This window comes from Microbulbifer maximicatervae (SeqCode) (assembly GCF_052467065.1).
On the sequence record NZ_CP174299.1, the window covers coordinates 112,827 to 170,497 of the forward strand.

Below are 57,671 nucleotides of genomic sequence, written 5' to 3' on the forward strand. Positions count from 1 at the left end.
ATCAAGAAGCGGGTGGAATTATCCGGGCGATCTTCTATTTTCTCCGACAGTACCTTCAGTCCGTAGAGTTCCGCTGCCATATCGCCAGCTATCGCCGCAGCATTCCACTCACCCTTAACGCGCCTGGCCGCATCCGCATTGCTGGCAACTGCAACACGCTCCACATTGGGATAATGGGCATCAAGCCACTTGCGGCACTGCGCCAGGCTCTGCGCATGGGAATAAATACGAGTGATTGACTCTGGGCGCGTTACATCTGAGATCATCAAGTGATGATGGATACGCAGCTCCACCTCACCGCAGATACTCAGGTTGGAGTGCATAAAGTTGTCCAGGGTGTGGTTGATCACCCCTTCGGTAGAGTTTTCTACCGGCACAACACCGTAACTGACGGCACCTGCTTCTACTTCACGGAAAACTTCATCAATTGCCGCCAGCGGCCGGCTCTGGGCAGAGTTGCCGAAGTGCTTTAATGCCGCCTGCTGGGTAAAGGTACCCTCAGGGCCCAGGTAGGCCACTTTGACAGGCTCTTCCAAGGCCAGGCAGGCCGACATAATTTCGCGAAACAGTCGCGCCATTTCTTCATCAGTCAGCGGACCATTATTGCGCTCCATAGCCTTGCGCAGCACTTGTGCTTCACGCTCCGGCCGATAATAGAGAGCATCCTCGCCAGTAGCTTTCTTAACCTCTGCAACCTCCAGGGCGCAGCGAGCCCGCTCACTAATTAAGCGAGCAATCTCTCCATCAATACTATCGATCTGATTGCGCAGCTCCAGCAGTCGCTGGTCACCACTCACAGTTTCCTCTGCCATTCGTTTATCTACTTTCTCAAGAAATCATCAAGATTGAATTAACCACCTAAGCCTTGCGCGCTTCAAAATCCGCCATAAATGCCACAAGCGCTTCCACTGCCTCCATGGGAACGGCGTTATATAGCGACGCGCGCATACCACCCACAGAGCGGTGCCCCTTTAAGCTCAACAAACCCGCTCCTTCTGACTCAATCAAAAACTGCTTATCCAGGCGGTCGTCAGCCAACACAAAGGGCACATTCATGCGGGAGCGACTTCCCTCCTCAACCGGACTGGAGAAAAAGTCACTGCTGTCGAGGAAGTCGTACAGCATTTTGGATTTAGCATCGGCCTGCTTAGCCATCGCATCAACACCCCCCTGATCTTTCAACCACTGGAAGACAAGACCAGATAAGTACCAAGCGAAAGTAGGTGGCGTGTTATCCATAGAGCCCGCTTCTGCCGCCACCTTCCAGCTCAAACTGCGAGGAATATTTTCCAGTGAGCGATCGAGTAAATCATCTCGAATCAAGGCTACAGCGATACCTGAGGGGCCAATATTTTTCTGCGCACCAGCATAGATAACGCCGAACTTTTCCACCTCAATCGGTTGAGACAAAATAGTTGAGGACATATCCGACACTAGCGGGCATTCCACTTCCGGCACATAGCCAAACTCAACACCGCCAATCGTCTCGTTAGGGGTATAGTGGAAATAAGCCGCATCCCCACTCGACTGCCAGCTGTCTGCTGCAGGTGCATAGCTGAAGTTTCGATCCTCACTGGATGCGACCACATTTACCTCACCGTAACGACGAGCTTCTTTGATTGCCTTGGCCGCCCAACTACCGGAATGAATGAATTCAGCTTTGGTAGAGCCAGCACCGAGAAGATTCCAGGGCACAGCACTGAACTGCCCAGTTGCCCCACCCTGAAGAAACAATACTTTGTAGTTGCTCGGCACACTGAGCAAATCGCGGAGATCCTGTTCGGCCCGCTCAGCTACCTCAACAAACTCTGGAGAGCGGTGGCTGACTTCCATTACAGAGCAACCGAGCCCTTGCCAATTGAGCAACTCCCTTTGCGCCTGCTCCAATACGGGCTGCGGTAAAGCGGCAGGACCTGCACAGAAATTAAACTTCCTCATGAGCTGATTTCCACAATACAAAAAAGGTTTCAAATACAACTAGATGTGTCTACGCACAAATTGCCATTCAGGGGGATAGATATCGCGCCTTTAGCGTTTTTCGTGGGAGCCAAAGGCAAGAAAGGCCGCGATAAACGCAGCCTTTCTTAGTGGTCTGGAGCGGTGGGTCACTCTTCCCCACCGTTTTCTTCACCGTCATCTTCGGTCTCTTCAATGCGACCGAGACCAACCAGCTTCTCGCCAGTCTTCAGGCGAATCACTCGCACCCCCTGCGTGTTGCGCCCAAGTACAGACACTTCATCAACACGGGTACGCACCAGAGTGCCCTGGTCGGAGATCAACATCATCTCCTCACCTGGGTGCACCTGACAGGCCCCAATCAAGGCACCGTTACGTTCACTTTCCGCGATCGCAATTACACCCTGGGTACCGCGTCCCTTGGTGGGGAATTCGCTGATAGCTGTGCGCTTACCGTAACCATTCTCAGTAGCCATCATCACAGAGCCACCCTCTTCAGGGATAACCATAGCGATAACCTGCTGACCTTCCTGCATACGAATACCACGAACACCACGGGAAACACGGCCCATAGAGCGCACATTGGACTCGGAGAAGCGCGCTGCCTTACCGGCGCTGGTAAACAGCGCTACATCGCGCTCACCATCGGTAATCGCAGTGGCTACCAGGCGATCGCCCTCCTCCAGTTCAATTGCACGCAAACCAACACTGCGGGGGCGGGCAAAAGCGGTGAGGGGGGTTTTCTTCACGGTGCCATTGGCAGTGGTGAAGAAGATAAAGTGATTTTCGTCGTACTCGGACACCGGCATCATGCTACTGATACGCTCACCCTCTTCCAGGGGCAGCATGTTAACCATTGGGCGACCACGGGAGGCTCGGCCAGCGGTGGGCACTTCGTAGACTTTCAGCCAGTACACCTTGCCCTTATTGGAGAAGCACAGAAGGGTGTCATGGGAGTTGGCGATCAATAGATGCTCGACGAAGTCCTCGTCTTTTACCTGGGTCGCGGATTTACCCATACCGCCACGGCGCTGGGCCTGGTAATCGGTCAGAGGCTGGCTCTTGGCATAACCACCGTGGGAGATAGTTACTACCTTATCTTCCGGGGTAATCAGGTCTTCAACGGTCAGATCCTGGCGAGACGCAACGATATCGGTACGACGCTCATCGTTAAAGTCCTTTGACAACTGCTCTAACTCTTCGCGGATCACTTCCATCAGACGCTCGAAGCTACCGAGGATATGCAAATATTCAGCAATCTGCTCCAGTCGATCCTGGTATTCTGCCAACAGCTTGTCGTGCTCCATGCCCGTCAGGCGGTGCAGGCGCAATTCGAGAATTGCCTGGGCCTGGGCCGGGGACAAGTAGTAAGCGTCGTCGCGCAGACCAAATTCTTGCGGCAGGTCATCTGGACGGCAGGCATCAGCACCAGCCCGCTCCAGGAACTGCTGTACATTGCCCACAGGCCAGCCTTTAGCCAGCAACGCCTCGCGAGCATCTGCCGGCGTGGCGGAAGATTTGATCAGCTCGATTACCGGATCGATATTGGCAATGGCAATCGCCAGACCTTCCAGAATATGACCGCGCTCGCGGGCTTTGCGCAACAGGTAGACCGTACGGCGGGTAACGACTTCCTGGCGGTGGCGAATAAAGTGCTCGAGCAGCTCTTTGAGATTCAATACCTTGGGCTGGCCATCGACCAGGGCTACCATATTGATACCGAAGACGCTTTCCAGCTGGGTCTGGGAATAGAGGTTATTCAGAACCACATCACCCAGCTCTCCCCGCTTAAGCTCAATCACTACGCGCAAGCCGTCTTTGTCGGACTCGTCGCGCAGCTCAGAGATACCCTCGATCTTTTTCTCTTTCACCAGCTCAGCAATACGCTCGATCAAGCGCGCTTTATTCAGCTGGAAGGGGATCTCAGTAATGATGATGGTTTCGCGATTGGTCTTGTCATCGCGGATCACATCTGCTTTGGCACGGACATAAATGCGCCCACGGCCAGTGCGGTAAGCAAGGAGAATACCGGCGCGGCCATTAATGATGGCGCCCGTGGGGAAGTCCGGCCCGGGGATGTACTCCATCAGGTCGTCGACGGTCAACTCGGAATTATTGATCAGAGCCAGACAAGCCTTGATCACCTCACCCAGGTTATGGGGAGGGATATTGGTGGCCATGCCCACCGCAATACCGGAGGAACCATTGACCAAGAGGTTCGGCACACGCGAAGGCAACACCTCCGGCATTTGCTCAGAACCATCGTAATTATCGACAAAATTAACAGTTTCTTTATCGAGGTCGGACAGCAGCTCATGGGCCAACTTGTCCATACGAATCTCGGTGTATCGCATGGCAGCTGGACTGTCACCATCGATAGAGCCGAAGTTACCCTGGCCATCTACCAAGGTGTAACGCATAGAAAACGGCTGCGCCATACGCACAATAGTGTCGTAGACCGCAGTGTCTCCGTGCGGGTGATACTTACCGATTACATCACCAACGACACGCGCTGATTTCTTGTACGGTTTATTCCAGTCGTTTTTAAGCTCGCTCATCGCGTAGAGCACGCGGCGGTGTACCGGCTTGAGGCCATCGCGTACATCCGGCAGTGCGCGCCCGACAATCACGCTCATGGCATAGTCGAGATAAGACTGCTTGAGTTCTTCTTCGATATTAATCGGAGAGATTTCTTTGGCTAATTCGCCCATGGCTTACGGCGTTCCTTTTATAGCGCGGGCGTACGTACTGTGCCCGGGATAAGCGGGCGATTCTACCATAGTTTGAGATGTTTGGAGCTGCAGGACTCGGAGATATACAACTGCGGCACAAACCACAGTTGTCGCCCCCATTGACTGCGGCTACAGTAAAACACCTCCACAGCAGCCACCAGATAACTCCTCATGCAACAAGCTGTCGATACCCTGATCCACGCACGCTGGATCATACCCGTCGTACCCGAGAAAAAAGTGTACGAAAATTGTTCACTCGCAATAGAAAGGGGCAAAATCTCTGCCCTGGTACCCACAGCTGAGGCCTCAATTCGTTTTAAGGCAACAGATGAAGTCGACCTGGGGCAACACGCACTAATTCCAGGGTTAATTAATACTCACAACCATGCGCCCATGACGCTATTGCGCGGCTACGCTGATGACCGCCCCCTTAAAGAGTGGCTTGAGCAGCACATCTGGCCGACAGAGCAACGCTGGGTTGGTCCGCAATTTGTAGCTGACGGCAGCCGGCAAGCGATTGCCGAGATGCTGCGCTCTGGTACTACTACTTTTTCTGATCAGTACTTCTTCCCGGAAGCCGTCGCCATTGCTGCGCGGGAAAGCGGAATCAGGGCCCATATCGCCTTCCCCGTGCTGGATGCCCCAACCCCCTGGAGCCGCAATAGCGACGAGGCCCTACACAAAGGATTGGCGTTACGCGATGATTACCGTGCGCACGATCGAATTGAGGTGGTATTTGCACCCCACGCCCCCTACACCGTGGGGGATAAAACACTGGAGAAAATTGCAGTCTGCTCTGCCGAAGCGCAGATCCCCATGCAGATGCACCTCCACGAGACCCACGCTGAAGTTGAAAGCGCCCTGAACGCTAATGGAGAGCGGCCCACCGAACGGCTATTCCGCCTTGGGCTGCTGGGGCCGCAGACACTTTGTGTACATATGGTGGCCACTAATCAACGAGACATTGAGCTAGTGAGTTCAAGTGGCGCCCATGTTTCTCACTGCCCATCATCTAATCTCAAGCTCGCCTCAGGCTTTTGCCCAGCCTATGACATGCTGGAAGCCGGCATCAACGTATCCCTTGGCACCGATGGCGCCGCGAGCAATAACACCCAAGACCTGTTCTCCGAAGCCAACACAGCCGCACTACTGGCAAAAGCTGTTAGCGGGAACGCAACAGCCCTACCCGCGCATCAGACACTGAGCATGGCGACCATCAACGGAGCCAAAGCGCTGGGAATTGAAGATATAACCGGAAGCCTGGAGGTAGGTAAAAGCGCAGACATTGCAGCTATCAATCTCGGCGGTCTAGAACAGCAGCCTTTGCATGACCCGGTGTCCCAATTGATTTATGCCAATGGAGGACACAATGTCAGCGATGTCTGGGTTGCCGGGCGACAACTTTTAAAGGAGCGCCAGCTACAAACCTTAAACGAGACTGAGGTTATCCAGCGGGCGCAAATATGGCGTGATAGAATCAGCGGAAATTTACGCTAGATAACTGATTCCGGCCCAATCACTGAAAAATGCCGGTTACGAGCGACGGAGTTTGCAGAGAAGTTCATGAGCAATGTAGATCCCTCAGAAATCGCCAAATTTGAGCAACTTGCCAGCCGCTGGTGGGACAAGGAAGGCGAGTTCAAACCACTACACGAAATCAATCCACTGCGTGCAAATTACATTGACGGGTATGCCCCGGTTGCCGGTAAGAAGCTCCTCGATGTGGGCTGCGGTGGCGGTATCCTGGCTGAAGCCATGGCACAGAGGGGAGCCGATGTTACTGGTATCGATCTAGGGGAAGCCCCACTCAATGTCGCCAAACTCCACGCCCTCGAAAGTGGCGTCAGCGTCAACTATCGCAAAGTGGCAGTAGAGGAACTGGCAGAAGAAGCGCCCGAGAGCTTTGATATTGTTACCTGCCTGGAGATGCTTGAGCATGTACCAGACCCGTCCTCTGTCATTCGCGCCTGCGCGAAACTTGTAAAACCTGGCGGCAAGCTATTTTTCTCTACGATCAACCGCACCCCCAAAGGGTGGCTGTTTGCCGTAGTCGGAGCAGAATATGTCCTACGCTTACTGCCCAAGGGCACTCATGAATACAGTAAGTTTATCCGCCCCTCAGAAATGGGCGCCTGGCTGCGCGATGAGTCCCTGGAAGCGCACGATATAACCGGTATGACTTATAACCCGGTTACCCGAAGCTACAAATTGAACCCCCGGGATGTCGACGTCAATTATTTGATGTATGCCAGCAAACCAGAATAAGTGAACTGCAAAATGAAAGCCGTTTTATTTGACCTGGATGGTACCCTGCTTGATACAGCGCCAGATTTTATTGTTGTATTAAATCAACTGCGCCAACAGGAACAGTTACCTCCACTGCCTGACGAGACGATCCGGGGAACTGTATCCAATGGTTCCAGGGCGCTGGTGACATTGGGGTTTAACAAAGAAGAAGGTGACCCCGCCTTCCCAGGGTTACTGCAAAGGTTGCTGGACCTCTACCTGGCACATCTTGCAGAGAAGACGACCACTTTCCCCGGTATCGACAACCTGCTCGACAACCTGGTTGAAAAAAACCTTCCCTGGGGGATTGTCACCAATAAACCGGAGGCCTACACCACTCCGCTGATGGAAGCCTTTACCCATCTACCGCCAGCCTCTGCAATTGTTTGCCCTGACCACGTCAGCAAATCCAAGCCAGACCCCGAGCCCCTATTTTTAGCCTGCAGCCAGATTGGCTGCGCGCCCGCTGAAGCAATTTATATCGGCGACCACAAGCGCGATATCATCGCCGGACAAAAGGCTGGTATGCCAACTATCGCTTGCGGGTATGGTTATATTGATTCTACAGATAACCCCGCCAATTGGGGGGCAGACCACCTGGTAAATTCCGCCAATGAAATTTGGCCCCTTCTAGAACAACACTATTTTTGAAACTTGAAGTAATACCGGGCACCCAAGCCCGGTGACAGTATCGGGATATTTCATGTCAGACTTTGTTGGCGACTATCAAGCGCCCTCCGACCTATTAAAGAGCAAAATTATTCTTATCACCGGTGCCGGAGATGGCATAGGTAAAACTGCAGCAAAGACTTTTGCTGCTCACGGGGCGACAGTAATTTTGCTAGGCCGTACAACCCCCAAGCTAGAAGCGGTCTATGACGAAATCGAGACTGCCGGCGGACCACAGCCGGCTATTTTCCCCATGGACCTGGGTGCGGCAAAAATAGAGGATTTCGAGAGCCTCGCAGAAGCTATTCGCAACGAGTTTGGCCGCCTGGATGGACTCCTGCACAATGCCGGCCTACTCGGGCAACGCACCCCTATAGGCAATTACAATTTCAACACTTGGCAACAAGTAATGCAGGTGAATGTTAATGCAGCGTTTGGGCTAACAAAAGCAATGCTGCCTCTGCTAGAGGAATCAGAAGCAGGCTCTGTTGTCTTTACAAGCTCCAGCGTTGGGGTTAAAGGGAGAGCCTATTGGGGGGCCTATTCAGTATCGAAGTTTGCCACTGAAGGATTGATGCAGGTACTCGCCGATGAACTGGAAGGGGTTTCCAATACCCGGGTCAACTCCCTAAACCCAGGGGCAACCCGTACAACAATGCGAGCAACTGCCTACCCAGCAGAAAACCCACAATCGGTAACCTCTGCAGAGGATATTATGCCCACCTACCTCTATTTAATGGGTAGAGACAGTAACGGCGTAAGCGGGAAGCATTTTAGCGCCCAGAAGAAATAGAGACCCCGTCTCCTGGACAAGAATCCGGGCTTCGGTCTCGGGTCTTGTCCATGTAAACCCTGTTGGCATTGCACTTGATAGCTACTCACCGAAGCCCTTGTCATCACTGTCTTTTGAGTCCGCCCCCTCTCCAATTGGAGGCATATGCTCGGGAGCATCGGCAAATACATCGCCTTCAAACTCCATCATGTTGGAGCCATCAAACAGCTCTATATCTTGAGCATCTCCCGAGTACTGGTTGTAGTCAACGGACTGATCATCCCGCTCACTAAGCGCGACCCCGACAGCATAAGCTGCAGATCGATCAGATACCGCAAGGCTTATCCCCTCGCAAGACACGTACCCAACCACAACAGCAAACAGTGCTGCAGGTGTTAGCAACCCCTTCATAGTTCCGCCCCTGGATAGTTTAGTTTTATAAAAAATCGCTCAATCGATAGAATTTTCTGCAACCTATTAAGTAGTCATACCCTCCAAACAACAACTACTAAAAACGACAATATTTCACAAACCGAACTCGAGCCCCATATTTAGTGGGCAATCAGCATGTGTGGCTCTTCAAATTCTTTCATGCTGACAGCCAAAAAAGTGTGAACTCATCTGCATTTCTATTTGTTTGAGAAGATCTTGTGGGATAGAAGCTGACATGAAACGACTAACTTACTCTGGCAAGTTAACCCACCCGGGGAATAGCGGGCAAAAAATGACTTTGGAAAGAAAAAAAGAGTCCAACAACTAAAATGCCTAATTTCATCGGAATTAGAATTGTTTCAATCACCAAAAGCACTTATCAGAAGCCCCTAGTCAAACTGGATAATAGCCGGTTCTGGCGCCAAAATGACAATGAAAGGATCTACTGGAAGGCTGGAATCTCGGTCGCCGCAGAAAAAGCAATGCTTGGCTAATTCTTTATGCCGCCAAAAGATAGTGGCCGAAAAGTAAGAGCAAGCGCGCCCAGTAAAAGCTAGTTTCTAGAGGCGCACATAAAACTCTCCCCTTTTTCAGACCGGCAAAACCTTCGAGTCTCATTTTTCCCTTCTTAAGCTTACTGATACATCTATAGTAAGTAGAAATAGGCGTCAATCGACACCTTAATAGACTGATCAACAAGTTTCGTTCACACAGCCAACAAAGGTTTAAGCACTTGTCCCGAGAACATTTTTACTCAAGGGATGAAGAATGGCTGAAGGATACAGGCGAACCACTCTCTGACTCCTGCCAGGGTGCCAGCGAGCCCGACCCTCAAGTCGAGCGAGACCCTGACTCGGAAGAGATTCATGCAGCGGGTGATACCCTCTCCGAGAGCGGCACCACCCCAATGCAGAGCTATCTCAAGCATCTCTACAGGCTTGAGCTATTAACTCCGGAGGAAGAGCACAGTACCACCTGTCTATTGCGCGACCTGGAAGAAAAGCTCATTTCCAATCTTCAGGAAAGCGGCACCGAGTTGGTTCAGCTTCGCAGCGAAGGAGTGGAGCAGCGCGGAAGCACAGGCGCCTACGACCATGGACTTATAATTGCCCACACTGAAATCCTACTTGCCAGCAAGTTCCTGGATAGGCGCGGCCGCAGCAGGCTAACCGGACTCCTACAGCGCTTTCAACAACAGCGGAAAAAACTGATCCAATGTAATCTGCGCCTGGTTATTGCCATCGCAAAACGCTTTCGCAACCCATCAGTTCCCTTTATCGATTTAATTCAAGAAGGCAATGTTGGATTAATGAAAGCCATTGAGCGATTCAAACCACAAATGGGATACCGCTTTTCGACCTATGCCTACTGGTGGATCCAGCAAGAAATTCAATTAGCTTTAAGGCGCAACGAAGACCTTGTCCGACAACCAGCCAATGTCCAGGATGATTTAAGAGCGATTTACCGAGCCATTGGTGAAGTCCGCGCTCAGGGGCAACCCGCATCCGATGACAATCTGGCCCGCCACACAGGACTAGATATTGAGAGAATCCAGAGCTTATTAAAACTCCCAGGACCAACAGGGTCCCTTGATGACCCAGTCGCAGACGACCAGAGCAGTACCCGACTGGACTACGCACCTGCTGATGAACTTTACAATACGGATGAGCTTGTAACCAACCAGGAGCTAGCACAACGCCTCCGTGAAGCTGTTGCCCGCCTCCCCGCACGACAAAGGACAGTCCTCAACTTGCGGTATGGATTAATTTCTGACAAAGACTGCTCTTTTCGAGTTATTGGCGAGCAATTGGGGCTTAGCCAGGAGCGCGCGCGACAACTTCATTCTGACGCACTTCGACAACTGAAGCGGCAGTGGCGCTAGAAAAGGAGGAAGTCGATGGCAAGCCTCTCCTTAGAGCTTGCCATCGAACCCTTTCCCACTAGTCTTTAAAACAGTTCTATCAGTTAGTACTGCGAAGTTATGCGTAAGTTAGCGGTCTTCAACGAAAAATACTGTGCCTTTAAATGCTGTACCTATTTTTTTGTCGGCGGACTACTTCTAGCCCCACCGACCCAAGCAGAATCCGAGCTCATTGCAAGCGCAGGTAAAGGGTTAGGAAATGAGTTAATGCAGTATCGCTCTATCTCGGCTTCAGAAATGGCTGGATTCAGCTACTCCTATCTACTGTCTTCATTTAGCCTTGGCGACAATTCACTTCAATGGTGGGGACAAGGCAGCTACTCCCATATGCGAATTGAACACCACAACGAGAAACAGCAACAAAATATTCTCGAAATTAAACCTATTTTGCGCTGGTACCCCCGAGGTGAATTACGGGGTGGCTTTGCTGAAGCAGGCGCAGGAGCATCCTACTTAAGCCAAAAGAACTTTGGTGATATTGGATTGAGCACCAAACTAAATTTTGCCCTGCACTTTGCTTTCGGGTACCGTTTTTCCAGAGGCCACGTCCTTTCTTTAAGATACAGTCATTTTTCAAACGCCAGAACCAATACACCCAATCCCGGTTTTGATTTCGCCTCCTTGAACGGGCACCTTAACTTTTAGAAATTCAACCTTTTAATACTCTCCAGATTGTTAACGACTAAAATTGCTTTTAATTTAATTAAGCAAGCTCTGAAAAAAGTCTATGGTTTTTCCAGCCGAAGCTGCATAGCTAAACTCTTGAGGATTTAGATTATTTGGCTTGCTTACCAAATTCAAACTCGCTTCCATTAAAGATTTCAGATCACCTTTCTCCACCAGCCCTTCAGGAAAATGTTTCTGCAAAACCTCCCCCGTACAACCTTCGGAATAAGCGACTACCGGGCGCCCCATCGCCAGTGCCTCCTTGGAATGTTTTGCGTTCCCGTCTTTCTCGCTGGCGAGTTGAAAAACCAACTGAGAAGTTGCATACAGCTCACGCATATCACGGCGTTCACCTAGGAAAGTAACCTTACCACCGAGGTCCAAATCTTGTGCGAGCCCTTCAAGTTTTTTCAGATAACGCAAATCATCTTCAGCCAAAGCTCCTACAATCACTCCGTGAATATCATCGCTTTGTGCCGCAGCCCGGGCCAACAGATGTAAAAACTCCTCCTGGCCACCACTTGCAGAGATCTCTCCCGGCATGAACCACCAGTTTTTCCCTTCCAGCTGGGGGTAGCTATTCAAAAGCTTCAGTTGCCACTGGCTCGCTACCGGTTTTTCACGATCAAACTCGCGAATATTGATACCGTGATAAATAACCTCTATCGAGTCTTCTGCAATCTTGGGGGATGACTTCTTCAGGTTCTCTGCAATCCCTCGGGAGCTTGCGATAATTCCATCTCCTGACAGCATACCTTTATTAAAATAACTGTCGGGGAAATCTTGATCCACGAGGGGCACCAGCTTAGGGCGACTTGTAGCTGACTCACTCTTTAAGGCGCGCCAAGCTAGAAAAGCCGTTGAGCGACCATAGGTATGGACAATATCCGGTTGCAACCTTGCGAGAATCTTACGCAGGCGGGATTTGTGCCGCAAAGACCAAATTGACTCACTGATTTTTGGAAAGCTGATAAAGTCACTACCGTGCAAACGAAACCGCGCCTCCAATGGTCCACCAGTAGAAATTACCAGGGACTCGTGGCCTTTTTTGACCAGTTCATTTGCAAACTCAAGCGCAAGAGTTGCTGTGATCCCAGGCTCTAGACTGGGTAAAAACTGTACAACTTTCAATTTGACTTCCGTGAAACAGACCAAAAGGTCTATTTTGACTTCCTATAGGATAATTTCCCAGTAAATCATCACTAATTTACAAGTCAGTGACTTGATGCCTAAAAGCCCCTCTGGTACCTGAAGGTGTTAGTGATAGTATTTGCAAAGGCAAATTACTCAGGGACCCGACAATGCTTCAGCGACAAATAAGTTACTTTCTCGCCTTTACACTGCTTCTACTAACAATAGGAGCTTCAGCCGCTGAGAGCGATAAAGGCATCTTCTGGAAAGCAACTAAAGACAATAAAACCGTTTACTTATTAGGCTCGGTTCACTTGGCAACTGAGGATTTTTACCCTCTAAGATCAAAAATTGAACAGGCCTACTCCAATAGTGATGCCATTGCCGTCGAGGCTGACATTCTCGCTGCAGAAGGCGACAGCCTGTTACAGCAGCGAATCATGATGGAGTCTATCTACCAAGGTGAACGAACTTTAAAAGACGAACTTCCACCCGCGATATACAGCCAACTGAAGTCGTGGATGCGAAAACGTAGTATGCCCGAGGCTATGTTTATCCGGCAGCGTCCCGCCATAGCCATGATCTCTATGAGCATGATTGAGATGCAAGCCCACGGCCTTAACCCAGAACTAGGCATTGATAGGCACTTTTTACAAAAAGCAAAAAAGGATGGAAAATCCGTTCTGGAGCTGGAAGGTGTCTTGCAACAATTCAAGATGTTAAATGACCTGGACAACCCTGCGCTCCTCTTCCAGCAAACCCTTGAGCAAATTGGGGATATTTCAACCTTTTTACCCAAACTCACCAGCGCATGGAAGCGAGGAGATGAAGAAGCTTTGAATCGCCTTATTATCCTCGACGGCCTAACTGAAAACCCTGAATATAAGCCGCTCTATGACACACTTTTTTTTAATCGCAATGAAAGGATGGCTGAGAAAATTGCACTTAAGGGGCCAAACTACCAGTCTCTGTTTGTCATTGTCGGCGCTGGCCACTTGGTGGGCGAACGCAGTGTTATCGAGTTTCTAGGCGACACTGGTTACAAATTAGAACGCCTTTAATCAACTGTCCAGTAACCCTCGGCGCAGATTTTCTGCGCCGTCCCATCCCCCCTCCCCGTCCAAAGTCTTTTCTATTGCTAAACTCGAATAGCACTTTTCCCGTGACCAATGACAACTCTCAACTAGAGGCGTCCGATGAAATGCTGGGGAGCATACTGTGCCATATCAATTCTTTTATTTAGCTTCCCGGCTATTGCTGATGAAGCCGAGACAAAAGGCGGACTGAAAATTGTCTCTGACGATGGGGATTTCTCCGCACAACTCGGCGGAAGGATTCACTTCGATACATACATTTTTGACAAAGACCTAGAAGATCCGGTCAATACAACCGACTTCCGTCGGGTTAGGTTGACAATGAGGGGCAAAATCTGGGAGTGGGAATACAAACTTCAGAGAGACTTTGCCACTAGCGGAACCGCAGGGTTGCGTGACGTTTATTTAAGTACAAAGTTCTATACAGGAAAGTTGACTATTGGCAATTTCAAACCCAGTCGATCAATGAGTCAACTAACCAGCTCAAACGACCTCGTACTTATGGAGCGAGCATTTACCAGCTCTGCAGGTATTTACGACGGACGAGGCTACTTACAGGGGATCAAGTGGGATAAACAATGGTGCTGCCATACCTTCGGTTTTACCCTGTTCAACTTGCGAAACCCTGGTGACCCACGTAATTCGGGGTTTGGCGCCGCAACTCGATTAACCTGGGCTCCAATCAGCGACTCCATATCAACCGTTCACCTGGGCGTATCCCGTAGTTACGAAAAAGCTAACCAAGATACACCTGATATTATTGCTGAGGTCGCCTATGCGGGCCGGCGGGGGCCAGAGCAACTTATAGCCATCTCACCTGGTGGATCAGTTAATTTTTTTGGCGATTTTGGTGACGATGAATTTTTTCTCGGCGACGGTGGGGGGCGGGTCAATATTACCGGTTTCGAGCTGGCTGCAACCTACGGTCCCTTATTTGGTCAGGCGGAATACGCCTACGGCCACTTTTCAGGAAAAATATATCTCTCAGAATTGGTCTATGAAGAGTTTTTCGGTTTGCTTCCGAATTTTTTCTGTGACCCTATCACCGGGTGCTTTATTGGCGGGCAGGATGTTCACTCCTGGTACATTTTGGGAAGCTGGGCAATTACCGGGCAGCACAAACCATATGACGACAAGAAAGGGGTTTTTAAGTCAATTAAACCATCCCCCCCAGAAGGCGCATGGGAAGTTGCCGCAAGATACCAAACTATAGAAAACCGCAATTTCCACCAGCTGCGAGCAAGTAATCTCACGTTAGGGGTAAACTATTACTTCAACCCCAAAGTTCGGGTAATGATGAACATCACCCTAGGCGACAACGATTTTACTGGAGACAAAACCAACCAATTCGCCATACGACTACAAGGGGTTTGGTAGGGGATTATAAAGTGGCTCAAGACAGTCCTTGAGCCACTTTATCAAACGGGCAATTAACCTACTTGCTGTGCCTTAGCTGGGTCAAAAACCTCAACCTCCGCTGATAGTTTTATATCCCGAACCGGGTTTTCAAATCGATTTAATGCGATATTTCGCTGTTCTTTCGCTTTCTCAATATTGGCCCCCTTCACCGGGCCGTAGCCCCGGATAATATCCGGATATTGAAGTAGCTCAACTGCAGCAGCGTGATTCTGCGAATTTAATTGGCCCAGAACTTTCTTAACCAACTCTTCATATTCGCTAATCAGTGCCCTCTCCATTTTTCGCTCAGCTGTATAGCCAAAAATATCAAGCGCCGATCCACGCAAGAACTTCAGCTTCGCCAAAACACCAAATGCCTTATACATCCAACCGCCAAATTTCATTTTGCGGGGACGCCCCAAGCCTTTATCGAAGCGCGCCAGTAATGGGGGAGCCAAATTGAACTCCAGAGTAAAGTCACCACTGAAGTTCTCTTTTAGCGATTCGGTAAAGCGGCTATCGGTATATAGGCGAGCCACCTCGTACTCATCCTTATAGGCAAGCAATTTTGCATAATTGCGCGCAACCACCTCGGCCAACTGGACATTCCCGGGCACTTTTAAAATCTCAGCAGATTTCACCGTATCGACCAAACTGCGGTAACGCTCGGCGAGGTCCGTATTTTGATAACCTGTGAGGTGCTCCACCCGGTGAGCCACAATCGCTTCAAGAGTTTGTGGTACCTCTACTGCAACTTTTTCGTGGGTTAACAGTTTGTCCAGAGCGTTGCGATTTTCTGCCGCCAACCGCCCTGCAGCAAATCCCTGCAGATTACCTTCCACAGCGACACCGTTTAAGCGGATCGCTTCCAGTAGGGAGGCTTCAGTTAGCGGAATCAACCCTTTCTGCCAGGCGTAGCCGAGCATAAAAATGTTGGCGGCAAGCGTATCTCCCAGAGCTGCCTTGGTCAGGCGATGCGCTTCTACAGAGCTGAGCTCATTAACCGCGCCACTCACCGTATCCAATACCGCTTGCGGTGAGTGGACATCCTCACGCCCGAGAACCGTTGCCGCCGTTGGGCTCAAGTGGGTATTCACTACCGCGCGACTGTGCGATTTATCCAGTTTAACCAAACAAGCTGCCACATTGCCGGCTGCAATCAGGTCACAGGCCATCAGGGCATCGGCACGACCGTCGGAAATACGTACCGCCTGCAAAGACTCGGGCGCAGCCGCAAAGCGAATATGGGAGTAAACCGCTCCGCCCTTCTGAGCCAATCCCGTCTGATCAAGGGTGCTGCACGCTTTGTCCTCGATATGTGCCGCCATCGCTAGCAAGGCGCCAATGGTCACTACACCCGTACCGCCAACGCCGGTAACCAGGAAGTTATACGGCTGCTGTAAGCCCGGAAGCTGTGGCGAAGGCAACTTGGCCGCTTCAGTTCGCAACACGTCACCTACCCCGGCGCCCTTGGCAATATTGCCACCCTTCACCGTGACAAATGAGGGGCAGAAGCCGTTAACGCAGGACATATCCTGGTTGCAGCCGGTTTGGTTCACCCTGCGTTTATCGCCCAGCGCCGTTTCCACTTTCTCAACAGCGATACAGCTCGACTGCTGGACGCAGTCCCCACAGCCTTCACACACCAGCTCGTTAATGAAGGGGCGCCCCTCGGCTTTAGGCAGTAGCCCGCGCTTGCGTTTGCGGCGCAGTTCAGTGGCACAGGTCTGGTCGTAAATAATAACGGTACAACCTTCAACCTCACGCAACTCATCCATTACAACAGGCAAGTAATCCCGGTGATGAATTTCAACTTCACTGGGGAAGGACAGCGCACCCTTGTATTTATCCGGGTTATCCATCACCAGGACAACTTTCTGAACCCCTTCCGCCAAAACTTGGCGACAGATCATATCTGGAGCCAACTCACCATCGTGGGGCTGGCCGCCGGTCATGGCGACTGCATCGTTAAACAGGATCTTGTAAGTGATATTGACCTTGGCAGCCACGGAAGCGCGAATCGCCAAAATACCGGAGTGGAAATAGGTACCATCACCCAGGTTTACAAAGACATGCTTTTCACTGGTAAACGGCGCCTGCCCTACCCAGTTGACCCCTTCGGCACCCATTTGGGTGAAGGTATAAGTCTCCCTATCCAACCACTGAGCCATATAGTGACAACCAATACCTGCTAAGGCTCGGCTTCCTTCTGGCACCTTGGTGGAGCGGTTGTGGGGGCAGCCGGCACAGAACATAGGCAAGCGAGACACACTTGAGCCCGTCTGCTGGGAAATACGTTCAGCCAGGGCATTGAGGCGCATCAAGCGGTGCTTGCCGCCTTCATCCAACTTGTCCTCACCCAAAACAAAACCCAATACCTGGGCAATAATCGCTGGCGACAGCTCGCCATAAGCGGGCATCAGCGGCTGATCACTATCGTCCACTTTACCGAGAATACGCGGGAAATTTGGGTCCTTCACATGGACGTTGTACAGCTCTTCTTTCAGCTGTACTTCCATCAAACTACGTTTTTCCTCAAGCACCAGCAGCGTATCCAAGCCACGGGCAAACTCTTGGATACCCGGCACATCCAACGGGTAGGTCATACCCACTTTAAGGATTCGGATACCGAGCTGCTTGGCCTTCTGCTCATCCATACCCATGTCTTCGAAGGCCTGCATCAAGTCCAGATGGGCCTTACCGGTGGTGACGATGCCGAGGCTCGCCTCAGGATTTTCCAGTACAACCTTGTTGAGTTTATTGGCGCGGGCAAAAGCCAGCGCAGCAGGGCGCTTGTAGCGCCACAGGCGCTCTTCCTGCTCGAGAGGGTTATCCTGCTTGCGAATATTCAGGCCGCCCTCGGGACGTTCAATATCCGGGTAGTGGAATTTGACCCGCTCAGGGTCCACTTCCACGGTCGCAGAGCTATCCATATTTTCTGCCAGGGTGATCATTGCCACCCAGCAGCCGCTAAAGCGAGACAGCTCCAGCCCATAGTGACCATAATCCAACACTTCCTGCACGGTGGCGGGGTTAAGTACTGGAATATGCATATCTACAAAGGCAAATTCAGATTGCCCGGGATAGGAGGATGACTTACAGCCGTGGTCATCGCCGGCAACGATCAGCGCGCCACCTTTAGGAGAGGAGCCAGCGGCGTTGGCATGGCGAAATGCATCGCAGGAGCGGTCGACACCCGGTGTCTTGCCATACCAAATCCCGCAAACGCCATCCACTTCTGCGCCCTGGAACAAGCCCACCTGCTGGGAACCCCAAACTGCCGTAGCCGCCAACTCTTCATTGACGCCAGGCTGGAAACGGATGTTGTACTCTCCCAGCAGTTTTTTCGCCCTGGATAACTGCAGGTCGTAGCCACCCAAGGGCGACCCACGATAACCGGAGATAAACGTCGCGGTATTGAGGCCGCGATCCCGGTCCATTCGCATCTGGTCTATGGGTAAGCGCACAAGGGCCTGGATACCTGAAAGGAGCACACGGCCCTTGAGCATGGTGTAGCGGTCGTCCAATGAAACCTGTTTTTTTACTTGGGAATCCGCCGTACTTTGAGGACTGGTTACTTTTTCAGTCATACACCTACTTCCGGTTAATTATTCTTCTCGAAACCCGGTTCGAGTTATTAGTCATTATTCTTCCGAATAGTCCGTTTTCTGTGGTCAGATGCGCCTGTTTTTATATTTGCCGCAAAGTCCCAGAGCGGCTGAGGGCACACTGCACCTATCCCGAAACGGTTTAGTCAGGTCATACTAGTTCGTTAAGCGCAATAGAGCATTGCTTTATTCACGCAAATATGCGTAAATTTGTGATAGAAGTTTCGATTTAGATAATTTTTATAGGATAGGAGTCTTTATGAAGCGTTCGACAGACCTGGATGATTTTGACCGTAAGATTCTGCGAGCGCTGCAGGAGAACGCAGATTACTCCATGGCAGAGCTGGGCGACAAAGTCGGTCTTTCGCACACTCCCTGCTGGCGTAGAATCAAGCGGTTGGAAGCCGAAGGTATTATCCGTGGCCGTGTTACCTTGCTGGACCCACGCAAATTGGATCTGGGTGTCACGGTATACTGCTACGTTACCATCCACAATCACGATGAGGAATCCCTGAACAACTTTGAATCAGCAGTTCAGGATGTCCAGGAGGTGGTAGAGTGCTATTCCACCAGCGGAGACAAAGACTATGTCCTGCGCGTTGTAGTGGATAGCGTGGAGCACTATGAGCAATTACTGAAACGCTCCCTGGTACACCTGCCAAACGTGGCCTCAGTCAACTCCACTTTTGCCCTCAAGCAGGTGAAGTACACCACCCAGCTGCCACTTTAAGCCAAAAGTGTGAAAAGTAAAGCCCCTTGCTTTAACGCATGGGGCTTACTGAGAAAATTTCGGTTACTCTGCAAGCTCCCGCAGCGCATTAAGTAAATGATCAAGCGTTTCCTGCAGTGATTTACTGTCACAATCCACCGTTATTTCTGCATATTGCCGGTAAAGGGCCTGTCGCTCTTCAAATAAGTCCGCAAAAGACTGCCCGGGCGCCTTCGCTATGCCACGGCTTTCATAATTGTGGATACGCCGGCGCAGTTCCTCCGCTGAACACTGAAGAAACACTACCACACCCTGACTGCGTAGATTCGCCATACCCTCATCGCTATAGACTGCGCTTCCGCCAGTGGCAATAACATCACTGGGGAGGGTGGCCTCAGCTAATACCTCCCCTTCAATGGCGCGGAGATTAAGATAGTCACTTTCAGCCATAATTTGCTGCAAAGTCTTGCCCTCTCTGGACTGGATCAGAACATCGGTATCTGTAAACCCCAGTGCCAGCTCCTTTGCCAACAACACCCCCAGCGTACTTTTACCGGCGCCGGGCATTCCAATCAGGACAATACTTTTTCTTTTTTTCATTTTATTAATACTTGCACATTCAATCGCTACGGCGGGGAAAGAATACCGAGCGCAACCAGCCCAATAAGGTGTTCCCACCCAACATCATCTTATCCAATTCATCCAGATTATGCGCTTGGCGAAAGGCATCGGCAAATAATGCCTCGCGGGTAATCATTCGCCGCTTGGGATTAATTGATTTAATGGGTTTTGCCGGATTGCCTGCAACAACCGTATTTGCGGGGACATCCTTGGTGACGATACTGCCGGCTCCCACTACAGAATTATCACCGATAGTGACACCTTTGCAGATGGTTGCACTATCTCCAATCCAAACATTGTTACCCAGGCGCACCGGGGAGGTACAACGGAAGGGCCGCGTGCGATTGTAGAGCCCATGCCAATCAGAATCGGAAATATACACATTGGCTGCGACCATACAGGCATCGCCAATTTCAATAGATTGAGCCGCAGAAATACGTACCCCTGGAGAGATCAATACGAAATCCCCAATAGTAATAAATGCCTCTCCCCCCTTGTGTCCAAAAGTGGTAAAGCGAATACATTTCTCGTTATTGGAGATTAAGTGAGGGTAATTTCCGAGCCGAACATTTCCGCCAAAAACATGGACAGAACCCGGGTCCATAACTTCCGGCTCAACCCCAACCGCATCGAATTGCGGCAGAAGGAAATACTCTGTTCGCCATTTGCGCCAACGCAGCTGCAGTCGCTTGAGCCAATAGGGCCTGTGATCCTTACGCATATTTTAATTTCTACTTATATTCTCTGGGACTTTCGGAGCCTTGAGTAAAAACCCAATTGCTTTTGTATTAGCGGCAGTTTAGTGTTTCGGCCACGAAAAATAGCAAGCGTTTACCCATGTCCCTAAATCTACCTATTGATATTCGAGCAATTAAAGGTTTCCTCGCTGCCCATGAAGGGGAAGCTCTCTACCACCTGGCAGCTGAAGCCAGCTCACTGGGTCCCTGTCTTGAAGTGGGCAGCTACTGCGGCAAATCATCAATTTACCTGGCCAGTGCCTGTAAGCTGACCGATAACGTCCTGTTCGCCGTAGACCACCATCGTGGATCTGAAGAGCACCAGCCAGGAGAGGAGTATCACGATCCCGAACTGTTTGATGGCCAAGCCAATTTAATGGACAGTTTTCGCACTTTCCGCGCGAATATTCGCGCGGCTGAATTGGATGACTGGGTTGTTCCCGTCGTCGCCCCCTCCGCAACAGCTGCACGCTGCTGGAATACCCCTTTGGGTCTCGTATTTATTGACGGCGGCCACTCCCTGGAAGCGGCCATGACCGACTATCGCAGCTGGTCCCGCCATATCGTGCCCGGCGGCTACCTGGCTATCCACGACATTTTCCCGGACCCCGCCGATGGCGGCCAGGCGCCCTACGATATTTATAAGCTAGCCCTGGCTTCCGCTCAATTCGAGCTCGTCGAAACTGTCGACACCCTGGGAATCCTGCGCCGTATTTGAGGGCAGGCACACCGATGTAAACAGCTCGCTCGCTGGCGTTAATCCGGCGAGTGCATCGGCAGCCAGAAGCATGGCTCCTACAGTCCAGGTGGTTTTTTCCTCCGGCCAGATGGCCTCATCCCGGTAGACATAACCGGTCCAGTAGCCCCCATCTTTATCCTGCCAGCGGTGCAAGCCGCGATACAAAATTTCCGCCCGCGAACGCTGGCCAGCAGCGATTAGGGACATGGTGAGTTCGCAGGATTCAGCCACCGTCACCCAGGGCTCATCACTAACGCAACGACAACCCAAACCGGCCACGACAAACTCATCCCAGCGCTGCTGAAGACGCAACTGCGCTGCCTCACCAGAAAAGGCACCGGTTAATACGGGATAAAACCAGTCCATTGAAAAGCGCGCCTTGCTTTCCCAGGTGCGATCAAAGCGCTCCGGTTTATTGCGCAGCGCATCGCCCAGAGCTTCCCGGGCAAGTATCCATTGAGGGCGAGCAACCCCTAGCTGGTGGGCAATATTAATTGCGCATTCCAGACTTTTATAGATGGAAGAGCAACCGGTGATCAGGGCATCTTTCATAGGGGCGCCCTCTGAATCTACCGCCCAATGAATTTCGCCAAATTCTGTTTGCAAGCGCAATACAAACTCGATTGCACGCTCCACCATCGGCCAATAGCGCTGTAAAAACAGCGTGTCTCTACTAACCAGAAAGTATTGCCAAATTCCTGTTGCCACATAGGCAACAAAATTGGTTTCACGGCGCTCCCGGTTGTCAATATCGCCATCTTTATAAGCGGCCCACCAGCTGCCGTCTTCCAGCTGAATCTCAGCCAACCAGCAATAAGCATTTTCAGCAGCACTGAACTCTCCGGCAATGGCGAGTCCCATAGCAGCTTCAACATGATCCCAGGGGTCGGCATAGCCCCCTTTAAACCAGGGAATTGAACCATCGGGGAGCTGTTGGGAGAGAATATAGGCGGCGCTATCATGGATAAATCCTTCAGGGAAAAAACCAGAAGCTTTTGCCGGCACAGAAACTTTACTCATGCTTCAGCTCCCTCAGGCAGGGAGAGAGGCGTATCTACTCGTTGTGTCGAACCAGCAGGTTTCACAAAATAGAGAGCGATACTTTTTCCCAACAGCGGGTTCAATAGTTTTTCGAGAATCCGGGTAAAGGCTGGTTTCTTCATCAGATCCCACACCAACAGGCGATGATAGGCAGAGACCAAACGGGAATCGGGCTTGTCCCAAAACAAACACTTTAACCACCAGTAAGGTGCATGTAACGCATGGGCCTTATGCCGGGCAAAATAGTGGTGTCCCAGCCTTTCAATATCCTCTCGCAGCTCGCGCTCGCGGAATATTCGGACATGCCCACCCTCAACCTGATGGTATTCATCGCTGAGTTTCCAGCACACCCACTCGGGAAAAAATGCCGGTACTGTCGCGGCAAAAATACCGGAGGGTTTTAATACCCGGTTAATCTCAGCCAGGACAGACTTGTAATCGGGGATATGCTCAAGTACCTCTGAGCAGATAACCACATCAAAACTCCCATCGGCAAATGGTAGTTGCAAGCCATTGGCAACTCCGAACTGCAAGCGACCCTTTGAGTGCTCGGGAGAGCGGAAAGGTTCCGCTCGCTCACTGGCAGTGCGCACATCATCAAAACACAGGTCAATGCCGTAAACATCGACATCATCGGTGATCATCAAGTGGATGGAATGGCGCCCTTCACCGCACCCCAAGTCGAGGACTTTTTGGCCAGGGCGAAGATTTAAGTGCTGGGGATCTACAGTAATCATTAAGCCGCCTCCGCACTGCGCATATTCGGAGTTTCTATTTCATGACTGCTGGGTTGTTCCGCCAATGTATGTCCGAGAATTTCCCGGTAATATTTCACCAAACTCTCTGCAGCGATTTTCCAGGAAAATTTATTTTCAATGCGCTGGCGACCTTTCTCACTGAGTTCTTTTCGCAGCGCTTCGCTGGATAAAACCTGGCGCAGGGCATTGGCCAAAGCTTCGTGATTTCCTGCAGGGACCACGATTCCGGCATCCCCAACCACCTCAGGCAAGGCACCCCCGTCACTGGATACTACCGGAGCACCACATGCCATTGCCTCCCCGGCAGGTAAACCAAACCCCTCGTAGAGCGATGGGCAAACTACCGCTGTAGCCTTGCGGTAATTATCGACCAGTTCTTCGTTAGAAATACCGGAGACAAACTGAACCCTTTCCTGAAGATCCAGATCGTGAAGCAAGCGTTCCGTGGCGCCACCTTCGCGTAATTTGCCAACCACCAACAACTCTATGTTTTCATATTCCTGGCGCAGTTCCGCCAACGCCTGTAATAAAAAGCGCAGACCTTTGAGGGGCTGATCTGCCGATGCGGTGGTCATAATTCGCAGAGACAAGCGCTTATTTTCTGCCCCTGGGTTAAATAATTCCGTATCAATACCGTTGTAAATTAGGTGAATCTGCTCGGGAGCTACGCCAAACTGCTCGATAATATCCCGCTCAGATTGCTTGGAAACTGTCACGATATGGCGAAGTTTCCGCGATACCTTAATCTGCATATTCAAAAAATTATGCCAGCGACGTACCAGCAAACGAAAACGCCAATCGGGGGCGGCATCTAATGCCAGTTGACGATCCCGGGTAATGGGGTGATGAATTGTCGCGACAACAGGCAATCCATTTTTCTCGATATCCAGCAAGCCGTAGCACAGTGATTGGTTATCGTGAACAATGTCGTATTGTTTGCCGTGCTTGCGCAGGTATTTATTTACCCGACGGCCAAAGGTATAAGGCTCGGCAAAACCGCCGGTAAGCTTACTCCACCATTCAAAAAAATCCGCCCATGACAGCAGGTGGCGAGGTTTCAAGGCCCGCGCTGGACGCTCAACTTCATAGAGGTTCAACCCTGGCATTTTGATGAGTTTTACGCGCTCATCGAGTTCTGGGTAGGGCTGGCCAGAAATAACATCCACGGAGTGACCAGCATCAACCAGTGCTTTACTCAGGTAGCGCAGGTAGATGCCCTGACCACCACTGTGTGGATTGCTGCGATACCCCAAAAGGCATATTTTTAGTGGCTGCGTCTCGCCAGCCGTTGGACCGTCTGCACAATTTCCCAAGGCGGTCATAGTTTCCCCATCTGCAATATTCTTATACCCCATAACATTATCCGCTCTCGCACAGACATTCTGCGAATGCCAACGTCTAAGAACCGACCGTCTGGGGTGTCTCGCTGGTAAAGCGGAAGAATACACTGGCGGAGAAATGACTGCTAGGCGGAAGCGGTCCACACTCTTGGTATCCTGGCCCAAGGATGTGTGCTCGCAAGCCAAAATAGCAACAAAAGCCCAGCAACCGCACACCGTGTCATTCGATACACTCAAGCCATGGCGACTTTAAAAGAAGGGATTAATACGAACAGGAAGTGGAAATAAGTCAATCGAGAATAAAAAAATGCCCGCCAAAAGGCGGGCCAGATTTCTCGAACACACTTTCAGGAGGAGAGTTTCAAGCACATTACGCACTTAAATTTAGGTATAGCAGAGGAAATACCCCCACTGACTCTCCTGTCGTGAAAGCCGTTCACTAAAACGGCAATCGGCGCTAAAGCACACCGCCAATCTTTATACCCGATGCAGATAACTCTGGTATTCAACATCGGTAACGCGGGCAGCTATCTCTGCTTGTTCCTGTCTTTTCAACAGAGAGAACAATTCCACAAAGCGCGGATCAAGATACTCGCGCCACAAAGGGCTCTGCTCAAAGCGCTCCAGTGCACCACTCCAGGTATTGATCAACTTCTCACTCTCCACCTGATAGGCATCGCCTTCCACGGGTGCAGGCGCTTCCATCTGGTTCTCAATGCCATGACACACACCAGTGAGAATCGCAGCTAACACCAGATAGGGGTTTACATCCGCCCCGGCAATACGGTGCTCGATACGCCGCGCCACAGGATCACTGGCGGGCACACGCAAAGTTGTAGTGCGATTATCGTAGCCCCAGCAGAGATTCAGCGGTGCGTGAGAGCTCTCTTGGAAGCGACGATAGGAGTTACTGTGAGGTGCGAAAAACGCCATCGCATCGTTGGCAGTCGCCAGCATTCCTGCTGCGGCATAACGCAGTAAATCAGAGCCAGTGTCAGAACCGTCATCAAAAACGTTCTTTCCATTGGTGTCGATCAAACTCATATGCACGTGCATTCCGTTACCCGCCTGATCCCCGAAAGGCTTGGCCATGGTACTCACACGGAAGCCGTGACTGCGCGCCACCCCTTTTAACAAGCGCTTAAACAGTAATGTTTGGTCTGCTACTTTAACGGGATCGGCACTGTGCAACAGGTTGATTTCAAACTGTCCCGGCGCACACTCCGACAATACTGAATCTGCGGGAATACCCTGCGCCTCGCAAGCAGCTCGCACATCGGCAAAGAAGTGTCGCTGTGCATTGAGCTCGGACAGATCGTAAACGTCGGTGGAAGGCACCAGCTCGGCGTCGTTATCGCTAACCGGGCGCGGACGCGCCAGATGATCCACCTCATCGCGGAGCAGATAGAATTCCAGCTCGGTCGCACACACGGCGGTATAACCCAGTTTGCCGAGACGCTCTACCACGCGTTGCAACTGGCTGCGGGGATCGGCATAGAGAGAGGAGCCATCTGCCTCATGCAACTGCATATGCAGCTGGGCAGTGGACTCGCGATGCCAGGGCGCCAGGCTAATAGGCGAAACCGGCAGACAAACGCCATCGCTGTCTCCACTGGCAAATACCAACGGGCTGTCTTCGATATCCCGCCCCCAGATATCGAGACTGACCGCGCTACGCGGCATTTGCAGACTGCCCTTGAGCAATTTCTCCGCAGCTTCTGCCGGCAACCACTTCCCTCGCGGCACGCCATTGATATCGAACATAAAGCCTTCGATCCACTTTAGGTCCGAGTGCTCTGCCAGGAATTTTTGCGACTGCTCCAGCAGATCGGGCTGGGCAGTGAATTCTTTTTCTTGAGACATAAGGTGCCTGGGGTGATCCAATCTAAACGCAGAGACGGCCCAACACCGCTTTTCCATTCAAACTATGGAAAACGGGGTATCAGACCGCCTCTGCAACAGAGTATCTTGCCGCTATGTTACGCCAGTGCTTTAGCAGTGTCGTCCAGGGCGCGGTGCGCTTTTTCTACCAGCTCATCGACCTGTTCAGTGGTCATAATCAGCGGTGGTGCGATAACCATGGCATCGCCAACGGCGCGCATCACCAAACCGTGCTTGATACTCAGGTCACGACATACCGCACCAGCGGTGCAGTCATCATCAAAACGAGCGCGGCTGGCCTTATCTTTTACCAGCTCCAAGGCACCGACCATACCCAAACTGCGGGTTTCGCCAACGATCGGGTGCTCCGCCAGTTCAGCCCAGCGCTTGGACAGGTAGGGGCCGGTTACATCGCGGACATTCTCGATAATCTTCTCGTTGCGCAGAATATTGATAGTTGCCAGACCTGCCATACAGGCAGCCGGATGCGCGGAGTAGGTGTAACCGTGGGTAAACTCGCCACCTTTGGTTTTGATCACTTCAGCGACACGATCACTCACCATGGTACCACCCAGGGGGAAGTAACCATTGGTTACTGCTTTAGCAAAAGTCATCAGGTCGGGCTTCATGCCGTAATAGTCGGCACCGAACCACTCACCGGTACGACCGAAACCAAAAATCACTTCATCCATCACCAGCAGGATGTCGTACTGGTCCAGCACCTTCTTGACTTCCGGCCAGTAGGTTTCCGGCGGGATAATTACGCCGCCAGCACCCTGGATTGGCTCAGCGATAAACGCCGCAACATTATCCGGGCCCAGCTCCTGGATTTTCTCATCCAGGCTGCGAGCCGCTTGGATACCAAACTCCTCTGGAGACATATCGCCGCCCTCACCAAACCAGTAGGGCTGCTGTACGTACTCAATGTAGTCGAGCGGCTGGAATTGCTTGTGCATACCGCTCATGCCACCCAGGCTGGCACCGGCAATGGTAGAGCCGTGATAGCCATTCTTACGGGAAATAACGATGCGCTTCTCCGGCTTTTCCTGGATATCCCAGAAACGGCGGATCAGGCGCAGGTTAGTATCATTTGCCTCGGAACCGGAACCCGTGAAGAACACATTGTTCATATGCGCCGGGGTCACTTCAGCCAGGGCGTCGGCGAGTTCAATCGAGGGCACCGTAGTGCACTGGAAGAAGCTGTTATAGAAAGGCAGGGTATTCAGCTGCTCGTAGATCGCATTGCTGATTTCTTTGCGGCTGTAGCCGAGGTTGCAACACCAGAGGCCTGACATGCCATCAAGCATTTTGTTGCCATCAATATCGGTGATGTAAGCGCCCTCAGCGCTGGTAATCACACGGGTCCCCTGCTGACCCAAATCATGGAAGTCAGTAAATGGGTGTAGCAGGTGCTCACGGTCGTGTTGCTGCAGCTCAGTCTTGTTCATATTTCTCTCCTGGCTTTCACAGGCCTTGCTCAGCGCCCACCAATCGGGCTCAAAAGGCCAAATCGTTACCACTAATTTGTGATCACATTCTAGTGGGGCCATCGACAGAAGCGCAAGGTCTATCTGCCCTTACCGAAAACATAAGGTCGAATTGCGCCAGTGCGAGGAGAAAAAGTGGAAACTAAATGGTCAACTGGAGGGGAGGAGCCGCTACAGCAGCTCCTCTGCAGAGATAGAGCCGAGCCCCTCTTCAATATCCTGCTGAATGGCTTTGCGCACCTTCAACTCATCTTTACTGGCAATAGCTTCGAGCAGATCTTGATGCCGGTCTGGCAGCTCCTGCACGCCAAAGCGCTGGAAAACCAAGTGCTGGAGGGGAGCTGTCTGTAGCCACAGGCTCTCGATCAGGGATAGGATGATATGGGGCTGCCCCAGGCGATAAAGGGTAAAGTGAAATTCCAGATTAGTGGTTACATAGCGCTCGATGTCTTTCTGAGCGAGAGCTTCTGTTACACGTTCATCCAGCTCCCGAAGTTGCGCTAATTCAGCATCCCCTACCAATGGCAGGGCCTGTTCAGCGGCCTGACACTCCAGGGCCACACGAGCGGCACAGATCTCTGCCAGTTTTTCCGGGGTCATTGTCGGCACCCTGACCCGGCGGGTATCTGACAGCTCAAGGGCCCGCTCCGAGGTCAGGCGACGCAACGCTTCGCGAACCGGCATTGGACTGCAATTAAGCTCCGAGGCCAGACCCCGGATAGTAATCGCCCTACCCGGCAAAAACTTTCCCCGCAGAATGGCATCCCGCACCTGAAAATAAACCCTCTCCTGGGTTGTGCGGTACTCTTCCTGGGGACTGTTAAATTCCTGCACCATACCTATGCTGCCCTAACCTGCTCCAACATATGAGGGACATCCTCCGCACCCACCTCAATTAAATGTTCAGTCGCCCGGCCACTTTGCCAAATTTCATAAAAATCATCTGCCACCCGGCGACTGAGATCAACCACCCGCCCCCAGTACTTCAAACGGTCTTCTCGGTCGAGCTTGTAGAAATCATTGCGGTCTGGAATTTTTCCATAGGGCAAGGAGGCAACAAATTTGGGCGAGGGAGCCACAACCAGAGTGGATTGCATGGCATCTCCGCGAACCCGTCGCCAAGAGAGCCCTTTATCAAACCAGCCGGGCACCATATAGGGGAAAAAGTGCGGGTAGAGCACTAGGCCCCGGGGGTGGCGGAAGCGCAGATCAAAGTGATAATCGGTGATACCGCCATCGCGATAATTACCCTGTGGAGCTCCCTCCGGTGTCTGCACCCCTGTCATTACCAAAGGGATACAGCCACTGGCCAGTACAGCAGCACAGGTATTCTGCTCGGTCAGCGGAATATTTTCGGTGCTCAGGTTCTGGAAGTGGATGCCTGCCGACTCTTGCGAATGAAAAACCACCCGCTCCCAAAAAGCGCTCAGGCTGTTGCGAGATACAGCATTTGCCAGTGCCGAGGCGAGTAATGCCGGCGCCAACAGCGCCTTGTTTTCACTGGCCAGCGGCCCCCTGCCCCTGACCGCCACAAAGTGGCTGTGCCAAATGGGATTTTCCACTACCTCGCACGCACCTTCAGCACCCAACACTGCCTGCAGCATCTTGCGACCGCCGGCAGTAATCTCTTCAGGGGAGGGCTTGTCAGAATAGGCTTGGTAGATGTAATGATGTTCTAATCGTTCAAGTGCTGACAACGGCTCTGCCATTGCGTAACACATGTTGCGAAAACTACCGATAGATGATCCCAAGGTGACAATTGGCTCGCTCCGCTCCTTAAAGAACTCCCCCATCAATACCCGATCCAACTGGCTAATCACCAGCCACTTGGGACCGCCGGAAGCGCCGACCAGCGTCGAAAATTGCCTCTGGGACAACCCCTCTTCACGTATGCGCCGCGCAGCCGTCTCTCCGGCCAGTAGAATACAACTGGTATTTTTCACTCACTTACTCTTTTTCTTGGCCGTCAAAATTTATCTCAGGTTTCAACTATCCCGGACTACCACTCACCCTGATTTTCCATAGACATCCAGGGCTCCTGTGGTGGGAGAGGCTCTCCACTTTGCAGCAACTCAATGGAAACTCCATCTGGGGAGCGAAGAAATGCCATATGGCCGTCTCTCGGGGGTCTGTTGATAACCACTCCGTGATCCATCATGCGTTGGCACACCCCGTAAATATCATTTACCCGATATGCCAGGTGTCCGAAATTCCGTCCGCCAGTGTAGCTTTCCGGGTCCCAATTGTAAGTGAGTTCCAATGTCGGGGCCTTATTCTCCCTGGCCGCTTCAAGATCCTCGGGAGCTGCGAGATACACTAGGGTGAAACGCCCTTTATCATAATCATTTCGACTAACAACCTGCAGGCCCAGCTTTTCACAGTAAAACGCCAGAGATTCATCCAGATTGGTTACGCGAACCATGGTGTGTAAGTACTTCACCCTCTACTCCTTCTTGTTGCCAAGCTCTACAATCAGCCCATAACAAATAAATCGGCTTTTTAAAGCTAAACGCATATGTATAAAAAATTCTATCGCGAGTTCCTTCAGGCGCCCAGTGGCAGTCCCTCTTCCATGCTGCACATGGCTTGCCACTCCCACCACTACTGGCCCGATGTTACCCTTGATGCAGTACAGCAGTACTGGCGCGATTCAGCACTTCTGGCCGATGAAAAATGGGGGCCAATTTTTGAGGAGAAGATACCCTCATGGCAAGCGGCGATCGCAAAATCCCTCAACCTACCCAGGGCAGACTTGATCGCTATAGCCCCAAATACCCATGAACTAGTGTATCGGCTACTGAGTTCATTCGATCCCAGTAAACCATTGCGCATTCTCACTACAGACGGAGAGTTCTACAGTTTTACTCGCCAATTACAACGTCTGGAAGAGCTTCCTCAAGTAGAGGTAACGAGAGTTGCCAAAGAACCCTACGCCACCCTGGCAGAAAGATTTGAAACCGAACTACATAAAAATGAATACCATCTGGCCTATGCCAGCCTGGTATTTTTTGACTCCGGTGTGGTATTTCCCCGGCTGCTGGAGGTTGCGGCACAGAAACCGCACGACACACAATTCGTTATCGATGGATATCACGGTTTTTTTGCTCGCCCAATCGATCTTTCAACCGTTGCAGACAAGGTTTTCTTTACGGCAGGATCATATAAGTACCTAGGCGCCGGTGAAGGCCTGTGTTTTATGACAATTCCTGCGAACTGTACACTGCGCCCTGTAAATACCGGCTGGTTCGCAGAAATGGCTGAGCTGGAGAATCGCTCGGGAGAAGTCGGATATAGCGACAATTGGCTGCGCTTTGCCGGGGCGACCATGGACTATTCAACACTCTACAAAGCCCTGGCTATTTTCGATTTATTCCATCGCGAAGGCATTACCATCGAGAAAATACACAGCTATGTTCTCAATGCGCAAACCCGATTCCTGAATAGCATGGATAACTCAGACCATCCCATCTTGAATCGCAACAACTTGATTTGTCATGATCTGGAAGAAGGTCACGGCCACTTTTTCACATTTAACTGCTCACAACCAGAAATCTCACAGAGGGTTCAGGAAGAACTCAAGGCTCGAGCAGTTCTGTGTGATCGCCGACAACAGTTTCTCAGGCTGGGATTCGCCATCTATCACGATAAGGATGAAACTTACCAGCAGGTTTTTAACTCTTAAAGCTTCAGAGCTAAGAGGACAGAGTGATTTTTACCACCGCCGCTAGAGCATATTTAACACCTAAAAGGCACACGGGCTCAGCTGCGGTTCAGGATTCAATCTATAAAATAATGGCGCCATTTTCGTCGCAACAATCAGCACTCAATGGATAAGGAAGCGTTATGAAAGCAGTAAAAATTTCAGTAATTTCCCTTCTCGCCCTGCTCGCCACCGCCTGTGGTAACGAGCGGGCTCCAGAAGACCGGGGGACCATGGTATCCATCGCTGCACGGGGGGAGGCAAGTCAGGTTCCTGATATCGCAAAAATTTCTGTCGGAGTGGTAACCGAGGCAGAGGACAGCAAACAGGCAATGCGCGATAACGCCAATCAGATGGAGTCTTTAATGGCCGCCATCAAAAAGTCGGGTATCAACAAGAAAGACATTCAAACCACAGGCGTTAACCTGTCTCCGCGCTACCAGTACCAGCAAAACAAAAAACCCCGAATCACTGGTTACACCGCGCGAAATACCGTCAGCGTGAAGGTTCGCAAACTGGATGAACTCGGCAAGGTCTTGGACAACCTTACTGCCGCTGGAGCCAACCAGATCAACGGTCCGAGCTTCGAAATTGGTGAACCTGCTCCAGTTCAAGCCAAAGCCCGGGAAAAAGCCCTTGAAGACGCCCAGGAACGTGCAGAAATGTACGCAAAAGCGCTGGGTACAAAAGTGCGTCGCATTGTCAGTATTTCAGAAAATGGCAACGGCGGTATGCCACGCCCCATGATGTTCACTGAAAGGGCCAAGATGGCAGACAGCGCTTCCACCCCTATATCGCCGGGAGAAACCACTCTTACCGTCAATCTGGATCTGGTATACGAACTCGAGGACTAATACGGAGCAATAGCTACTCACATACGGAGGCAGGAAGGATACACGGTGCTTGGGGCCATTCGGGGCTTGAATATATTCACAGCGTATTTCGATTCTTCCCTGCTGCCCCGTAGTAGCTAATGTCTTGCCAGCAGTGAAACAGCACAACAGCCTTGCTGTTTCACTGCCATTCTTCCCTAACGACTAACCGCTGATATCTTGCTCAAGAAACACATCACTTGGCAACTCGCTGGACTCTTTGTAAATAACGCCTTCTTTCATTACAAACAGAACCCGTTGCATTTCCGAAATATCTTCCAGGGGATTTCCAGCCACAGCGATAATATCAGCTATCTTGCCCTCGCTAATGCTGCCCAGTTCATCCTGTACTTGCAGCAGCTGGGCCGCATTCCAAGTCGCTGAACGCAATGCATCGGCCGGGCTCATTCCACCCTGCACCATCAGTAAAAATTCACGAGCATTATCGCCGTGACGGGTAACACCGGTATCGGTTCCAAATGCAATTTTTACTCCACGCTTGTGAGCGCGGCTAAAAGTATCCTGCATTAAAGGCCCCATAGTCGCGGCTTTCGGGCGCACCAGGTCCGGCAGGAAACCTTCAATCGCCGATTTTTCTGTCACCCACTCGCCAGCCATTAGAGTCGGCACAAACCAGGTGTTGTTACGGCGCATCAGGTCCATCACTTCATTATCCATATAGGTGCCGTGCTCAATGGAGTCCACCCCAGCACGAATTGCGCGAATCATTCCCTCCTTACCGTGGGCATGTACTGCAACTGTGAAACCATAGTCCTTAGCAGCCTCAACAATTGCCTCCAACTCATCCTGCATAAATTGAGGGTTCTGGCCGCTCTTTGCCACGCTCAAGACTCCACCAGTCGCGGTGATCTTGATCAGGTCAGCGCCGTCCTTATAGCGTTGACGAATCGCTTTGCGCGCGCTGATAGGCCCATCAATAACACCATCCACCGGGCCAGGGTTCCCCATCAAGTCCTGCCTGAGCCCATTGGTGGGGTCAGCGTGCCCACCGGTAGTTGCGATTGTCTTTGCCGCCGTATAAATACGCGGACCTTCCACCAGGCCTTTGTTGATTGCATTACGTAAACTCACAGTCACATTGTCGTGATCACCAAGATTTCGAATCGTGGTAAATCCAGCCTGTAGAGTGCGATGAGCAGCATCCACGCCGCGCAAGGTAAAATCGGCAGTATTCCAGCTGAAAGACTCCATATAAGCACGCGGCCCAAACTCGTAAGTGAGATGGCTGTGCATATCCATCAAACCTGGCAATACCGTATATTCTCTCAAGTCGACCAAGCGCTCTCGATCGCGCTTGGCAAACCCCTTCTGTACTGACTCAACCCGCCCATCGACAATATGAATGGTGCGGTCTTCCAATAATTTTCCATTACTGCTATCAAATAATTTGCCAGCGTAAATTGCGATGCTCTCGGCCCCAGCCTGTAAACTAAAAAGCCCAGCAAATACCGACAAAGCCACGGCGGCTGCGCGGTTGACAAAGTAGCTTCGGTTGGTCTTTGTTGTCATTGTCGTCCCCAGTAGATCTCTTTTAGATTCTTAACGTCCTTTACCAAGATCGCACAATCTACGCAATTACCCAGGCGAGAGGAAGCCTCTATGAAAATCTATGAGTTCGCAGCAGCACCAAACTGTCGACGTGTTCGCATGTTTATGGCAGAAAAAGGTGTGGATATCGAATATGTAACAGTAGATATCGCTAAAGGGGAAAACCTTACAGCAGAGTATGGGAATAAGAATATTTTGAAAAAAGTTCCTTTACTGGAGCTTGAGGACGGCACACATATTTCCGAATCAGCCGCCATTCAACGATATATTGAAGAACTACATCCAGAGCCTCCTCTATTTGGCAGAAATGCAAAAGAAAAGGCTCAGGTTGAAATGTGGAATCGTCGTGCTGATTTCAACATGATGTATCACATTGCTATGAATTTTCAGCATGTAACTGGTTTCTTTAAAGACCGGATGAACGTTTATCCAGAGTTTGGGAAGGACTGCGGCAAGGAGGCCATGAAGTTTATTGGCATCCTTAACGACCATTTATCAGATCATCAATACTTGGTTGAAGACTACTTCTCCGTAGCAGATATTGCCATGGTGACCTGCATGGACTTCGGAAAGATTCAGGACTTGCGACCCAATACTGAAGAGCACCCCCACGTAGTCCGCTGGCGTGAACAACTTAAAGAGCGCCCCAGTTTTAAAGCTTAAACCCTATTTCCCCACCCAAACAGGGCGGGGAAATAATTTCAATCAGTCCTTTGCAGGAAGCACCTCAACGGGGCCAATATCTAAGGCTTCAACCTCGCCTTTAATCTTACTCAGATCCCCAACAATCACCCAGGTGAATTGGTCTGGTGCAAGATACTCCTTAGCGGAGGCCTCCACTTTTTCCTTATTCAGTGCTGAAACCCGCTGTGGATATTCGGCAATATATTCCTCTGGAAGCCCCTTCTCCACCTGCCAATTAATACTGGAAAGCAATTGCCCTTTGGTCTGGAATCGAGCACTTTGTTTTAGGACTTCATCATTCTGGTAGTCCTCAAGCTCTTTTGCAGTAATAGGACGCTCTCCTAAGTATTCCTCATACTCTTTTACCAATTCCTTAATGGCTGGAGCTGTTTTATCAGTTTGCACAGGAGCAAAGAGGATATAAGGACGCTGCCCTTCTGTATCGAGGGAAACCGCGCGGGCACCATAGGACCAATGCTTGTTCTCACGAAGATTCATATTGACCCTGGACGTAAACTTTCCGGCAATAATATTTGTCATCGCATCAAAAGCTTCAGCTCCCTGCGGCTGCCAAGGCGGCATCAGCAGACCTGCCATGATATAACTCTGTTGTGCGCCGGGGCGGTCGAGCAAATAAACTCGAGCCTTTTCCGGGCGGGGCACCTTGGCAACTTCAATTTTGGGAAGCTCTGATTTAGGAGCAGTCCACTTTCCGAGAGTTTCATTCAGCAGAGGCTCTATTTCTTTTTCAGTAACATCGCCCACGATCGTCAGGGTTGCATTATCCGGTCGCACCCAGGTCTTTTGGAAATTAACCAGATCCTCACGGGTTATGGACATAATACCCTCGGGAGTACCCGATCCCGTCAAGGGAGAGCCATAAGGGTGGTTTTCTCCAAATAGTAGCGGCGGCAGTTCACGCATAGCCAGGCCCTGAGGCTGGGCTTTTTCCTGGGCTATTGCATCCAGGCGATTGGACTTAACCCGCTCCAGGTCAGACTCTGGGAAACGAGGTTCAGTAACCACCTTCTCAAATAGCTCCAGCGATGGCTCCAGCTGCGTCTTAAGGGCACTCATGCTGATATTGTTATAATCAAGGCCGCTACCACCACCAATATTTACACCAAGCTCTTCTGAGCGAGAGCTAAATTCCAGGCTATCCAGATCACCCGCACCTTCGTTCAGCATTTGCGCCGCAACTGAAGCCAGACCTGGCTTATTTTTATCTGCGGAGGCACCACTGCGAAATTGCAGATTCATTAGTACAACGGGAGTATCGTGACGTTCGGCCAGGACAACCTTTAATCCATTTTTGAGGGTAAATTCTTTTTGCTTTGGCAGTTCCAGCTCTACATTTTTGTCTACCTCGGGGAGCTTGCTGCGGTCAGCACCCTCCGCCGCTGCCGTATACTTCTGCTTCGGCTCCATAATTAAGGTGTAGGAGTCCTCTTTCAACCACTGCTCAGCCACTTCTTGAACTTCGAGAGCGGATACTTTTGCATAATCCTCCACGCCTTCTATCAAGGCTCCGGGATCGCCAAAATAAAACTCCGACTGGGCAAGGATGTCACTCTTACCACCAAAACCACCGGTTTTTTCCAGCCCCTTTACCAGCCCGGCAAACTCACTCTGTTTAACCCGGCGCAGCTCATCCGCATTCACACCATTTTTTGCGAATTGCTTTAATTCTTTATTCAGTAAGTCTTCAACTTTTTCTACAGACTGCCCAGGTTTCACGTCGACGATAATCATCAACTGCCCTGCAAGCTGACGGCCATAATAAAAAGCGCTGACACTGGTGGCCACTTGCTCATCGCGAACTAAACGGCGGTAAAGAAGAGAGTTTTTTCTATTGGCGAGAAGGGAAGTCATTAATTCCAGCGCATCTTCCACTTCACTACCCACTGCAGGCACATTCCAAACCTTGTAGATTCGAGTTTGGGGCACCTGATCGTAAACCACCTCCCTCTTTTTCACCTGGGTAGGTAGTTCCCAATTCTTAATGCGCGGTTGCACTCCAGTGCTCGGGATATCACCAAAATACTTGCGTACCTTGGCCATCGCATCTTTGACCGTAACATCACCCGCAATCACCAAAACGGCATTAGCAGGCTGATAATGGTCTTCAAACCATTTTTTGACATCTTCAAGACTGGCGTTATTCAGGTCCTCCATCGAGCCAATCGGCGTCCACGAATAGGGGTGCCCTTTGGGGAAGGTGCTCTTGGCAATAATATCGAACGCTTTGCCATAAGGTGCATTCTCCCCCTGGCGTTTTTCATTCTTTACAACACCGCGCTGCTCATCCAAAACCTCCTGGGTAATTGCACCTTTAAAATGCCCCATTCGGTCGGACTCCATCCACAGCGCCATATCCAGGGCGCCTTTGGGCACGGTGACAAAATAATTAGTGCGGTCATTGCTGGTGGTGCCATTCATATCGGTGGCCCCAGAGCGCTGGAAGGGTTCGAAATATTCCCCTGGGAAGTTTTCGCTACCGTTAAACATCAAGTGCTCAAATAAATGAGCAAATCCGGTTTTACCTGGCGGCTCGTCCTTAGAGCCTACTTTGTACCAAAGATTGGTAGAAACAACGGGGGCTTTGTGGTCTTCATGTACAATCACCGTCAGGCCATTGGGTAATACTTCCTTATGGAAAGGAATCTCCAACTTGGGTGGCGGGACATACGCCTCTTTATCGGATGCAGCAGCCTTACTACTGGCTGCTGCTTCCTTATCCACCGAAAGCGCATGAGGCGTATCATCGGTAGACTTTCCGCAAGCGGTAAGGCCAGTAATAGCGATGGCAACGCTGATAAGTAGCGGACGCAAGTCCATATTGTCACTCCCTTTTAAAAAACCGCAATTTCAGGATGGCAAGTTTAGGCCAGCTTTCCTCCAGAGTGTCAGCAAAACCTTTTACCAACCGCAATTTAGCAAATATTCCAGGCAAAAAAATGGGCACCGAAGTGCCCAAATCAATACATCACAGAGAGAAGCGAGATGACAATCGCCCAAGGAATCAGGTCACCAGCTCTACTCCTGCGCTGAAAACATTACGCTGCCACAGTACCAGACTTATCTTCGGCCTCGCCTACAACCGTATGGTGACCAAAGCGCTCCTCGGCAACCCGGTCCGCTACGTGAGCAGTGGTCTGGCCGGTTTCATCGGCACGCTCGAACACTTCTTTCATAGTGTTGCCAATCTCTTCGATATGAGCGCGCACTTCTGCAGCGTCGTAATCGCCTTTCTGCTGGTAGTAAACATCGATAATACCGCCAGCATTAATGACATAGTCCGGTGCGTACAAAATACCTTTCTCGCGAAGCACTTCAGCATGGCGCTCTTCCGCCAACTGGTTGTTAGCCGCGCCAGCGATCGCCTGAACCTTCAAACGGCTGATGGTGTCATCGTTGAGAATTGCACCCATCGCACAGGGGGCAAACAGATCTACGTCCAGGTCAAAGATCTCGTCGGCAGTTACGGCTATGGCACCAAGCTCGGTAACCGCACGATCGATATTGTCTTGGAAAATATCGGTGACAAACAGTTCCGCACCGGCATCCTTCAATAGTTTACCCAGGCGGAAACCGACGTTGCCCACGCCTTGAATAGAGACTTTTAAGCCGGTCAGGTCAGTCTTGCCCCAGCGGTGTTCTACCGCAGCTTTCAGGCCAACAAACACACCGTAAGCAGTCGAAGGGGAAGGATCACCACCATACTCGGAGCCCGCGAACAGGCCGGAGACAAACTCGGTTGTCTCACCGATAACACTCATATCCGCCACGCTCGTGCCAGAATCTTCAGCAGTGATATAACGGCCACCCAAGGTATTAATAAATTCACCCATAGCGCGCAGTAACTCAGGAGTCTTTTCCTTGCGCGGGTCACCAATAATTACGGATTTGCCACCGCCCAGCTTGAGGCCGGCCATTGCGGACTTGTAAGTCATACCCCGGGAAAGACGGAGAACATCATTCAGGGCCTCGCCATCGTCGGCGTAGGGCCACATACGGCAGCCGCCCAGTGAGGGACCCAAATTCGTATTGTGTACCGCGATAATGGCCTTCAAGCCACTCTTTGCATCTTGGTAAAACGCCACTTGTTCGTGTTTATCGTAGGCGGAATGGGAAAAAATACTCATTAACTGTTCCTCTCCGGAAGGCCGGTTCTACAGCTGGGGAACAACCACAGCCCTTATCTGTTTTTATCTGGAATAAGATTATATCCAGCTTCCACAGACAAAGTTTGCATATTTTGCACACATGAGCCTTGCAATAGCTAAAGCATCACACTAGAAGCACAGTTTTAGGATGGGTATTCACCCCGGAATAACTTGGGCCGCCCAGTCATTAATCCAGGCGGCTAGCTCTACGCTCTTATTTCTCCATCAATTGGTATTGAATACCGGACCCTCTCCTACCGCTGGCGGCTCTCGCATAAATTTCCTATAACTGCCCCTCAAGAGAACACGATTCCTGTATAAATCTTCTGGCAAAGAACCACCTTTTGAAGCCTTCCTTAACATGTCTATTTTTTCAAAAATTTTTGAAAACCTCACAACACTGACAACTAAGATCATTTCCACCGCCTAAGCGCGTTACATCCTCTGCGCATGGTCTGGTAGAATCCGCGCCCAAATCGACCCATAGAGATAAACTCGATGCTGAATGCCGACGCTCTAAAACAACTTTCGCAACTGAAAACAGATATTCGCTCCAGTAAGGAGTTTGCCGAAGGCCGGGTTCGCGGCAGTAACGGCAAGTTTGGCTTCGTTGAGTTGGATGACGGGAGGGAAGCCTTCCTACCTCCCAATGAAATGGAGCGTGTATTTCCCGGTGACCGGGTTCGAGTAAGTCTCTCCGAAGAGAACAAGGGTAAACTCGCGGCAGAGCTCGATGCATTGATCGACAGCCAGCTCGACTACCTTGTTGGCCAGTATGTACAGCGCGGCCAGGGCCACTTTATCCAGCCCACGCAAAATGGCCTGTCCCGCTGGATTTTTCTCCCTCCCAAGGCTCGCGGCAAGGCCCAGCCGGGAGAGTTTATTGCCTGCAAAGTAAACCGCCATCCATTTAAAGACGGCAGAGCCCAGGCCAAGGTGGAAACCGTTATCGGCAAGCCCGATATGCCCGGTATCGAACACGCCTATGTTGTCGCCCAATTCAAGCTGCCTGAGCAATTTGGTGCCGCTGCACAAAAGCAGGCGGACACAATTGCGGAGAAACTGACAACAGTTACCGGTGAGCGCACCGAACTTTCCGAGCAGGGCTTCGCAACTATCGATGCAGAAACCACTCGCGATATGGACGACGCTCTGGCCGTAAGCAGCCGTGACGGGGGCTGGACCCTGCACATTGCTATTGCAGACCCATCGTCGCTAATTGATGAGAACAGCCCCCTGGATAAAGAGGCGTTTAATCGGGCCCACAGCCAGTATTTGCCGGGCGAAACCCTGCCTATGCTGCCGCGCAACCTGTGTGAGAACCTGTTTTCCCTGATTCCCGGTGAGTTGCGCCCCGCCCTGGTTATCCATATCGATATCGATAGCGATGGCACCATTGGCAATAGCCGCTATGAATTTGCCGCTATTCGCTCCCAGCACAAACTGAGCTATGAACAAGTCAGCCGCTTTATTGAGGGTGACGACTCCGCCGTGCCCCAGGAGCAACAGGACAGTCTGCGTAATTTGGCGGCGATCTACGAAGCGCGCGCCGCATACCGTGCCAGCCACTCACTGGCAATGGAAGATCGCCCGGACTATGAAATCCGCTTGAACGATCAGCGCAAGATCGAGCGTATCGAAAAGCAGGAACGCAATATCGCTCAGCGAATGGTCGAGGAAGCCATGCTCGCTACCAATATCAGCATGGGTGGCAAACTCGCCGAGATTGAGCAGGGCTGCTTCTCTGTTCACTTGGGCTTCCGTGAAGAGCGCATGGGAGAAGTTCGCAGCCTGCTGAAAGAGCTGCTGCCTGAGCATGCAGAGGCCGATCTGGGGCAACTGGAGCATTACCTTGCACTGGTTAAGCACCTGGAAAACCATGAAGAGCCGCAGATGAACAACCTGCTCGCCGTGCTCAAGCGTATGCTGCGCCCGGGCCAGCTCGATAACAAGGTAGGGGCTCACCTGGGACTGGGCCTCGAGGCCTACGCCACCGTCACCTCTCCAATTCGCAAGTACAACGACCTGCACAACCACCGCGTTCTGCGCGCTGCTGCGCAGGGAGAGAAAGCTTCCACCCTGGCCGATGATAAAATTGAATCCCTGCAGGAAAGCCTGATTCGCGGTCGCCAGGCCAACCGAGCCCTGGAGCAATGGCTCTACGCTCAATTTATCGAGAAGAAAGTTGGCCAGGAATTCACAGGGAAAATTACCCTGGTAAACGGCGCAGGCATCGGCGTGCGACTCGACGACTTTGGTATTGACGGCTTTGTGCGCATGAATGGCGATAAGAAGAATCTGCCCGCCTTCGATGGCAAGCACCTGGTTCTTACGCACAATGAAAAACGCTTCCACCTAGAACAGGAAGTTTCAGTTAAAGTAGCGTCTGTCGATGTAGACAAACGACGCATCGCCTTTGAACTGAACGCTGAAAAAACAGAGGCTGCCGACGCGACCCAAAAATAAATTCCTGCACATTTACCCAAGCCCGGCGCTCGCCGGGCTTTCCTGCCGGGGGCCAAAGCCCACCGCCTTAGATCGGCCAGCTAGCTTATAGCTCCGGCACCAATAGAATAAATCGAGGCCACTCATGAGCAATATTGCTGAATTGAACCCAACTCCACTGTGGGCACACTTTTCCAAGCTCTGTGAAATTCCACGCCCATCCAAACATGAAGACCGCGTAGTGGAGCATATCGTTAACTTCGCTAAAGCACGCGGCCTAGGCGTTCAGCTGGATGAAATCGGCAATATTGTTATCAAGAAGCCGGCCACTCCTGGTATGGAAAACCGCAAGACACTGGCCCTGCAGAGCCATGTGGATATGGTGCCGCAGAAGAATGCCGACACTGAGCACGACTTTCTCACTGACTCAATCAAACCCTACGTGGATGGAGACTGGGTAACTGCGGAAGGCACCACGCTCGGCGCAGACAATGGTATTGGCGTTGCCGCAATCCTGGCCCTGATGGAATCTACTGATATTCCCCACCCCGCCTTGGAAGCCCTGCTGACAATCGATGAAGAAGCGGGCATGACCGGCGCCAAGAATCTTAAGCCTGGCTACTTTGAAGCTGACCTGCTCCTCAACCTGGATACTGAAGATGAAGGTGAGCTGTATATCGGCTGTGCCGGCGGTGTCGACGTCAATGTCAGCCTGCCCTATACGCCAGAAGCGATCCTGCCCGGTGCCGAAGCAGTAAAACTCTCTGTTCGTGGCCTCCGTGGCGGGCATTCTGGCTTGGATATCGACAAAGGCCGAGGCAATGCCAACAAGATCGCAAACCGCATTATCCACGCCGTTCTAACCCAGGTCCCTGAGCTGCGCATTGCCAGCCTGGATGGCGGTAGCCTGCGCAATGCGATTCCCCGCGAATCCTTCACAACCCTGGTCGTGCCTTCAGTAGCGGTTGATAAAGTACAGGAAATTGTAAAAAGCGAGAGCGCTCAAATTACCCGTGAACTGGACAATGAAGCGGCACTGGACATCACCCTGGAAGCTACCGAAACTCCAGCCAACACCCTGGACGCAGATAGCCAATTGACCCTTATTCGCGCAATCCGCTGCTGCCCCAATGGTGTTGAGCGAATGAGCACTGCTCTCGAAGGCATTGCTGAATCATCCAACAATCTGGCCCGTGTTGTAACAATGGAGGAAAACGGTGAGCATCGAGTAAAAATCCAATGTCTTGTACGCAGCCTCTCTGACACTGCCCGCGACCAACACGGCCTCAATGTCGCCGCCACCTTCCAGCTGGCAGGTGCAGAAACAACACTGGACAACGACTACCCTGGCTGGACACCAAATCCCGATTCGCCGCTGCTGGCGATGATGAAGGATGTCTATAAAGATATGACTGGCGAGGAAGCTGAAGTAAAAGTCATTCACGCCGGCCTGGAATGCGGATTGCTGGCCAAACCCTACCCCAACTGGGATATGGTTTCCTTTGGCCCAACCATTCGCCGCGCTCACTCTCCTGAAGAGAAGGTTCATATCCAGAGTGTCGCCAATTTCTGGGATTACTTTATTAAAGTGGTCCAGGCAATTCCCACTCGCGACTAACCGAGAAGCGGGCTTTAGGGAATCCCCCAAAGCCCGCTTCTGAGATTAGCTAACTTCTTCCAAATTGCTCAGCTTTGCAAATATATATCTACCATCCTGACAACAGCTCCTACCCTCACTAAAGACGACCACTATCAAGTGCAACAGCTGCCATTTATCTTTCATAAATTGTATCGACCAGAAATCTAATGAAAAAAATTAAACTACTTTTAATTTTCACAACTATTTTTCTAAGCACCGATTTATTAGCGCAAATCTATAAATATAAAGATGAGAATGGAAGCTGGGTTTTCAGCGACAAGAAACCTACCCACACATCTAAAATTGAGAAAATAAAAACACCGAGCAGTCATCATAGAAAAGTAAAACCAAAAGTATATATTTCCTCGGAGAATGATTCTTTTAATCTTATTGCAAAAAACCCATATTTTGCCCCGATACAAATTAAACTTACCTTACATGAACATGGAATAACCTTTCACAAGACCGTCCCAGCAAGGTCCAAAAGTGTAGTTTTCAAGAATGTCGATCCGAATGCAAAATATCGTTACTGGTGGGTACTCGGAGATCCTGAAGCCTCAGCTGAAACAGTTGCCTATCAAGCCCCTGTCGCATCGAAACAAGAGTTTAAAATCACCCAATCCTTTAACGGTCGATTTTCCCACTCTCACCAGCCCAACCAATATGCTATAGATATAGCAATGCCTATCGGTACTTATATCGGTGCAGCTAGAGCTGGAACGGTGATCCTAGTGAAAGACGATTACCATATGGGAGGTAAAAACCGGTACTTCCTAGACAAAGCCAATTACATACAAGTTCTCCATGAGGATGGCACTTATGCTGGTTATTACCACATATTAATGGGATCGGCACTAGTAAAACCAGGGGATCGTGTTAACCCTGGAGACAAACTGGCTATGTCAGGTTCATCCGGTTACTCTACTGGCCCTCACCTGCACTTTGCCCTATTTAAAAACAAGGGCTTCGCCAGAGAATCAATACCATTCTTACTGCATAATGGTGACGGTAAAGCCTTTTCTCCCAAGAGCGGAATCTACATTTCCAACCAAACCTACAAAAAGTAAATTTTTTTAAGGCCTTGCTATTTAAGTGAAAAAATCTGACACAATTAGTGACTAATTTGTTACAAACTTGCGAGAAAACCAATGCTTCGCAATTTCCTCTCGACGGCAAATCCAGATTGGTTTAAAGCCCTGGATGTAACGTAAGAAGCGGTAAACCCCTATTGCTCTAGCTGGATGGCCGCTGATTCTGCCATGCAACCCTATACTCATTACCTTGGGACAAGTGCTACCCTCTCGCCAAAGTTGATCAAATGCGCTCTTCAGCAAAAGGAAGAAGTCATCAGCCGTATTGCAACCAGTAGGTAATAAATACTGTATATCGTTATTGACCAAGGTATAGGGAATTGACAGTAAAGGTGGGGTTTTATAGAGCCAGAATGGCAAATCATCACAATAGGAATCTGAACTATACAAAAGCCCACTAATTTCCTTAACTAAGGATTGGGTATGGGAACTAACACGCCCTGTATACCACCCCTTTGGGGGGGCTCCCGTTAATTTTTCAATAATATTGACTGTGAGTTCAATATGATGTTTTTCCCGGACTTTGGGAATATCTTTATAATCCAACCAGCGATAACCATGCCCAGCTATTTCATGGCCTGCCTTAACTAGAGCCTGTGCAAGAGAAGGGTTAAGCTCCAAAGCCTTGCCGGTAGCAAAAATAGTGAGAGGCACATTATAGGAGTCAAAAATATCCAAGAGCCGCCATACTCCAGCCCTTGAGCCATACTCATACATACTCTCTACACTGAAATCCCGCCCTCCAACCCGTGCAGGCCTGCCAGGAAGTTCATGCAGGTAAGATTCAGATTGGGTATCGCCGTTTAGCTTGGTGGATTCTGACCCCTCCTCTAAATTCAAGACAAACTGAATTGCAATGCGGGCCTGATCAGGCCAGCGGGGATGAGGCGGACGCCCAGCGTAACCCTCCAGATTTCTCTTGTGCATCAACCCAGCTCAAATGTCGTTACACCAAAAATTCGATCCCGCGCAATATCCGGCATTGGTCCCAGGTACATTCTTGCGCACCCAAAAACTTCCTCCATTCCATAGTGCTTGGCCAGCGACATAGCCGCAGGATTATTTTCCGGCACATCCAGAAAAATAGGTCCATCATCTGCAAATGAGACCAGTCGCTTCAGCAACATATCTGCTACTTTATAGCTATTTGCAAACAGAGGACCGACTTTACATCCATTGCGGCAACGCCTGATTACACCGTAGCCACAAAGACTCCCAAATTGGACATAGCCCAAACTCAGAGCCTCTGGCTGGGAAAGCCATGCTTTCAGAAATATCCGTCTACTTGCGGGAAAGCAGGTCCTGTCGTAAGCAATTATTTGATCGAAAGGAACTTCACTAAGCGGGATAATTTCATCAGGGTATTGAGTACTCACACCCTCAAAAGCAGAGAGCTCGACTCGATAACGGAGATTACGATGGGAGAAGTTAAAACCGCCGCGGGCATAGTAATCCTGCATCGCAAATACCCCATCCATACCGATGCTTGCATCAGGTCTCAACCGGGTTTTTAATCGGTCCCGTCGGATATACCAAAGCCTGTTACCAAACCCATGACCTCTGAATTCAGGCCTAACGATAAAGAACCCCATAAAACCAAAATCATCACCGTACGCAGTAATTGCCCCTCCTCCGATCAAGTCACCCCGAACTTCCGCCGCAATGTAAGCTTCTGGATCTGTTTTCCAGAAAATTTCTGCATCGTGCAACCCCGGATTCCAGCCTTCAAGTGCAGCCCAGTCAACCAGTAAATCCACTTCTTTACGTGTCATCTCCCGAACAGTAAATGATTCATGCATTGACTTAGACTCTTCTCGTTATCGTATTTATTCAGCTACCTGGAGCGAGGAACTTAAAGGGTTCTGAAGGACTCAACTTAGATGCCACTTCCCCACCAGTATCCATTGGAGTATCTAATTTCATTGTCATTACTTTAGATCCCGGCTCAATAGAAACACTATCCATATCCAACCAAATTACTGATGGATTAATAACAGAGTCGAAATAGTAGCGGCTACTTTTTTGATCAATAACCGACCGCCACAATGTTGAAGCTATATTGGGTTTATCGGGATCATCCATTCCCAGCGGCACGCTGACAGCACGAATTTGGGAGAATGCGGATGCCAATGCATCGCGATACTTTTTATATTCTGGTGATGTTTTTAAAGCATAACTCGCCCGTACAAACCTGTCCGCAGCACTAATTGTACCCGGTAAAAAGTTTTGGCCTCCAATTGAATTCCAATAGGAGTTGATTGCCAGCTGCTGATCATAAGGAGGGGAATTAGTCATCACCGCAAACTGCTTACCGTGATGGATCTTTAGCACACCATCAAGATATTCAAAAATAGCGGAATCACCACTGGGATCTGAAATTGCAATATGTGTACTTGCCGGTCTCCCATTGGGAAGATCTGCGCCAACCACTGTGAATGGATCACTCTTTAACCCCTTTACCGCAGCATCAACCGTTGCGTAGTTATCCAGGATGTATTGCAACCAGGCCCCAACAGAGATTGTCGGCTTACCCCTATCGGCAGAACTCCCATAATCTGCCTCAGCCAAGTATAAAAGGTTTCCTACGAGGCCCTTTTCATTGAGCCCATCAGTTGTAGCCGCATCGTAAATACTGATAACAATTGAGCCAAACTTCGATGTCCAAGTAATAGATTTTGGGCCCAAGCCACCATTGCGTTCCATCCCCTGAGGGAAAACCCAAAATGCCATAGCTGCATCGGTATCACTCCAGTCCATACTACGGGCAGTAATATAGGTCTTATCACCAGTTTCATAGAGTATTCGGGTACAAGCAATCGAAGACCTGGGCTCGAGTAGGCACAGCACTACAACAACAAAAACCATAACTGAGTTTATAGCTCTAGGAAAACATGAAATCTTTTTCACTTTGCCAACCATCCCTCGAAATCATTAATTAATATACTGATCGTTTACAGTCAATGTAATCGGCTATAAACAATAGAAAGTCCGGTTTCCATCATAGATGGCCAACAATGGTGAGACTGTCTTTCAGTCCAATACTTGGCAACCTTGGCGTAAAGGTCCAGAAACTGACACCGCTTTCAACATGTACAGTTCAAATATCTTGTAACTTCAGTAAACTTTTACAGCTAATCAGATTCACGCTAAAAGCATTCATTTTGGTATAGGCTACTCAAATAAAAACTATTTGAAAAACTGTACACCTATTAACCAAAAAGAAATAATCCCTCTTATCGAAGTAGCAATAAGGCCAATCACGGAGCCCCTAATGAACTCAATTGGCAGACTGGTAATCCTAGTCAACAACTATGAAGAAGCTATTGCCTTTTATCGTGACAAATTGGGGTTTGAAGTATTTATTGACACTCAAGCAGCACCGCATCGATTTGTTCATATTCGACTTCCGGCACAAAAAGATATGGGTATATGGTTACTTCAGGCAACTTCTGAAAGCCAGCAAAAGAAAGTGGGAGCACAAACTGCAGGGCAGCCTTGTGCCGTTATTTATACAGATAATTTTGATAGAGAGTATAAAAAACTTGCAAAAAATGGCGTTCACTTCAGCAAGCCACCCACTTCTGAAGGGGGTGCAGAGTTTGCCCACTTTGAAGATCTCTACGGCAACGAATTTATTTTAGTTGAACTACAAAAAGAAACCGTAGAGTAAATTTTAACCTGTCGCTTCTGATTCCTCCACAGAGTGCGGTGTAAGCAGCGACAGTTCTTTATCTTCGCTAGTCTCCCCCTTAATCGCGATGAAATAACTTCCGACAAATAATTTAAGAAAAGAACCACGAAGCGGCTTTTGCTCTCCCAATCAATAAATCTTTTTCTTTTCTATATTTACATCTCGTTTTGTATCACATATAAATCGAGTAACACTCAGTTGACATGCACCTATATCCAATGTTCTTCGGTTAGTATAGAGCTGGCCATAGCACAAAATTTCACCGCTGAGATACACCGCAGCTAGCTACTGGCTAGCGTACTTATATATGGAAATACTCACTTACTGAAACGATTTTCACGCAGAAAAAACAAAGGCCGTAGCAAACCTTGGCAGAAGGTTATATCTCCAGAATAGAGCCAATTGGAATAACAATGAGAAGAAGCTTAATTATGCTGGTGCCCGGACTGACACGAGTCACCAGCACCGCCCAACTGTCAGAGTTCACCGAGGGAATGATCGCAGCCAGTGAGCGTATGCCTCTCACTCAGATTTCTGATCCTACCGTCCCTGCCGGCATCAACCGCCTGAGGGTCAACGATAAACAGGAGCTTGACCTGGCTGAAGCTTACTGGAACGACTTGGTTCCCAGTATCACGCAGCAGAGTCTGAAAGTCCGCTTAGCCCGAGGCTTCTCCCTAATCTGGTTCTGGCTGGCCAACCTCCATATTTGGAAAGGAGTGCTTAAACGAAAGTACCTGACATTTGGTCTAACCCTTTCAGCATTAGCCTTTATTATCTGGTACATGGGTACCATTATCTTATTTGTCGAAGCTGTTGAGCCCACCAGCGATAGTCCCTTTTATCCCGCAGTACAACAGCTCAAGCAAGGTGTTGAGTATATAGGAGGTTGGCGGATCTGGCTGATTGCGACTGCCGTAGTTGCCGTGATGCCGGTTGCCTTACTAGTAGATATTTCTGACTTTTGTAAGCGCTATCTCACCAACGAGCCGGCCGCCAAGGGCAAGCCTGCAGTCCGCTTTGAGATTATCCGACGGGTCAGAGAACAGCTCGAAAACAGTATTAAACTATACGACTACGATTCCGTAACTATTGTCGGACATAGTTTTGGCAGTGTTGTTACTGTGGACCTTTTTGCCGATCTTCCGCCAATCGGTAAACCTATCCGTATCCTAACAATGGGGTCCCTAATCGAAGTTCTGGGCAAGCAAGCTCCTTGGCTGCAGAATGAAGTAGAACAACTGTCACAAAGAAAAGATCTAATCGAGTGGATTGATATCAAATCTCACTCAGACTGGTTTGCCAGTGGTTCTGCGGTCCCAGCACGTCACCACTGTTATGAGAGAATTATCGGGTCTTACGGTACTTTTCCGGACAAACTGGCAGCTCGAGTTCACTCCCGATATTTCGATAATCAGGAGGCTGTTCGCTTACTGCTGACTTACTTTGAAAACAAAAATGATCCCAGTATTTCGCCGACCTCGCATGAGATTTTGGAACCGGTATAAATGGGTACCCAGACGAAAAAATTGGAAAGAACTGTATATCTCTCAGCCACCCTTTAGGGGGCTGAAAAGAGCCGAATTGAACTATTAAAATCAAAATTAAGGGGGGAGTTGTCATGATAAGGCAGCCAATAGCAATCTTTGCAGTTTTAGCCTTTCTTACCATTCTAGTTAGCGGATGCTCACAAATGGCGCCGCGCTATGATGCCGCGCTATACTCAGATTTAACCACTGTCAATGTAGAGATAATGGAATTTTTCTCTTCAGTTTCCAGTGGAACTAACAAAGATTCTTACTCAAAAAGAGATGAGAGATACCATGCATTGATCGGCAAATTAGATGCGCTGGCAATGCAATCGAAAACCCGCCCCGCACCTGAAAGTAAACTACTCAAAAAGATTAACAACTATTTGGAATCCTCCGGCAGGAATATTAGCTTTGAGCGGGAACCCCCCAGTGTTGCGTCACTGGAGAAAATTTCAGAGAGTTTGAACATGATGCGCACGGTAGATGAAGATAAGGGCCTAAACGCAACCGCTGTTTCTCTATTCAAAAATGAAATTGTTGTTTCCATGGACCAAGCACTCACCTATGAGTCTTTTCTGAATCGCTGAGGAAATTACTATGTCTATTGACGTTAACCAACTCGTTGCAGATATCAAAGGGGCAGCTTCTGCGGTAATTAACAGTGATATTTCTGAACTCAGGGGATTTTCCGAGCGCCAGTTATCCGCAATGGCTCAGCAAACAAAAATGATTGCTAAAGCAATTGCATCTGATGAAATATCTGGTGACCTGCAAGATTACTTTCTCGACTCCCTGGAGGATATGGCCAAGAACTTCGCCAACACTTTACGTGGACTCCTGTTAGTCACCATTGAGAAAGTCTGGAATGCAGTTTTGGGAGTTCTCTGGGGAACAATTGAAGCTTGCACCGGCATTTCTTTGAAAGCTGCTATCTGATTTCTATTTAAATTGGGCTGGGGTAACTCAGCCCTCCCCCCCTGCACTCAATCAAGATTACTCACCGGATCACCCCCACTACCAAGGACACTATTCAGTCAGTCTGAAACAGCTCATGTTTCTGGCTATCAGGATTTATTGAGCATTCACCAACGGGTAAAAAGAGTTTAACCCCCCTGTAAAGAATTATTCATCAAGACGCGTCAATGTACGCGCGCAAATAACCCAAGCCGCTTACCAGGCTGGTTAAAACTTGCTGAATCACTACAAACTGGGGTATCCCGATGAATACTAAAAAGACCTACCTGGCAGCCGCCATTTCAGTGGCCACAATAATGAGTGCCAGTCCCGTGACCGCTGAAGACCTCAGCAACGCACAAATTGAAGAAGTAATGGTTCTGGGCTCCGGTAGCACTTTTAACAGCAGCGAAGTATCTGAGGCAATGCGCAAGCAACAGTCCTCTATCACCAGCGTTAATGCACTGATCGATAACCTCCCCGGTGTCTCAGTCAATGAAGGAGATACTTACGGCTTTGACGACTGGTCAACCAATATCAGTATTCGCGGATTTACTAACAGCTTAGATGAACAGCAAATTGGCACCACCATCGATGGCATTCCCAATGGCGGTTCGAATTACGGTGGAGGCTCAAAAGCAAACCGCTTTGTTGATCCGGGTAATATCGGTTCAGTAGAAGTATCACAGGGTACTTCAGATATCGCCTCACGTTCCCACGAAGCCTTGGGAGGCACTATTGATTATCGTACTGATGATCCTTTGGATACACAGCGCAGTCGAATAGAACTGTCCGCAGGCGAGTTTGATGCACAGAGAGTATATTTTCGCTATGACACTGGTATTTTTGCCGGGAACAGCAAAGCCTGGATCTCATACTCTAACCAGGAAGCGACCGACTGGATTACTGAAACCGCTGAGAATGAACGAGAGCACATCGCAGCAAAACTAGTGACCAACCTGGAAGCTGGTACCATCAAGGCCTACCTATCTTACGACGATATCCACGAAGATAACTATCAACGAGTCTATTCGGACGCCCAATTTGAAGAGTACCCTGAAAACGATTTCCTTACCGGCAACTGGTCCGGTATTCCTTATATCGATCAACTTTATCGCCGTGGCTGGTCTACCTTGCGTGAGAACCTGCTGGCCTACACCCAGTTCGATTTTGACCTGACAGATTCATTCAATCTACAGGCCGGACTCTATTACCACAGCAACGAAGGCCGCGGGGACTGGGTGCCCCCTTACCTGGTTGATATTACAGATGACAGTGAACAGGGCGAGTCCGAGTTCCTCGGCAGCTCAACTGCCTACGGCGGTAGCCAGTCGGGCATCATTTATTTTGTTGACGCCAATGGCAATGCCCTTACTTATGATGAAACATGTACAGCGTCAGTCACCAATATCTATGGCGATTCAGGACCAGCCTACAATCCAGATTGCTATGCAGAGGGCGCCATACCCGCGATGTCTTATCGGCACACTCATTATGAGAAAGAGCGTGCCGGACTGACTCTAGACTTTACATACGCTACCACCATCGCCGGGTTGGACAATGAGCTACGAGGCGGCCTCTGGTATGAAGACTCCACCCGTGACGAACACCGCGATTGGCACAAAATCACTGATGCAACTCAGGGTGCCAGTTTCAATTCAACACCCTACTGGGTGCAATACGACCGCAGTTATCCCTCAACCAGCACAAAGTGGTATTTACAGAACTCCCTGACCATCGACACTCTCACTTTGACACTGGGCGCCAAGCAGTTCTTTGTCGATGTTGAAAGGGAAGATCTGTTTCAGGAGTCTTCCGATGCAAGTGTTGACTCTGATTCAGATATCCTGCTCTCCGCCGGTTTAATTTGGGAAACACCCCTGGAAGGTGCAGAGCTGTTCGCAGGCTACGCTGAAAATTTTAAGGCGATTGGAGACAGCGTATTAGAGCGGCCCGATTCAGATCTCGACAATATCGAACCGGAAACCTCAGAGACCACAGAGCTCGGGCTTCGCTATACCGCCGATAATTTCTCGGCAACTGCCACCTACTTTCAAAATGATTTTGAAAACCGGATCATTTTCTTGGATAACAATACTTCCGCGGGTAATAACTATTTGATTGGTACCAATGGGACTTATTTTAATGCCGGCGGAATCGAATCTGATGGTCTGGAACTTTTCCTGGACTACGATCTATCAGAAACTCTAAATCTCTATACATCCTATACCCTGCTGGACACTACCTACATTGGCTCAGGAAATTCAGCGGTAGATGAAACTCAAGGAATAACGCCAGGGAATGATGTGGTCGGAATAGCTGATCAACTCTATGTGATTGGCCTGGATTGGAATTCTGAAATATTTTACGGCGGCATCTCCAGTAAGTTTACCGGAGATCGCTTTGTCGACTTAGACAATAGCTGGACAGCCGACTCCTATATAGTTGTCGATGCCTACCTGGGCATGAATCTGGAAGAATTTAGCCCGGCACTACGGGGAGCCAACCTGAATTTAGTGATAAATAATTTACTGGATGAGAATTACTTAGGAACTGTCGTTTCTGGCGGTGCCTGGATAGGTGCTCCACGGACAGCCTCACTCTCTGCAACTATTGATTTCTAAGATTTTTTTGGCAGCCACACAATCGGCTGGAAATGCTAGCCGATTGTGCGTATGTTTAGTCAAGCAGTAGATTCAAAAATAAAGTGCAATAAATAATAAATATAGTCGAAAAATAATTTTGATTATTTGCGACAAATATAAATAATCCAAAAATATGCAAAGAGCTCTTTCAATGAACAGATTGACTACAGCAATCCTGGCCCTGTTTCTTTCTACTCAATCCCTTGCCGCAGACAACCTCGTATTAGTTACTGTCGACGGTTTGCGCTGGCAGGAAGTGTTCTCCGGTTATGACCCTGAACTTCTCAACCACACAGAGTTCACTGAAAATAAACAAGACCTAATCAATCACTTTCACGGCGATTCACTTATCGAAAAACGTCAAAAACTATTGCCTTTTATCTGGCAAACAGTGGCTAAAGAAGGGGTTTTAATTGGCAATCGCGACAAGGGGTCTAAAGCACAAGTTACCAATAGTTGGTGGTTTTCCTATCCCGGTTACAATGAGATTTTAACCGGCTCCGCCGACCCCAAAATCAATAGTAACGACCCAACTCCCAATGCCAATACCACCTTTCTCGAGTGGCTAAACAGCAAATCTGAGTACAAAGGCCAAATCGCTGCATTCGGTAGCTGGGGGGTATTCTCCTCGATACTTAATCGTGATCGCAGTGGTATTTACATTAACGCGGGCCTGGAAGCTGCCGATTGGCCAAAATTGAGCCAAAGAGCAGAGTTTCTCAATGATTTGCAGGGGCAACTGCCGGTTTTCTGGGAAAACGTGCGGCCCGATGCATTTACCTATGGATTTGCAAAAGAGTACTTAATTAGCAAAAAGCCCAAGGTAATGTACATTGCCCTGGGTGAAACCGACGATTTTGCCCACGATGAGGAATATCACCAGTATCTCCACTCCGCACACCGGAGCGACATGATACTCGCCAAGCTCTGGCAGACACTTCAATCTCTTGATCAATACCGAGACAATACCAACCTACTCATTACCGTTGACCACGGACGCGGCAACACCGCTGAATCCTGGCCCCACCACGCCAGTGGCCCAGCACTGACCCAATACTTCGGTAAAGAAGACCACCCCCACAAAGCGGGTATACCCGGCTCCAATGAAATCTGGATTGCCGCGCTGGGCCCAGATATTAAGGCCTTGGGAGAAGTATCCAGGGGAGAAGCCGTTTTTCAGGATCAGATAGCCGCAACCGCACTACAACTGCTCGGCCATAAGTCAGAAGAGTTCTCGCAGGATAGTGGCAAAGCAATAGACAGTATTCTCAATTAAACCTTTGTTCAGCCAGGCCTGGCAAGTTCGACTGAACAAATTTTCACCGCCTTGGACCAGTAATATTCTGGAGCTTGATAACAACTTAAAGAACCCATCAATTAAGTGTTAACAGGCTCTAGCTGCCCCGCCCCGGTTTCCGCATAATGCAGGCCGCACTCGCAACTGAAAACAGATGGCCTGATGTATGTGGTTTAAAAACCTCCGTATTTATCGTTTGACGAAAGAATTTTCCCTGGATGCTGAAAAATTGAACGAATTGCTGGAGCCCCATGCATTTGTTCCCTGTGGCAGTCAGGACAGCACTCGCTATGGGTGGGTGCCTCCACTAGGGCGCCACGGCAGCCAGTTGGTGCACGCAACTAATGGCTACCTGATGGTCTGTGCTAAGAAGCAAGAAAAAGTAATTCCTGCTGCGGTAGTCAATGAGAAAGTTGAAGAGCTGGCACAGGCTATTTCTGAAAAAGAAGCCAGGCAGGTAGGTCGCAAGGAGCGGCAAAATCTTAAAGACGAGATTCTCCTTGAAATGCGTCCCAAGGCATTCGCTCGGTCCCGTCTGCAATATGCCTATATTGCACCTCAGGATGGCTGGGTAGTGGTTGACGCCTCTTCTGCCTCCGCCGCCGAGGAACTGCTGGAGAACCTCCGCGAGGCTATCAGTAGCCTTGCCGTGGTACCACTCTCCGCTAAGAACCTGCCACAGCAAACGATGACCCACTGGCTCAGCGCCCCTGAAGCACCGCCTCAATTCGATTTTGGCCACGAATGCGAGTTGCGCGATCCCAAAGACAGCGGCAGTGTTATCCGCTGTAAAAACCAGGACCTCTGTGCCGAGGAAATTCACAATCACTTAGTGGCCGGACTACAAGTGCACAAACTGGGGCTGACCTGGCGTGGGGGCGTTGAATTCCTGGTAGATGATCAGCTGTCCCTAAAGCGTATCAAGTTCAGTGACGAGCTTCTGGAGAAGGCCGATAGTGCCGATGCAGAAAGTGCAGCCCAGCGATTTGATGCAGATTTTGCGGTGATGACTCTGGAAATCTCAGCCCTGACCAAGGACTTGCTCTCCGCCTTCGGTGGCGTCAACACCGAGTCGGCTAGCGTTGAGGAACTGGTGGCCAAAGCCAGCCGCCAAGAGGCGGAGGCTCTGGCCAAAGAGGTAGAAGAGGTCGTTCTTTAGGGAACTCAGATAGTGATACGTACCTGAAAGGCACGTATCACTTCCCCCCTTCCCCATCAATCAGATCTCAACCATTGGGCGGCCAGGTTCGGTCCACTGAACATGGTACTTGCGTTGCTCAGGCTGGTCCACACGCGCAAAGGTATGGGCTCCAAAGAAATCCCGCTGTCCTTGTAGCAGGTTCGCCGGCAGCGACTCGGTGCGGAAGGCATCGTAGTAATTGAGCGCCGATGACAGAGCCGGTACCGGAATACCATTCAGAGTGGCGCTCGCCACCGCTTGACGCCAGTTGGCCTGGTGATCGGCAATCTGCTGAGTGAAGAAATCATCCAGCAGCAAGTTGGAAAGCTTGGAATCTCGATCGTAAGCATCACTGATAGATTGCAGGAACACTGCTCGAATGATGCAGCCTGCACGCCAAATTCTGGCAATTTCAGAGAAGTTCAACTGCCATCCCTGCTCCCGCGCAGCCAGCTTCATCAAATCGAAGCCCTGGGCGTAAACACAGATTTTTGCGCAGTAGAGAGCGTCGTGCAGCTGTGCAATCACCTCTTCCCGTTGCTCTGGAGCCACGGGTGTCAACTCAGGCCCTTGCAGTTTCTTCGCTGCGCGGGTGCGCAATACCTTCCGGGTAGATAATGAACGGGCGTAAACCGCTTCGGCAATACTCGGAGCCGGACAGCCCACTTCCAGGCTGCTCATGGCTGTCCACAGACCAGTACCTTTTTGGCCTGCACGGTCGAGGATAACGTCTACCAGCGGCTGTTCTGTCACGGAGTCCAAGGTAGAAAGCACTTCTGCACTGATATTGATCAGATAGCTGTTCAGCGGGCCTCGGTTCCACTCGCGGAATACTTCTGCAATTTCCTCTGGGGCCATACCTAGCGCCGTGCGCATCACATGGTAGGCCTCACAGATCATCTGCATATCGGCATACTCAATACCGTTATGCACCATCTTCACATAGTGGCCTGAGCCTATCGGGCCGATATAAGCCGCACAGGGCTCACCTTCGCGAACCGGATTGCCAGGCTCAAAGCGTTCAATCGGCTGGCCGCTGGCTTTATCCACTTTGGCGGCAATAGCATGCCAAACTGGCTCAATGCGACTCCAGGCATAACGGTCACCGCTGGGCATCAGGGATGGCCCAAAACGAGCACCCACTTCGCCACCGGATACTGCGGTGGTGAAGAAGATCAATTTGCCTTCATACCGTTTAGCCCGCTCCACAGAGTCGGTCCACAGGCTATTACCAGTATCAACAACGATATCGTCAGCCTTTAAGCCCGCATCGAGCAACTTGCTGCATACATCATCAACGGGGTCTCCAGCCGGAACCGAGAGAATAATCAAGTGCGGGGCTTTAACCTTCGCCAACAGCTCTGTGTAAGAGTTGCAAGCTTCAACACGCGCAGGCTGGTCTCCACGCTCTTTCTTGTCCTGCTCCTGCAGCGCATTCAGCCGGTTGTGATCCAAATCAAAGGCACAGACCCTATAGCCATTGTCGGCCAGGTTCAGGATCAGGTTCTTACCCATCACACCGGCGCCGATAAAGCCAATATCGCACTGTGAATCAGACATCAAGTTCTCCATATAAAGACAGGGGGCTTTCAAGGGCGCGGAGTATAGCAATATGAATCTGGAGCAGGGAGAGCAAAAACCAAACAAAATTGCCTTGAGGGCAGCAAATACAGCCTACAAGGTGTAGAAGCTGATAGCAGGTGGTCCGCTATGGGCAAATACTCCCGACCTGGCGCATCTTATCTTTTGGTGTCAATCGGCAATTCAATTGCCTCGACACCAGAGCTCCATAAGTTATTTCAAGTCTCTGACGCTTTACAAAAAAACTTATAACGAACTGTAAGAGCAAGGACATATCCGCTCAATACTCTAATTGGGGAAATCGCTTCCGATGAGACTGAGCTTCCTCACAATAACGCAGCCGGTTTCCCATGCACCGTAATTGGCACTATCTTTACTAACCCATAATTCTTCATCACAACTACTTAACCTGCCTATAAATCCATTTTATCGATTAAATTGAAATTTAATAAAATAAAACACATATTATTGGGGAATTTAACTAAGAGGGATGACCTTGGACACTCTACTTAACTGAGCTTACTAACAAATGAAAGCCAACAATAAAATAAACCATAAAATACAATCAATCCATTATTTGGCCTTCCAGGATTTATCGCCGATACCTCGATACTGGAATTTCAACATTCGCTTCACTACAGCAAAGC

46 protein-coding genes (1 of these 46 only partly in view) are annotated in these 57,671 nt (G+C 50.1%); 23 read left to right on the forward strand and 23 right to left on the reverse strand.

What is annotated here, in order from left to right:
- The 3 genes from pheA to gyrA form a co-directional block, all read right to left on the reverse strand.
- Nucleotides 1-812, reverse strand: the 5' portion of a protein-coding gene (gene pheA / locus ACJJI1_RS00610) for a prephenate dehydratase (protein WP_444958258.1). The gene continues 292 nt to the left of window position 1, outside the view; only the first 812 of its 1,104 coding nucleotides appear in the window; it begins with the start codon at nt 810-812; its stop codon lies off the left edge, out of view.
- Between the two features lie 46 nt (nt 813-858).
- Nucleotides 859-1,938 carry a 3-phosphoserine/phosphohydroxythreonine transaminase gene (serC, locus tag ACJJI1_RS00615; RefSeq protein ID WP_444958259.1) on the reverse strand — a complete coding sequence of 360 codons (1,080 nt, stop codon included), beginning with the start codon at nt 1,936-1,938 and terminating at the stop codon, nt 859-861.
- Nucleotides 1,939-2,105: 167 nt separating this feature from the next.
- Entirely contained in the window at nt 2,106-4,667 is a 2,562-nt protein-coding gene (gene gyrA / locus ACJJI1_RS00620) for a DNA gyrase subunit A (RefSeq protein ID WP_444958260.1), read from the reverse strand.
- 192 nt (nt 4,668-4,859) lie between these two features.
- On the opposite strand from gyrA, the gene ACJJI1_RS00625 reads away from it, so the two are divergent.
- From ACJJI1_RS00625 to ACJJI1_RS00640, 4 genes are all read left to right on the forward strand, one after another.
- Complete coding sequence (locus ACJJI1_RS00625; protein WP_444958261.1) at nt 4,860-6,185, forward strand: TRZ/ATZ family hydrolase; 1,326 nt, start codon at nt 4,860-4,862, stop codon at nt 6,183-6,185.
- Between the two features lie 66 nt (nt 6,186-6,251).
- Nucleotides 6,252-6,953, forward strand: coding sequence for a bifunctional 2-polyprenyl-6-hydroxyphenol methylase/3-demethylubiquinol 3-O-methyltransferase UbiG (gene ubiG, locus ACJJI1_RS00630; RefSeq protein WP_444893285.1), 702 nt, complete (start codon nt 6,252-6,254; stop codon nt 6,951-6,953).
- Nucleotides 6,954-6,965: 12 nt separating this feature from the next.
- The gene (locus ACJJI1_RS00635; protein WP_413662676.1) at nt 6,966-7,625 is read left to right on the forward strand and encodes an HAD family hydrolase; all 660 of its coding nucleotides are present in this window, start codon (nt 6,966-6,968) and stop codon (nt 7,623-7,625) included.
- 52 nt (nt 7,626-7,677) lie between these two features.
- Nucleotides 7,678-8,436, forward strand: coding sequence for a YciK family oxidoreductase (locus ACJJI1_RS00640; RefSeq protein ID WP_444917729.1), 759 nt, complete (start codon nt 7,678-7,680; stop codon nt 8,434-8,436).
- 81 nt (nt 8,437-8,517) lie between these two features.
- On the opposite strand, the gene ACJJI1_RS00645 is transcribed toward ACJJI1_RS00640, so the two are convergent.
- The gene (locus ACJJI1_RS00645) at nt 8,518-8,826 is read right to left on the reverse strand and encodes a hypothetical protein (RefSeq protein ID WP_413662678.1); all 309 of its coding nucleotides are present in this window, start codon (nt 8,824-8,826) and stop codon (nt 8,518-8,520) included.
- A gap of 754 nt (nt 8,827-9,580) precedes the next feature.
- Here ACJJI1_RS00645 and ACJJI1_RS00650 point away from each other — a divergent pair.
- Together ACJJI1_RS00650 and ACJJI1_RS00655 are read left to right on the forward strand one after the other, a co-directional pair.
- Entirely contained in the window at nt 9,581-10,729 is a 1,149-nt protein-coding gene (locus ACJJI1_RS00650; RefSeq protein WP_413662679.1) for a sigma-70 family RNA polymerase sigma factor, read from the forward strand.
- Nucleotides 10,730-10,828: 99 nt separating this feature from the next.
- Nucleotides 10,829-11,413 (forward strand): acyloxyacyl hydrolase, encoded by a 585-nt coding sequence (locus ACJJI1_RS00655; RefSeq protein WP_444958262.1) that lies wholly within the window; start codon nt 10,829-10,831, stop codon nt 11,411-11,413.
- Between the two features lie 54 nt (nt 11,414-11,467).
- On the opposite strand, the gene ACJJI1_RS00660 is transcribed toward ACJJI1_RS00655, so the two are convergent.
- Nucleotides 11,468-12,565, reverse strand: coding sequence for a glycosyltransferase (locus tag ACJJI1_RS00660; protein ID WP_444958263.1), 1,098 nt, complete (start codon nt 12,563-12,565; stop codon nt 11,468-11,470).
- Nucleotides 12,566-12,735: 170 nt separating this feature from the next.
- Here ACJJI1_RS00660 and ACJJI1_RS00665 point away from each other — a divergent pair, with 170 nt between their 5' ends.
- Nucleotides 12,736-13,626, forward strand: coding sequence for a TraB/GumN family protein (locus tag ACJJI1_RS00665; RefSeq protein ID WP_444958264.1), 891 nt, complete (start codon nt 12,736-12,738; stop codon nt 13,624-13,626).
- Between the two features lie 135 nt (nt 13,627-13,761).
- Entirely contained in the window at nt 13,762-15,036 is a 1,275-nt protein-coding gene (locus ACJJI1_RS00670; protein ID WP_444958265.1) for an OprO/OprP family phosphate-selective porin, read from the forward strand.
- Between the two features lie 53 nt (nt 15,037-15,089).
- Here the strand turns inward: ACJJI1_RS00670 and ACJJI1_RS00675 are convergent, their stop codons facing one another.
- Complete coding sequence (locus ACJJI1_RS00675) at nt 15,090-18,647, reverse strand: indolepyruvate ferredoxin oxidoreductase family protein (RefSeq protein WP_444958266.1); 3,558 nt, start codon at nt 18,645-18,647, stop codon at nt 15,090-15,092.
- A 277-nt stretch (nt 18,648-18,924) separates the two neighbouring features.
- On the opposite strand from ACJJI1_RS00675, the gene ACJJI1_RS00680 reads away from it, so the two are divergent.
- A complete protein-coding gene (locus tag ACJJI1_RS00680) occupies nt 18,925-19,395 on the forward strand; it encodes an Lrp/AsnC family transcriptional regulator (RefSeq protein ID WP_020413378.1) in 471 nt (156 codons plus the stop codon).
- A gap of 63 nt (nt 19,396-19,458) precedes the next feature.
- Here ACJJI1_RS00680 and ACJJI1_RS00685 read toward each other — a convergent pair whose 3' ends face one another.
- Both ACJJI1_RS00685 and ACJJI1_RS00690 read right to left on the reverse strand, forming a co-directional pair.
- Nucleotides 19,459-19,974 carry a shikimate kinase gene (locus tag ACJJI1_RS00685; protein WP_444907744.1) on the reverse strand — a complete coding sequence of 172 codons (516 nt, stop codon included), beginning with the start codon at nt 19,972-19,974 and terminating at the stop codon, nt 19,459-19,461.
- A gap of 19 nt (nt 19,975-19,993) precedes the next feature.
- Entirely contained in the window at nt 19,994-20,716 is a 723-nt protein-coding gene (locus ACJJI1_RS00690; protein WP_444941197.1) for an acyltransferase, read from the reverse strand.
- Between the two features lie 116 nt (nt 20,717-20,832).
- Here ACJJI1_RS00690 and ACJJI1_RS00695 point away from each other — a divergent pair, with 116 nt between their 5' ends.
- Complete coding sequence (locus tag ACJJI1_RS00695; protein ID WP_282932028.1) at nt 20,833-21,450, forward strand: class I SAM-dependent methyltransferase; 618 nt, start codon at nt 20,833-20,835, stop codon at nt 21,448-21,450.
- Here the strand turns inward: ACJJI1_RS00695 and ACJJI1_RS00700 are convergent.
- From ACJJI1_RS00700 to ACJJI1_RS00735, 8 genes are all read right to left on the reverse strand, one after another.
- Nucleotides 21,379-22,491: a prenyltransferase/squalene oxidase repeat-containing protein gene (locus ACJJI1_RS00700; protein ID WP_444958267.1), complete on the reverse strand. Its 1,113-nt coding sequence runs from the start codon at nt 22,489-22,491 to the stop codon at nt 21,379-21,381. The genes ACJJI1_RS00695 and ACJJI1_RS00700 overlap by 72 nt on opposite strands.
- Entirely contained in the window at nt 22,488-23,249 is a 762-nt protein-coding gene (locus ACJJI1_RS00705) for a class I SAM-dependent methyltransferase (RefSeq protein ID WP_444958268.1), read from the reverse strand. Before ACJJI1_RS00705 ends, ACJJI1_RS00700 begins: the two co-directional genes overlap by 4 nt.
- On the reverse strand, nt 23,249-24,625 hold the full coding sequence (locus tag ACJJI1_RS00710; RefSeq protein ID WP_444958269.1) for a glycosyltransferase family 4 protein: 1,377 nt from the start codon (nt 24,623-24,625) through the stop codon (nt 23,249-23,251). The genes ACJJI1_RS00705 and ACJJI1_RS00710 overlap by 1 nt, the downstream gene beginning before the upstream one ends.
- Before the next feature lie 462 nt (nt 24,626-25,087).
- Nucleotides 25,088-26,473, reverse strand: coding sequence for a glutamine synthetase family protein (locus tag ACJJI1_RS00715; RefSeq protein ID WP_444897956.1), 1,386 nt, complete (start codon nt 26,471-26,473; stop codon nt 25,088-25,090).
- Nucleotides 26,474-26,589: 116 nt separating this feature from the next.
- Nucleotides 26,590-27,939 (reverse strand): aspartate aminotransferase family protein, encoded by a 1,350-nt coding sequence (locus tag ACJJI1_RS00720; RefSeq protein ID WP_282932024.1) that lies wholly within the window; start codon nt 27,937-27,939, stop codon nt 26,590-26,592.
- A 210-nt stretch (nt 27,940-28,149) separates the two neighbouring features.
- Nucleotides 28,150-28,815, reverse strand: a complete 666-nt coding sequence (locus ACJJI1_RS00725) for a GntR family transcriptional regulator (RefSeq protein WP_282932023.1) — start codon at nt 28,813-28,815, stop codon at nt 28,150-28,152.
- Nucleotides 28,816-28,817: 2 nt separating this feature from the next.
- Nucleotides 28,818-29,921 (reverse strand): hypothetical protein, encoded by a 1,104-nt coding sequence (locus ACJJI1_RS00730; RefSeq protein WP_444958270.1) that lies wholly within the window; start codon nt 29,919-29,921, stop codon nt 28,818-28,820.
- A gap of 56 nt (nt 29,922-29,977) precedes the next feature.
- Entirely contained in the window at nt 29,978-30,418 is a 441-nt protein-coding gene (locus ACJJI1_RS00735) for a VOC family protein (RefSeq protein WP_444958271.1), read from the reverse strand.
- A gap of 75 nt (nt 30,419-30,493) precedes the next feature.
- Between ACJJI1_RS00735 and ACJJI1_RS00740 the strand changes: the two genes are divergently transcribed.
- A complete protein-coding gene (locus ACJJI1_RS00740; protein WP_444914284.1) occupies nt 30,494-31,660 on the forward strand; it encodes an aminotransferase class V-fold PLP-dependent enzyme in 1,167 nt (388 codons plus the stop codon).
- A 161-nt stretch (nt 31,661-31,821) separates the two neighbouring features.
- Nucleotides 31,822-32,532: an SIMPL domain-containing protein gene (locus ACJJI1_RS00745; protein ID WP_444958272.1), complete on the forward strand. Its 711-nt coding sequence runs from the start codon at nt 31,822-31,824 to the stop codon at nt 32,530-32,532.
- Between the two features lie 183 nt (nt 32,533-32,715).
- Here ACJJI1_RS00745 and ACJJI1_RS00750 read toward each other — a convergent pair whose 3' ends face one another.
- A complete protein-coding gene (locus tag ACJJI1_RS00750) occupies nt 32,716-34,080 on the reverse strand; it encodes a metal-dependent hydrolase family protein (RefSeq protein ID WP_282932018.1) in 1,365 nt (454 codons plus the stop codon).
- Nucleotides 34,081-34,170: 90 nt separating this feature from the next.
- Here ACJJI1_RS00750 and ACJJI1_RS00755 point away from each other — a divergent pair, with 90 nt between their 5' ends.
- Complete coding sequence (locus tag ACJJI1_RS00755) at nt 34,171-34,782, forward strand: glutathione S-transferase family protein (protein ID WP_282932017.1); 612 nt, start codon at nt 34,171-34,173, stop codon at nt 34,780-34,782.
- A gap of 42 nt (nt 34,783-34,824) precedes the next feature.
- On the opposite strand, the gene ACJJI1_RS00760 is transcribed toward ACJJI1_RS00755, so the two are convergent.
- Together ACJJI1_RS00760 and ACJJI1_RS00765 are read right to left on the reverse strand one after the other, a co-directional pair.
- Complete coding sequence (locus ACJJI1_RS00760; protein ID WP_444958273.1) at nt 34,825-37,641, reverse strand: M16 family metallopeptidase; 2,817 nt, start codon at nt 37,639-37,641, stop codon at nt 34,825-34,827.
- Nucleotides 37,642-37,859: 218 nt separating this feature from the next.
- The gene (locus tag ACJJI1_RS00765; protein WP_413662699.1) at nt 37,860-38,948 is read right to left on the reverse strand and encodes a Glu/Leu/Phe/Val dehydrogenase dimerization domain-containing protein; all 1,089 of its coding nucleotides are present in this window, start codon (nt 38,946-38,948) and stop codon (nt 37,860-37,862) included.
- 519 nt (nt 38,949-39,467) lie between these two features.
- On the opposite strand from ACJJI1_RS00765, the gene ACJJI1_RS00770 reads away from it, so the two are divergent.
- The 3 genes from ACJJI1_RS00770 (at nt 39,468) to ACJJI1_RS00780 (ending at nt 44,120) form a co-directional block, all read left to right on the forward strand.
- Nucleotides 39,468-41,435, forward strand: a complete 1,968-nt coding sequence (locus ACJJI1_RS00770; protein ID WP_444958274.1) for a VacB/RNase II family 3'-5' exoribonuclease — start codon at nt 39,468-39,470, stop codon at nt 41,433-41,435.
- A gap of 124 nt (nt 41,436-41,559) precedes the next feature.
- Nucleotides 41,560-43,032: an aminoacyl-histidine dipeptidase gene (locus tag ACJJI1_RS00775; RefSeq protein WP_444958275.1), complete on the forward strand. Its 1,473-nt coding sequence runs from the start codon at nt 41,560-41,562 to the stop codon at nt 43,030-43,032.
- A 188-nt stretch (nt 43,033-43,220) separates the two neighbouring features.
- Entirely contained in the window at nt 43,221-44,120 is a 900-nt protein-coding gene (locus ACJJI1_RS00780; protein ID WP_444958276.1) for a M23 family metallopeptidase, read from the forward strand.
- 51 nt (nt 44,121-44,171) lie between these two features.
- Here the strand turns inward: ACJJI1_RS00780 and ACJJI1_RS00785 are convergent, their stop codons facing one another.
- From ACJJI1_RS00785 to ACJJI1_RS00795, 3 genes are read right to left on the reverse strand one after another with little or no spacing between them, the layout of a single operon-like run.
- On the reverse strand, nt 44,172-45,071 hold the full coding sequence (locus ACJJI1_RS00785; RefSeq protein WP_444958277.1) for a polysaccharide deacetylase family protein: 900 nt from the start codon (nt 45,069-45,071) through the stop codon (nt 44,172-44,174).
- Nucleotides 45,071-45,943 (reverse strand): GNAT family N-acetyltransferase, encoded by an 873-nt coding sequence (locus tag ACJJI1_RS00790; RefSeq protein ID WP_444958278.1) that lies wholly within the window; start codon nt 45,941-45,943, stop codon nt 45,071-45,073. Before ACJJI1_RS00790 ends, ACJJI1_RS00785 begins: the two co-directional genes overlap by 1 nt.
- A gap of 31 nt (nt 45,944-45,974) precedes the next feature.
- Entirely contained in the window at nt 45,975-47,051 is a 1,077-nt protein-coding gene (locus ACJJI1_RS00795; RefSeq protein WP_444958279.1) for a bile salt hydrolase, read from the reverse strand.
- A 364-nt stretch (nt 47,052-47,415) separates the two neighbouring features.
- Here ACJJI1_RS00795 and ACJJI1_RS00800 point away from each other — a divergent pair, with 364 nt between their 5' ends.
- The 7 genes from ACJJI1_RS00800 (at nt 47,416) to rdgC (ending at nt 55,422) form a co-directional block, all read left to right on the forward strand.
- Nucleotides 47,416-47,814: a VOC family protein gene (locus tag ACJJI1_RS00800; protein WP_413662705.1), complete on the forward strand. Its 399-nt coding sequence runs from the start codon at nt 47,416-47,418 to the stop codon at nt 47,812-47,814.
- A gap of 434 nt (nt 47,815-48,248) precedes the next feature.
- Nucleotides 48,249-49,343, forward strand: a complete 1,095-nt coding sequence (locus ACJJI1_RS00805) for an alpha/beta hydrolase family protein (protein ID WP_444958280.1) — start codon at nt 48,249-48,251, stop codon at nt 49,341-49,343.
- Nucleotides 49,344-49,528: 185 nt separating this feature from the next.
- Nucleotides 49,529-49,954, forward strand: a complete 426-nt coding sequence (locus tag ACJJI1_RS00810) for a hypothetical protein (RefSeq protein ID WP_444958281.1) — start codon at nt 49,529-49,531, stop codon at nt 49,952-49,954.
- Between the two features lie 10 nt (nt 49,955-49,964).
- Complete coding sequence (locus ACJJI1_RS00815; protein ID WP_413662708.1) at nt 49,965-50,303, forward strand: hypothetical protein; 339 nt, start codon at nt 49,965-49,967, stop codon at nt 50,301-50,303.
- Between the two features lie 284 nt (nt 50,304-50,587).
- A complete protein-coding gene (locus ACJJI1_RS00820) occupies nt 50,588-52,945 on the forward strand; it encodes a TonB-dependent receptor domain-containing protein (RefSeq protein WP_444958282.1) in 2,358 nt (785 codons plus the stop codon).
- 172 nt (nt 52,946-53,117) lie between these two features.
- Nucleotides 53,118-54,242 carry an alkaline phosphatase family protein gene (locus ACJJI1_RS00825; protein WP_444958283.1) on the forward strand — a complete coding sequence of 375 codons (1,125 nt, stop codon included), beginning with the start codon at nt 53,118-53,120 and terminating at the stop codon, nt 54,240-54,242.
- A 187-nt stretch (nt 54,243-54,429) separates the two neighbouring features.
- A complete protein-coding gene (rdgC, locus tag ACJJI1_RS00830; protein ID WP_444958284.1) occupies nt 54,430-55,422 on the forward strand; it encodes a recombination-associated protein RdgC in 993 nt (330 codons plus the stop codon).
- A gap of 60 nt (nt 55,423-55,482) precedes the next feature.
- On the opposite strand, the gene gnd is transcribed toward rdgC, so the two are convergent.
- A complete protein-coding gene (gene gnd / locus ACJJI1_RS00835) occupies nt 55,483-57,003 on the reverse strand; it encodes an NADP-dependent phosphogluconate dehydrogenase (protein WP_444958285.1) in 1,521 nt (506 codons plus the stop codon).
- Between the last annotated feature and the right edge of the window lie 668 nt (nt 57,004-57,671).

Coding starts and splice junctions, on each gene's coding strand:
- gnd (WP_444958285.1), bottom strand. CDS start 57,003: ATGTCTGATTCACAGTGCGATATTGGCTTTATCGGCGCCGGTGTGATG.
- ACJJI1_RS00755 (WP_282932017.1), top strand. CDS start 34,171: ATGAAAATCTATGAGTTCGCAGCAGCACCAAACTGTCGACGTGTTCGC.
- ACJJI1_RS00645 (WP_413662678.1), bottom strand. CDS start 8,826: ATGAAGGGGTTGCTAACACCTGCAGCACTGTTTGCTGTTGTGGTTGGG.
- ACJJI1_RS00670 (WP_444958265.1), top strand. CDS start 13,762: ATGAAATGCTGGGGAGCATACTGTGCCATATCAATTCTTTTATTTAGC.
- ACJJI1_RS00790 (WP_444958278.1), bottom strand. CDS start 45,943: ATGCATGAATCATTTACTGTTCGGGAGATGACACGTAAAGAAGTGGAT.
- ACJJI1_RS00710 (WP_444958269.1), bottom strand. CDS start 24,625: ATGGGGTATAAGAATATTGCAGATGGGGAAACTATGACCGCCTTGGGA.
- ACJJI1_RS00740 (WP_444914284.1), top strand. CDS start 30,494: ATGTATAAAAAATTCTATCGCGAGTTCCTTCAGGCGCCCAGTGGCAGT.
- ACJJI1_RS00685 (WP_444907744.1), bottom strand. CDS start 19,974: ATGAAAAAAAGAAAAAGTATTGTCCTGATTGGAATGCCCGGCGCCGGT.
- ACJJI1_RS00760 (WP_444958273.1), bottom strand. CDS start 37,641: ATGGACTTGCGTCCGCTACTTATCAGCGTTGCCATCGCTATTACTGGC.
- ACJJI1_RS00715 (WP_444897956.1), bottom strand. CDS start 26,473: ATGTCTCAAGAAAAAGAATTCACTGCCCAGCCCGATCTGCTGGAGCAG.
- ACJJI1_RS00785 (WP_444958277.1), bottom strand. CDS start 45,071: ATGCACAAGAGAAATCTGGAGGGTTACGCTGGGCGTCCGCCTCATCCC.
- ACJJI1_RS00800 (WP_413662705.1), top strand. CDS start 47,416: ATGAACTCAATTGGCAGACTGGTAATCCTAGTCAACAACTATGAAGAA.
- ACJJI1_RS00810 (WP_444958281.1), top strand. CDS start 49,529: ATGGCGCCGCGCTATGATGCCGCGCTATACTCAGATTTAACCACTGTC.
- serC (WP_444958259.1), bottom strand. CDS start 1,938: ATGAGGAAGTTTAATTTCTGTGCAGGTCCTGCCGCTTTACCGCAGCCC.
- ACJJI1_RS00665 (WP_444958264.1), top strand. CDS start 12,736: ATGCTTCAGCGACAAATAAGTTACTTTCTCGCCTTTACACTGCTTCTA.
- ACJJI1_RS00765 (WP_413662699.1), bottom strand. CDS start 38,948: ATGAGTATTTTTTCCCATTCCGCCTACGATAAACACGAACAAGTGGCG.
- ACJJI1_RS00720 (WP_282932024.1), bottom strand. CDS start 27,939: ATGAACAAGACTGAGCTGCAGCAACACGACCGTGAGCACCTGCTACAC.
- ACJJI1_RS00700 (WP_444958267.1), bottom strand. CDS start 22,491: ATGAGTAAAGTTTCTGTGCCGGCAAAAGCTTCTGGTTTTTTCCCTGAA.
- ACJJI1_RS00635 (WP_413662676.1), top strand. CDS start 6,966: ATGAAAGCCGTTTTATTTGACCTGGATGGTACCCTGCTTGATACAGCG.
- ACJJI1_RS00815 (WP_413662708.1), top strand. CDS start 49,965: ATGTCTATTGACGTTAACCAACTCGTTGCAGATATCAAAGGGGCAGCT.
- ACJJI1_RS00725 (WP_282932023.1), bottom strand. CDS start 28,815: ATGGTGCAGGAATTTAACAGTCCCCAGGAAGAGTACCGCACAACCCAG.
- ACJJI1_RS00775 (WP_444958275.1), top strand. CDS start 41,560: ATGAGCAATATTGCTGAATTGAACCCAACTCCACTGTGGGCACACTTT.
- ACJJI1_RS00680 (WP_020413378.1), top strand. CDS start 18,925: ATGAAGCGTTCGACAGACCTGGATGATTTTGACCGTAAGATTCTGCGA.
- ACJJI1_RS00705 (WP_444958268.1), bottom strand. CDS start 23,249: ATGATTACTGTAGATCCCCAGCACTTAAATCTTCGCCCTGGCCAAAAA.
- ACJJI1_RS00695 (WP_282932028.1), top strand. CDS start 20,833: ATGTCCCTAAATCTACCTATTGATATTCGAGCAATTAAAGGTTTCCTC.
- ACJJI1_RS00770 (WP_444958274.1), top strand. CDS start 39,468: ATGCTGAATGCCGACGCTCTAAAACAACTTTCGCAACTGAAAACAGAT.
- rdgC (WP_444958284.1), top strand. CDS start 54,430: ATGTGGTTTAAAAACCTCCGTATTTATCGTTTGACGAAAGAATTTTCC.
- ACJJI1_RS00655 (WP_444958262.1), top strand. CDS start 10,829: ATGCGTAAGTTAGCGGTCTTCAACGAAAAATACTGTGCCTTTAAATGC.
- ACJJI1_RS00625 (WP_444958261.1), top strand. CDS start 4,860: ATGCAACAAGCTGTCGATACCCTGATCCACGCACGCTGGATCATACCC.
- ACJJI1_RS00750 (WP_282932018.1), bottom strand. CDS start 34,080: ATGACAACAAAGACCAACCGAAGCTACTTTGTCAACCGCGCAGCCGCC.
- ACJJI1_RS00745 (WP_444958272.1), top strand. CDS start 31,822: ATGAAAGCAGTAAAAATTTCAGTAATTTCCCTTCTCGCCCTGCTCGCC.
- ubiG (WP_444893285.1), top strand. CDS start 6,252: ATGAGCAATGTAGATCCCTCAGAAATCGCCAAATTTGAGCAACTTGCC.
- ACJJI1_RS00805 (WP_444958280.1), top strand. CDS start 48,249: ATGAGAAGAAGCTTAATTATGCTGGTGCCCGGACTGACACGAGTCACC.
- ACJJI1_RS00675 (WP_444958266.1), bottom strand. CDS start 18,647: ATGACTGAAAAAGTAACCAGTCCTCAAAGTACGGCGGATTCCCAAGTA.
- ACJJI1_RS00825 (WP_444958283.1), top strand. CDS start 53,118: ATGAACAGATTGACTACAGCAATCCTGGCCCTGTTTCTTTCTACTCAA.
- ACJJI1_RS00780 (WP_444958276.1), top strand. CDS start 43,221: ATGAAAAAAATTAAACTACTTTTAATTTTCACAACTATTTTTCTAAGC.
- ACJJI1_RS00690 (WP_444941197.1), bottom strand. CDS start 20,716: ATGCGTAAGGATCACAGGCCCTATTGGCTCAAGCGACTGCAGCTGCGT.
- ACJJI1_RS00640 (WP_444917729.1), top strand. CDS start 7,678: ATGTCAGACTTTGTTGGCGACTATCAAGCGCCCTCCGACCTATTAAAG.
- gyrA (WP_444958260.1), bottom strand. CDS start 4,667: ATGGGCGAATTAGCCAAAGAAATCTCTCCGATTAATATCGAAGAAGAA.
- ACJJI1_RS00820 (WP_444958282.1), top strand. CDS start 50,588: ATGAATACTAAAAAGACCTACCTGGCAGCCGCCATTTCAGTGGCCACA.